Genomic DNA, 57,671 nt, shown 5'->3' with positions numbered 1-57,671 from the left:
TCAGGTCCTGTTACAGCACCTTCTGGTTTCTCACCATTGCGGTTGACTACGGACTTGGAAGCAAACTCCTCAACATCGGGATCTCTATCAGTTGTTGAATTAATAGAATACTCAACTCGCCAGGTTAAGGTGGTCAGTGCTGTAGCTTCATACTCAGTAATAATCACAGTGTTACAACTGCTAAGCACTACTGCTACACAAAAGCCGATCAACATCAAGATAATCTGGCGACGCCGCAAAATGCGATCAAGTAGGACATGGAAACTAGTCAAATTCACTCCACCCCATCCAAACTTACGACTAAATGCAATTTGCTCCCCTCTACCCTATTCTGTACCAAATTATCAAACCTGCCTTTCCCAATTGCCTGTGGTCAGGAGCAAGGGATTCACCTGCGATCGCACTGACCTTCGATGATGGACCCCATCCACACTACACTCCCAAGTTACTGCAAGTCTTAGACCGCTACCAAGTCAGAGCCAGTTTTTTCTGGTTGGGTGTTTGCGTAAACCAAGCCCCCAGTGTCGCCAGAGAAGTTTACCAACAAGGTCACTGGTTAGGACTTCATGGATATTACCATCAGTCTTTTCCCTTTTTAAAACGGGATGCCCTTCAGCAGAGTTTGCTCCTTACCCAAGACGCGATCGCTAAAGCTTGTCAGATTCACCCAGACAAGGTACAAGACGTTCGTCCCCCTAACGGATTATTTACGCCCCGAACCTTGAATATACTGCACCAGTGGAACTATAGATCAGTAATGTGGAGTGTTGTTCCAGAAGACTGGAAACGTCCTGGTGTCAGTATAATCGTGGAGAGAGTCCTAAAGCAGGTTCAAAACGGTTCCCTGATCGTCCTACATGATGGTTATTATGGAGGACAAGATGTGGTTGAAACTACGGCTGAGTTAATTCCTCAGCTATTGAACCAAGGTTACAAATTTGTTAGCATTGACCAGCTATGGCAGGAAAATTAGTAGTTTTGTTAATTGACTTACGGTGTTCTCACTCACTGCACCGTAAACTCCTATAACAACTGCTTTGCTAGACGCAACCGGTTTTCCATCTCATTACTCCTGTAGTGAAGTGAACTACTTGATCCAATTACCTCCTCTATATACTTCATATAGAGTAGACTATCCAGTTTAACGCTATATGTAGTGCTCAGCTAATCTGATCAATTTTAAAAACAATGAGCAAACTGTAAAAATTAAAATTAGAAATTAAAATAATGATCAACCGAAAGCTCCATCGGACTAGGAGACTTGCTTCCCCTACGCAATGTTCCTATCGTCTTTCTCTGGAGTATTTCCGATGCCCTGGTTCACCATTCCCTTACGGAGGAATACCGAATTAGGAGCTGGTTAAATAAACTTACTTGGCAGTACTTTCACTTAGCGTGTTACTACATTGGCTAGGGTTATGTGTTACAAGAGTAATGCAAAATAATCATTACCTAGAGCCAGAGCTTGTCAATGGTTATCATACAGGACAAGTTAATTAACCTAGTGAAGTCCAACTGTTGGGTTTTATAGAACATTAGTACTAAAATAGTGACTATATTATAGGCATAAGGGAAAGTGGGTAATGATTGCTACACTTTCTCAAAGCTTTTGACTAGATAAATAAGCTAAATTTTTCAGATAAACACTAGAGCAAAATTTTGTAAATAAGGCTACAATCAAAAAGTCTTCCCAAAATTCAGTATTAACACTTAAATGGATAGTAGATTCACTGCAAGTTAAGTCCAAGGAAATAGAGTCGATCTAATTCCTACCGCTGAAGCGATTGACCCACCATAGGGTGCAACAAACAAGGTTCTCACTGACTAAGCTATCTTAAGTAGATCAACGGACATCATCTACTGGTCTGAAACTGAAGGAGCATGAGGAAAAAACATGACCCAGGCAAATGAATTACTCGCAACAATCGCTCAACCTCAGAGCGATTTAGAAGTCTTGATTGAGGATGACGTGAACCGAGATGATTTGGTGGACGCTCAACCGGATGAGGAAAATACTAAGCCTGGTAAGGGGCGATCTAACCGTCGCCGAACCCAAAGCAAAAAGAAGCACTATACAGAAGATTCAATTCGCCTCTATTTGCAGGAAATTGGCAGGATTCGTCTACTCAGAGCTGATGAAGAAATTGAATTAGCCCGTAAAATTGCTGATTTGTTGGAATTAGAACGAGTGCGGGAGCGCTTGTCTGAACAGTTAGAGCGGGAACCTGGAGATCGGGAATGGGCAACAGAGGTCGATATGGAGCTGCCAGCTTTCCGTTACCGCTTACACGTCGGTCGGCGGGCTAAGGAAAAAATGGTGCAGTCTAACCTCCGTTTGGTGGTTTCCATCGCCAAAAAATATATGAATCGAGGACTCTCATTCCAAGACTTGATTCAAGAAGGTTCTCTAGGTTTAATCCGGGCTGCGGAAAAATTTGACCACGAAAAAGGCTACAAGTTTTCCACCTATGCTACCTGGTGGATTCGTCAAGCTATTACTCGTGCCATTGCTGACCAGTCCCGGACTATCCGCTTACCCGTTCACCTTTATGAAACCATCTCGCGGATCAAGAAAACCACTAAACTCCTTTCTCAAGAAATGGGTCGCAAGCCCACAGAAGAGGAAATTGCAGATCGGATGGAAATGACCATCGAGAAGTTGCGATTCATTGCCAAATCAGCCCAACTTCCCATCTCCTTAGAAACACCTATTGGTAAAGAAGAAGACTCCCGCTTGGGAGACTTTATTGAAGCCGATGGTGAAACCCCAGAAGATCAGGTTTCCAAAAATCTACTCCGGGAAGACCTAGAAAGTGTCCTTGATACCCTGAGTCCCCGGGAACGTGACGTACTGCGTCTACGCTATGGATTAGATGATGGACGGATGAAGACTTTGGAAGAAATCGGCCAAATCTTCAACGTGACGCGGGAACGGATTCGGCAAATTGAAGCCAAAGCTCTTCGCAAACTACGCCATCCAAATCGCAATAGCATTCTCAAGGAATATATCCGATAGAAAACCCTGCTGCTTGATAGCAATCAGGGTTTTCTGTTATCGTTGCATCTAGTGGGTGGGGAATAGGGATTCATATGAAGTCTGGTTAATCACATATAATAAGGTTGGTGCCATGCATGTTAATTGTAAATTGACTCCTAACAATTTTTAATTTTCAATTTTCAATTGGCTATCAACCAAACATCATAAGTATTCAAACAGACATTATATCACATTCCTTACCCCAATTCCTATCCAGAAATTAGTTCCGGTGCGCTTGACCTTTGAAGAATTAAATTACGGGGTCGCACCGTTTTCATATTTTAGCTGACACTCCGTAGGAAAAACTATGGAATCAGCTAAAAACACATAAGAAAGCTGGAGTTCAACACTAGAACTCCAGCTATTTATTGAGATTGACAAATTTAACTAACTATTGGGAACTACATTAAGCCCAAGAAGTGTAGTACACCTTGACCAGTAATATATTCTGTGACTAAAGCAGCGATGAAGCCGATCATAGCTAGACGACCATTTAAGTTTTCTGCTTTAGGGGTGAAACCGAACTTGGCTTCGTTAGACTCTTGATTGGACATGGTTCTTTGCTCCGCTAATTTACTCTGTGTAGCCCGTTTATATTAAAAAATGTAACAAATTATTGGCTAAATGTCAATTATCTGCATAGCCAACCGAGATGAATTGTTTATAAAGTCTTAGTTCATCAATGATGTAAACTTATGTGAAGCATAATTTCCTGTTTTCATCATGATCTCTCGTCGCGCATTTCTCAGCAGTCTGTTGGCTAGCTTTATCGTTTTGCTAGCTTGGATAAATTTTCCCAACCCTGCCCATGCTCTCGGTGGCAAACAACCTCCTCTCAATAAACCCGCACCCGAGTTCACCTTACCAACCAATACTGGTAAGGGTAAGGTGTCCCTGTCCGATTATCAGGGTAAATGGGTCGTACTCTATTTCTACCCCAAAGACTTTACTAGTGGTTGCACCTTGGAAGCTAACAGATTTCAGCAAGATTTGCCCAAATATATGGAGAGAAATGCGCAGATCCTAGGGGTGAGCGTGGATGATGTCGATTCTCACGCGGAGTTTTGTGACTCAGAGGGTTTACATTTCCCACTTTTAGCTGACACCGATGGCTCTGTCAGCAAGGCTTATGGTTCTTGGTTAGGTATTATGTCCCTACGCCATACCTATATCATTGATCCAGAAGGCATTCTACGGGAAATATTCCTTGGTGTGATACCAGCAATTCATAGCCAGGAAGTACTGGCTCGTCTGGATGAGTTAATGTCTACTTCTTTCTGAGTTGATTTCCCACGTACGATTAAGCTTTAACAAGATTTATGCCCTGAGGAGGTCTAATCTCTGGTGTAATATCTCTGGTCTAATTTATATAGATAGAGTTTAACCAAATCAACTCATTTCTAGATATAGCTGTACATATAGCTTGAGTGCCTAAGTCCTATTTAAGCATCCTTGAAGGAGGCTACTGAAAGTAGGCTGAGTACTGAAGCCGGATCATCAACAGTAGGGCTGGTTAGCTGAACATTGTCAATGATGAGTCCAGACTGAGTTTGATTACTCAATTCATTCACAACACCAAAGCCTAGGCTGTAGGTTCCAGCAGTAGTGAAGGTATGAGTAAATGCTTTAAATCCGGTTTGGTTGTAAAAGTTGTTCGGTGCTTGACTAAAGACCCCTAGGATTGGGTTAGCTAGTTCATAGACAATTTGGGACTTGGGAGAACTAAGGCAGAAGAAAGCGAAGTCGGCAACAATAGCCTCATCTCCCACGTCTTCATTGGTGAAAAAATTCCAATCAAAGGTTAAGCTATCACCAACACCAGGGGTAATCATTTGTTGGATAGCAGCACCTCTGACTACCTTGCTAGAAGTACCACATATGCCAACGGTGTCTAAAATTTTCTGGGCAATACAATCGAGAGTTCCTGTGGACAGGTATAAAAACTCCTCTAGTTTAGAGGCTGATGGGGCTTTTGGCTGGCCTGTTCTGGTGACTTCCTTATTGCTAGTTCTTAGTAAAAGCTGCTTTTCTCCCTCTGTTGGAGTAATGCCAAAACTAGCTCTTTTGATCCCACCTGGTCCTAACTTTTGCCAGCCTTTAAGTCCTTCTTCAAAGCCACCATTAACTAGTTTAACTGGTTGCTCAGCACTAGAAAAACTAGACGAGTCAACCAGATAGTTGATGTCTTTTCTTAAAGTGGACTGTTTTGGCATTTGAGACGTGGACATAAAATTAATTTTTCTAGAACGCTAAAGGTTGAAACGACGATGATTCCAGAAAAATCAGAGGCAATCTTAACTTTTGACATGAGCACCAACCGTATGAACACCCTGATTAATCTGATCAGTTTGATGATCGTCTAATGACTAATGAACGTATTGTGTAAATTTTTACACGGTTGTTTCCTTAAAAGTCAATGTATCTAGGTAATCTTTACAAGATATTTATATTTGGATATTTATTCATTAAGTTTCCGAGAAGAAACGATTAACTATAACCTTGAAAAATTAAAATTATAGTTTTGATTTGTCACTAAGCTTCCAATGTCAATATTTTGTCAAGGAATCTGTTCAATTCAGGTTAATTCCTTACTGTTCCAAAATCAGAGCAAAAGGAACAGCAAAGATTGTTCAGCTTTTTTAAAGTTTTCCTATTTATTTTTTATAGTTAAAGTTTCGCTCAAGTTGCTTCAAGATTTTATACATTTCTGGAAGCCGATTGTAGATGGCAGATATTTTTAGCCAGAGTTTGTTGGAAATAGCAGGATAGCCAGACACTACACTTCCGGGTTCTACATCTTTGTGGATTCCAGATTTAGCGGTCACAATTGCTCCATCCCCAACATTCACTTGATTCGCAATTCCTACCTGACCCGCCAGCAGCACTTGATTACCCACTTTCACTCCTCCAGATAATCCGACTTGGGCTGCCAAGGCACAGTTTTGTCCCACCTCGGAGCCGTGACCAATATGTACCAAATTATCTAATTTAGTGTTGCGTCCAATGCGGGTTTCCCCAACCGCTGGACGGTCAATAGTGCTGTTACAGCCAACTTCCACCCCATCTTCTAAGACCGTGTAGCCAGACTGTTGCATTTTATACCACCCTTGGGGGGTTGGAACAAAGCCAAACCCTTCAGCACCAATGACTGCACCACTATGAATCACACAATCGTTACCAATGTGGCTCCGTTCATGAATAGTGCAGTTGGCATGTAAGACAGTGCGATCGCCTATGTCTACTTCAGGATATATTACTACATTAGGATGGATACAAACCTGATTGCCAATCTTTACCCCTGCTAAAATTACGACGTTGGGTCCAATATAGACATCATTTCCTAACTGAGCATCTGGGTCAATCACTGCACTGGGGTGGATGACTGGTTCTGGTTGAAAAGGTTGATAGAAACATGCGATCGCATGAGCAAATAGCAATCTCGGTTCAGATGTCCCTACCCAAGCAATACCTCTTTCTGTCGCTTTTGCCTGTAATGCTTCATCCAGAGACAAAATTAAGGCACTCGCCTGGGTTTTTTCTACCATGTGGGCAAACTTGGGTCCCTCAATATAACTGAGAGTGCCTGGGGTGGCTTTATCGATGGGAGCAACTCCGGTAATTTCAGGGTTAAGCTCTGTATCGCTATTCAGGCTATGGCACAAAGACGCTGTATTACCCAGGTGTTCTATTAAAAGACTAAATTTCATGGCTCAGCAATGGGTGGGTGTGGAATTTGACCAAAATTTTGGGTTTCAAGCCTGGCCTTGGCCAAAAGGCCACGCGGGGCGCGTTTGGCCACGCTACGCTAACGCCCATAAGCGGGGGACTTTTAGTGTATAATATGTTTAAGTGTGTAGAAAGCGCACAGGCAGGATTCGTCGGTACTGCCCTATTTAATAACGAGCGTAATGCGCATGCTAGTACACGAAGCGCGAAAAACCTCGCCGGTGCGCTTGACCTATTAAGAATTAAATTCGCCACGGGTCGCACCGCTAAAACGCATGGATCTGCCACGGATACCGAACACCAGTAAAATACAGTTTCGTGCATATTTTTAGCTGTCCGGCAAAAGAAGCCCCACACCTAATGCATAGCATTAGGTGTGGGGCTTCTTTTGCACAGGGTATTATAAAATTGCTATAATATATTTACTGATAAACAAAGCCGTTCGCGAAGCGTGGCCAAAGGCCTTAAATGCTGGGCAAGTCAGACACCTACGTTCCTTAAAAATAGAACTTATTGTATTGTTCCGGCGCGGAGGGGCATCCCGGAGACGAAACCTGATCAGAGCGATGCAGTCGGCCAAAGGGGGTTTCCCCCATGAGCGACTGCATCAAGACAGGGTCGCCTTAATCATAAAGTTTTAACCAAAGGTGCGCTTTCCGTTGGCGAATTAAATTCGCCACGGGTCGCACCTCTTTTATGCATAGCCGACTAACCATAAAGGCGACCCTCTTTAAGCGGTAACTTCTGACCGTGTCGTTAATAAAGCAAGCCTACGTATCCGTTCGCGCAGCGTCGGCGAAAGCCGATACCGTTGGGTGGAGTTGGCAAGAAGCCTACACGCTCACTCGTTCGCGGAGCGGCTCTGTAAGAGCAGAGTTAGTGTAGGAGTATGTCACTTAGATTGGGTTTTCCTGGGGATTAACTTAATCCATGACTCCGATTGCCCTTGGATGATTGAGTCATTAGTCTACAAGTTTCTTAGTTCCATCTATAGATGGAACTAATTAAGACCTCGAAAGTTTAATGACTAATGACTAATCAATCATGTCTGGTGGTGCTATAGTAAAGTTGATAAAACTTTTGGGGTTTCCTGTAACTGTGGTAAACCATCAGACTGTTGAGGATCTGGTGGACTAAGATAGACTAGTAAGTTAAGCAATATTGTGATAGTAAGCGCCTGAAAAACTTTCTTAAACACGAGCCACACTCCTCATTCCTAATATTTAGTCTTGGTGAAACAATCGGAAACGATGCTACTTGACTGAGATACGAACTTTCTAAAAATTGATACACCCGTGAAGGGAATTAACTCTACCAGTTTATTTAAGCAACCATATAAGTGCCAAGTTATATGTTCCGCCTCAGTGACTGGCACAGTGCAAAGGGTTGATTCTAAATCATTCTGTGTAATTTAATAGATTAGGGGTAGCCGAGATTAGAACCAAAGCAACAGTTTGCTAGTCGCTACAATGTAAAGAAAAACCAATCTAGCAGCCACCTTGGGTCAGTACCCCACTCTTGCCTAGACAGGACTCCCTAGCCTAGTCATGGAAGATAGCTGACCAGCCTAAGACCTGCTGTAGGTTATGGGAAGTCTAGGTTATCTGCAAGGGTGAAAGTTCCTACCTTAGGATGGAATGACAGTCCGAAGCTGATTAACCAGATCCTTAAACAGTCCTACAAGGGGTAAGACAGTGCCATTCTACATTCTGACAGGATAGTACCTACCGATAACAAGCCGCGAGGCAAACATGAGGTTCTGCTTCGATAGGCTATGAAGGCTGTTAACAGGAACGGGTATGAACTGCATCTGTTCTCCCCACATTAGCTCCAAGACGGTTTTAACCGCCCTTTTCCTTTGTTTTTCCTCCCCAGTCGCCCATACACGGGGTTTGCAAATTTCACGCTTATTTTTTATGATTCCTACAGTTATCGAGCAATCCGGTCGTGGCGAACGTGCCTTTGACATTTACTCTCGTTTGTTGCGAGAGCGCATTGTATTCCTCGGACAACAGGTTGATTCTGACTTAGCTAACTTAGTGGTTGCCCAATTACTCTTTCTAGAAGCCGATGACCAGGAAAAAGATATTTACCTGTACATCAACTCTCCTGGCGGTTCAGTGACTGCGGGCATGGGCATTTTCGATACGATGAATCAAGTTGCTCCGGACGTATGCACTATCTGTGTTGGACTAGCAGCTAGTATGGGGGCTTTCTTACTCAGTGCTGGTGCTAAGGGTAAACGCATGAGCTTGCCTCACTCCCGGATTATGATTCATCAGCCACTGGGAGGAGCACAGGGACAGGCAAGCGATATAGAAATCCAAGCAAAAGAAATCCTGTACCACAAGCAGCAGCTAAACAAGTATTTAGCAGAACATACCGGTCAGCCACTGGAAAGGATTCAGGAGGATACCGAGCGGGATTTCTTTATGTCAGCGACTGAGGCTAAGGACTATGGTTTAATCGACCAGGTCATTGAGCGACGTCCCATAGCAACCCCTCTCCCAACAAACTAATGTCTTAGTTGACACTCCCTGCTCGCCCATAGACGGGGAGTGTCAACTAAGACGTTAGTTTGGGGAGATGCTAAAGCGATCGCTAACCAAGTCCGGACTATTACTGAAGTGACTCCCGAAATTAACAATCGGCAGTTAATCACCTACCGTAAGCGCTTATGTTGTCAGGGATTTCTGTTATTTCCCTAGTAGTTGGCGGTATTGGTGTGATGAATATGATCTTAACCTGAGTTCGATGACAGAAATTCAGAAGTTTTGACTCCAATCCATGAGACAGTAGTCAGGAGTCAGGATAAGAATTCATAATTATTGGTTATAATACAGAATTTAACGTCGTTAAATAGCTTATTAGATTATCCGAAAAAATTGATTTTATCAATGATAATGAATCATGGCTTCTGGCTCGAAGTTACTTAAATCTACCGACACCTGAGTTCTATCGAAATCACGTTGAATAGTTAAAAGTATGAGACAATTTTAGCCATAAGCAATCCAGGTTTTCTGGTAATAGGAAACTAATTTAAAATCTATCGATGTGTTACATAAGACTGGGGAAGGATCAGCTAAGCAAAGCGATGCCAAATAAAAGCACACCAAATAAAACCACAATCAAACCAGTATCCGTGCAGAAGCAGTTTCCCTTGACTACTGTAGGGGCACTTGTTGTCAATCCTAGTAGAAGAGTGTTAATTGTAAAAACTACTAAGTGGAAGGGTTTATGGGGTGTACCGGGAGGTAAAGTAGAATGGGGCGAAACCCTAGAATCGGCACTTCTAAGGGAGTTTCGAGAAGAAGTTGGTCTAGAGTTAACCCAAGTGAGCTTTGGGTTGTTACAAGAAGCGGTGCTAGACTCTAACTTTGTCCGAGAAGCCCATTTCATTATGGTCAACTACTATGCATTCTCTGCTAGCGAAACGATAACGCCCAACGAAGAAATTGAGGAATGGGTATGGGTTACTCCCCAAAAGGCAATGGAGTATCCCCTCAATACCTATACTCGCGTGTTGATTGAGGATTATCTGCAAAGGCAATTACTTGGTAAAACCTACTAGCGAAGTATCAGACAACAACTCAACTCCAGAACAGTCTAGCTTTTGAACCAGTTGAAAAATACTCTGTCCCGAGACTGGTTCTACCCAATCAGGAGCAATTTCTACCAAGGGCACTAGCACAAAAGCTCTCTGTCTCATACGCGGGTGAGGGATTTGGAGCTCAGGTGTCTGTAGAATCAAATCATCAAATAAAAGTAAATCTAGGTCTAGGGTTCGTGGTCCCCAATGTTCCTGACGGACTCTACCAAACTCTTGTTCAATTCCTAGCAGAGTCTCTAGCATTTTCTGGGGACTTAGTTGCACTTCCAAAAGGGCACAACCATTGATATAATCAGCTTGTGGCGGTCCAACTGGTGCAGTTTTATACCAACTAGAACAGAATTTTACGGTAACGCCTAGGGTTTGGTCGAGTTTTCTGAGGGCAGCTTCTAGAATGGCACGAGAGTCACCCAGGTTACTGCCAAGAGCGATCGCGCTCAATGAAAGCTTTGTGGTTACCAATTTTCCAGAGTTATAGACCATCGACCTTCATCGGTTGACACAGCAGCTTTAGACCACGCCTCAATGGGACTGATTATCACTTATGTTGCATTGACGAGAAGATTCACCCTTCCCAAAGTGGGTTAACCCATTACCTGTTCTATTGTATGGGGGTTTTTGAGACTCCCCATGCCTAGAAGGCTGGGGATTCTAGTTTCAAGCACGTTTCTGGCAACGCCGTTACGGGAAGCGTCTCTTGGTGTGTTCATTCCTTTTTATTGTTACTCAATCATGCTTGGGACCATAAACTTCACGAGCTTTTTTCGTACCCGATAACCCCTTCTTCTTTTTGTAAATTTTGCGTTGGGAGCCTTTAATATCTTTCTCGGCTGTATTATGACTGTTCAGGTATTTGGAAAACCCATATTCACTACCTAATCGAGTATTGTACGCGGTGTTGCTTTTTCTTAGGAACACCGGGATGGTCGAGCCAGTATCTAAGTACTTTATTGCGCACAAATTGAGATGTCCGAATAGCTTCATCTATTGCTTTAGCTTGAGTTTTTTTGACTACAGCCTTGTATGCCAGTACCAACATGCTTGCTTTACCTCCTTGTTTGTGTTAACTTACTCATGATATACCTTATGCACTTCACAGTGCGGAAGGTAAATTAGAAACTTGGGGCTTGTGGTCTCCTGTTTTTGGTCAGAAAGCTTGTTTTCTGGTTTGATAATAGAAATCATCTAAGTAACACAATGGACTTAAGGGGAAAAGTGGCCCTTATAACTGGGGGTGGCATTCGGGTAGGGCGTGCTCTTGTTATCGCTCTTGCTAAAGCTGGGTGCGATGTCTTTATTCATTACGGACGCTCTGCTGATGCAGCTGCTGAAGTCAAAGCCGAAGCAGAGTCCTTGGGAGTGCGAGCTATTACCTACTCCGCTAATCTCGCCGACCCCGTGGCCACAGACACTATTATCCCTCAAGCAGTTGAAACCTTTGGAAAAATCGACATCCTGATTAATAGCGCTTCTATCTTCCCAGAAGAAGATCTATTTGCCCAGACTGATGTCGCTTTGTGGGATAAAATTTTTGCCATTAACCTTCGTGCCCCCTTCCAACTCAGTCAAGAGTTTGCCAAGCAACTTCCCCAAAATAGGAATGGCAAAATTATTAATATTAACGATGCTGGTATTGCCAAGCCAGATACTAACCATTTTGCCTATCGAATTACTAAACGGGGATTGTGGGATATGACAAAAATTATGGCATTGGAATTAGCCCCCCGCATTACAGTAAATGGTTTAGCGCTGGGACAAATTCTCGAACCTCCAGGTGACCCAGACCCTCAAGCTTTTATGGAAAATTATGCCCGTAAGTTTATTCCATTAAACATCCCTGGAAATACCAAAGTAGTAACGGACAGCGCCCTGTTTTTACTCGAACAAGATTTTCTAACGGGTAGCACGATTACGCTGGATGGTGGTCAATATATTTAGTATATTTACTTAAATAGCTGGCGGGGCGATCGCCTCTGTATTTTTAACCGTATTTTTCACCATAGTCACTTTCTCAGTGAGTTGGGGTGGCAGAAATGTTTAAGGGGATGGCACCTGAACTTGATGGGGAAAAGGGATGGTTCCGTTTTATCCATAATGACTGATACAATTACTGATAAAGTTATGGAAAAATTCCTGAACCATCTTAACTATAAAATCATATTAAAAGATAGGATATTTTTCGCGATTGCGTCTGGGTTTGTCAAGCTTTCCCATTGCATTGAGAATTAGGAATTGATAAATTACAATTGTTCCATTTCCAATTCAGACTTGAGCCAGTCAGCATGTCCGTTCTCAGTCATATCGAGAAATTCCTCAAGATTTTGGCAGCTTCCCGACTGCATATACTGACGGAACACACGATTGAGGCGTAGATTTTGGGAGAACTCCTCTATGGCTGCGCTGCGGATATCTTCAGTAAGATCAAGTTCCCCAGCATCCAGCAGTGCCAAAATTTTATGATAGGCTAGTTCGGCACTTTCAAAAGCTGTCGCTGATTGCGTCATAGAATTCTCACGCTTGTAGTATTGGTAAAGGGGCTGAGGATGGATTGCTATCTTTCCAACTCGGCTTAACAGCTCAAGATTGAACATAACGTCCGCAGCAAAGGGAACTTTAGTCCAACCTCGACCCAAAAATTTCCGGCGGAAAACTGGGAAAAAAGGCACACGAGGTTTGAGGATGTCGTCCGCCGTAGCAAAGGTAACCGTGGTGCGATCGCGGAAGGGACACTTGTACATAATTAGGTCAGTGTTGTACACGCCAGTGTTGTCGATTGCAGCACCATAGGTCATGGCCAGAGGAACCATTTCTGCTAGACGGTTTGCTTCATAGGCATCATCAGCATCTAGGTTGGCAATCACCTCCCCAGTAGAAATTGCTACCGCCGTGTTGCGGGCGGGACCGTCTCCACTGCCACACCCTCCTGTAAATGCTTGTTTCAATCGTGGATCGTTAATTCCTTGGCGAGATAGTAAGGATAAGTAGTCTACTCCATCGTCCGAACCGATCGCCACCTCCCAGTTTGAATAGGTCTGTGCTATAAGGCTTTTGATAGCTTGCGCGATTGTATTTTGGGCTTGGTATGCTGGAATAATAATGCTGACTAGGGGTTTATTTTTCTCAGGCATAGTTTTCTGACTCTATCGAAATTAAATCACTGAAAAGATTAAGGTTCATAGCTGGTTGCCTATTAATTATCACTATTAATTATCATATCAATTATCTCTGGTGATAGAACTTTCATGCCATTGCCCCAGAACCAAGTTGGATAAGGTGGTCAAGAGTACAAAAATCAAAATACCTAGACTACTAATCATAAACAAAGCAGCAAACATCCGGGGAATTTCGAGATTGTAGCCAGCAATTAGCATTTGATAAGCAATTCCTGAATTAGCACCGCCTGTACCGGCAACAAACTCAGCTACTATTGCTCCGATTAAGGCTAATCCACCACTGATACGTAATGCAGCTAAAAAATAGGGTAAAGCACTTGGTAATCGCAGATACAGCATTGTCTGCCAGCGAGATGCTTTGTAAAGCCGGAACAGGTCACTTAAGTTGGAATCGATACTATTTAAACCAAAAGTCGTATTAGAAATAATCGGGAAGAATGCTACAATCCAAGCACAAATTACCAAAGCAGCAAAGGTATTGTTCCTCAGCCAAATAATAATTAAAGGCGCGATCGCAGCAATAGGCATTGTTTGCAGAACGACTGCATAGGGATATAAGCTTTTTTCAATCCACTTACTCTGAGCCATTAACATGGCAATTAGCAAGCCTGAAACTGCTGCTGTTATAAAGGCCGCTACAGTGATTTTTATGGTGATCAGCAATGGCTGAAATAAACTGTTCCAGTCCCTAATTAATACCTTGATAATCAGCAAAGGACCTGGTAATATATAGGATGGCGTACTAGTCACTCGAACAGAGATATCCCACACCATCAACACCAGGATTCCCACTGCCACAGGGGCTATAATATCGATAGATAGCAAACGTTTCAATTTTAGCTTTGCCAGAACGAATGCTTTATTTTTTTTCATAAATAAAATTATTATATACCGTTTAATATAGCTGTAAAATTATAGCTGTAAAATTTATAGTCATATTTTTGATAATCATAATTTATCAGTTATGTCTAAATAATAATTTATAAATTATCACTCATAATTCATCCCTTTTGACAACTGCTCAGCCACCTTCTGACAATATTTTGTATAAACTAAGGATGTACGAAACTGTTCGTTACGTGGTGATGGTTCATCAATAGTTATATCCGCCACTACTCGACCTGGACGAGCTGCCATTACTACCACCCGATTGGATAGATATACGGCTTCATAAATATTGTGAGTCACAAAAACCACAGTCCAGTGTTTCTTACTCCACAAATCAAGTAACTCCAGGTTCAGCTTAGTCCGGGTGATATCATCCAAGGCTCCAAAGGGCTCATCCATCAGCAATACCTTGGGAGAAGTAACAAGAGCTCTGGCAATAGAGACTCGCATTTTCATGCCACCGGAGAGTTGACGGGGATAGGATTGGGCAAAACTTTCCAGTCCAACTAATTGGAGCGCTTCTTTAATAGCATTATCAGCCACTTTTTTAGAGACCCCAGCCAATTTAAGAGGCAAACGAACATTTCCCATTACCGTTGCCCAAGGCATTAGTGCTGCTTCTTGGAAGACAAAAGCTATCTCCTTTTGGTGGGCGCGATCGCTCCATTCTATGTTTCCCGAACTCATAGTGCTTAGTCCAGCAATGATGCGTAGCAGGGTACTCTTGCCACATCCCGATGGTCCTACCAGACTGATGAATTCGGACTTATTGATGTTGAGATTTAGGTCTTTTAGCGCTACAGTACCATTGTCAAAAGTTTTGTTGACATGGGTAAGAGAAATAGCTGGTTTTTGGTTCATCTATTGTCAGTTAGTAGCAATAGACTTCTTGCAGAAGTCGGAAGTAACAGGTAACAGCGGAAAAAAATTTATAAAAACAGTATCATAAAAATACTTTTGCAAGAGGTATAATCATTGCTTAAGAATCGGTTAATATTTGAACTTATCAATCTGGCTTGGCAAGACTAGATATAAATTAATGTATAATAACAATATCTAATTAACTTGGATATTAACATGTATATAACTCATATATAATGTTAACTAATTTTTTTTATAAAAATCTACTCCTTTATTGACAAATTCCAAGGTGTAGGCTTGTTTGTAATCAGTCTTTGCATCAAGTACACCAACCGTAACTAACTCATTGAACAAACTTTCCCAACGTTCATCGGTCATTGCCCCAATGCCAAGTTTTTCGGCATCGCCAGAGATGATAATACCATAGTCTTTAAGCTTATCCAGACCATAGGCAATGAGGTCATCCTTCATCTCTGGATTATCTTTTTTGATCAGCTCATTGGCTGGTTCGGGATTCTCTAGATAGCTATACCATCCTTTGATTGATGCATCAACAAATCGCTGCACCAGATCGGGGTTAGTTTCAACGAGTTTCTTCGTGGTTTCAATGGTGAAAGTATAGGGATTATAACCAGCCTCTGCTAAGGATAATATATTGGGCTTAAAGCCTCCTTCTTTTTCTATAATGTATGGTTCAGAGGTCAAAATCCCCTGTTGGGCTGAATTTTTATCTACTAAAAAAGGGCTAACATTGAAGTTGTAGGGGCGTTTCTGGTCATCTGTAAAACCGTATTTTGCCTTGAGTAGGGGCCAATAGGTTGTGATAGCTCCAGGAGCCATAAAAATTGGTTTACCTTTTAATTGTGCCAGAGAGTCATTGCCTACCCCTGGATGAGCCAATAGAATTCGTATTTCTTTTTGGAAGATACTTGCTACAGTAATTTTGGGAATGCCTTGTTGCACTGCTCTAATAGCATCAACAGCCTGTCCCATACTTAAATCAACTACTCCCCCCAGTAATAATTGGGTGGGATTGCTCTGAGGACCTGTTGGTTGTATAATAACATCTAGGTCATAATTTTGATAAATGCCAGTAGCGACAGCCTGATAAAAACCACCGTATTCTGCTTCAGCTTTCCACCCCAAAGCAAATTTTATTTGATCTAATTTACCTTTTTTTTCTGTAGTTAATGGTGTAGAGGTTTGATTATTACAAGCTGCCAAAACACTACTACCAAGAGTGATGGAGCTAAGTTTAAGTAATTGGCGACGCTTAATTTTATAGATTTCTTTCATATAAAACTTCAACCGGCTAGAGCAGTAATTGAGATGATCTGGTTGTGGTGGTTTGAAATGGTGCAGCTTTAGGCAAACTAGAACGGTCTGGTAGGGAAAAACCTTGAGTTTGGTATAGGTTCGCGATTAGCAGCTTCTATGATAGTGCGTAATTTACCTAAGTTACTACCGATAGCGATCGCATTAAGCTGCTACTCCCTAAGCTGTACTCACTAAGCTGTACTCACTAAGCTGGTACTTTGTACTTGCCATTTTTTATAAGCTCACTATCACTTTCGCGTTTAAACCCCAACAAACACACTGATAGAAATAATACCATACTCGCTCTAATTAATTAAATATAATCATATAGCAATATAAAAATATTACAGTAGCCATGGCTTTTAAGCTAACACGCATCTAAATTGAATCTGTTCATCTTATGAAACAAACCATGAAACCCTCTCCCCACCTCCATTTCCCCATCTCCCCATCCGCCTCAACCCAAAAATTAAGTGCGTGACAGCTTAGGCAGGGGATTGAGGTAGGTTCTCGACGAAAGAGGGAGTTACAATGAACGTGACGGTTTTTTCTGACAGCCATGAGGAGTTATTAAGAAAATGGAAGTAAAACTGGTTTTAGTGGTACTAACAATTGCTTTTACTGCTTTGTGCCTGTTTTTTGGGACTAAGAACGGATTTTATGATTCAGACGATTATCACGGCAACGGCTCTGCACACTAAGCTTCCAGTATTTACTTTAGCGGTCAGCTGCTGAGCTTTCAAAAAGCCTTCATCGTTTAGCCTTGGAAAAATCCATGCATCTGGCATCAAAGCAGAGGCTAAAGTCTAGATGCTGACCGATCGCGAAGCGTGGCCAAAGGCCTTAGAGCGGGGAGTGTAAGGGGGCTCACGGGGGTTTTCCCAAGCCCCTGCCTTCTAGGGATCGGGAGTGTCAAAAAATTAAAATCCTCACTTAGAGGTTATAGGAACTTCGCCAGTCCATGCCTACTTAACTCCCTACTGTGGTGATGTTGTTGGCAGCCCTTATCCCCTCTTGACTCTGACCTCGAAAGAAGGGAAACTAGTTGAGAACTACCCACACCCACCCTAAGGGGTAGGGTGTGGGATTTTCATAGACTCCAGAGTGACCTATAGGGTATATCCAGCATACAAACCCCTCTAAATTGCTACGGAGTGACAACTCTACCACGTTTGTTTTGACTGGGGAAGAATCCGTTGAATTTTCCGTTCAAGGAAGATGCAGCCTTAGTAAAAATAGTTCCACCTTATTTTCCGTTGGCGATCGCCGATGCTGTCTGCCTCTTCCAAGGCTTAATCATTCACCCTTCCCTGATTAGTAAGACGTGGGTTAACGGAGCCAGATTAGCTAAAATTTAAGTTGAAGCTCATGAGCAATCAACGCCCAGTAGCATCCTCTGATCAGGATGACCGATTAACCTGCTTTCCTTACGGTGTTGGTCATGGTGCAGAAGGGGTTTGTTTGTTGGTGCAGATGGGGCCACACCGCATTCTCCTTGATTGTGGATTAGAAGACATTTCCCCCCTACAGATCGATGGGATACCACCAGCCGATTTAGTCCTGTGTAGCCACGCTCACTCAGACCATACTCAGGGATTGCTGGCTCTTCACCAAACTTTTCCACAATTACCAATTTACGCCAGTGAGGTAACGACTCAACTATTACTACTCAACTGGCCGGAACTGCCTCCTGAAGATATTCCCCCATTTTGTCAAGCTCTGCCGTGGGCTACCCCTGTAGAATTCTGCGAGGGACTCACTGCTCAATTGTTCCCAGCTGGACACTTGCCAGGAGCAGCAGCATTTTTACTCACTTACACCACTCACCATCGAACTTACCGACTGCTTTACACCGGTGACTTTTTCCTGTCGAACTCGCGGCTGGTGGAGGGATTATCCCTTGAATCACTCAGGGGGACACAGCCGGATGTGGTAATTGTAGAAGGCAGTTATGGCACTGCTCGACATCCCCATCGGCGGCAACAAGAAAATCAACTAGTAGAGCGTATTGAGCAGGCAATTGCTACCAATAACTCAGTTCTGTTACCAGTGCCTACCTTAGGTCTAGGTCAAGAAATCCTCATGCTCCTACGCTCTCATCACCACTTTACAGGACGCGACCTGGATATTTGGGTCAATGGAACGGTGGCTGCTGGTTGTAATGCTTACTTAGAACTGCTGTCTCACTTTCCCACCTCAGTACAAAATTTTGCCCGACATCAAGCCTTGTTTTGGGATGAGCGGGTACGTCCTCGGGTGCGGCGGTTAGATCCCCAGCAGCGAGATGCTATCGGTAAATCTCCCTGTATTATCCTCACTGACTTAAACATGGATTGGAGGGAGTACTGGCAGCAAGAGAACCCTTCTTGGGTTGTCCTGCAACCGGAACATCTTAAATCGTTGGATCCAATGGATGACTACGGATGGCTTAAGGTTGAAACTTATCTGCTGGCTCAACATGGGGATTGTCTGGGCACCACCCAGTTGATTCATAATCTTCGACCTCAACATGTGATTTTTGTTCACGGCTCCCCTACCTACCTAGGTGATCTTGCTGGTTTGGAAGAGTTACAAAATCGATATCACCTCCATACGCCAGCAGCAGGAACACTCGTAGAACTTCCCATTGGTGATACCTTTATCAGACCAGCTCTACCAACGGAAACGAACTATGAAGGAGAGTTGAATGAATTAGATACACTTGTCTATATCACTCTTTCAAGGGCGATCGCAACGGATCCTCGTTGGCAAAATTTCGCTGATACTGGTTTAGTAGAAGCCCGCTGGCAAGGAGAAGAACTGGTCTTGCGGGGATTGTCACAACGAGAACTACTCAAACAAGGGGGTAAAGCCAAGATACCAATTAATATCGAGTGTTGTGGTAATTGTCTATACCAAAGAGGCCAGCGCTGCTGGAATCCAGCCTCAGCTCTCTATGGTTTTAAAGTAACACTGGAGGGGTACTGTCCAGTTTTTGAACGGATAGAACCCCTTGAGTAACGAATAGTTAAGGGCAAATTGCTAGCTAGTTGTGAGTTATCAATTTGCCCTTAACAGTTGTCCATTAACAATGAACAATCTAGTCCTGATTTAAGTCTTGGGAGCGGGGGTGAATTTGTTCAGCCTCCGGACAATCATCAGAGACTATCGGATCAACATTACCTCGGAAAACAGAAGCTAGCTTGTGACTCACAGAGCCTATGCTTTCCAAGCGGACCATTTCTTCCCAGGAACTGATCTCATCCTCTTCGTCTGTTTCATAACGAATTGTGACTAAATCTCCCTCGATATCAACAATGCGGGCGTGTTCAATCCAACGTTGCTGATCCCGCAAGAAAACGCAGACCTCACGACCATCGCAGCAGAGTTGATAAATCTTGCGGTGTAGCATATTCGGCTTCTCCTGTTGCAGATAACTCTTCGTTTTACTGGTGAAGTAAGCGGTTGCTTGAACTCTCCCCGGTTTAAAAACACGGGGATTCTAAGCTGATGTTGCTACGCGGCTTGAAACCGCGCTTGGCGCGCTTTCCAATGGCGAATAAGATTCGCCTTGGGTCGCGCCTCTTCGCAACGCTTACGATATGACCTGGATAGAGACTCCAATCCATATCGTTGCGGCACGTTCAAAGATGCCCTACTGACCTTGGCTAGGTTGATTTCTAGCTGTGTCGCTACTTTTAGTAACGGGATAAATCCCGATACGCTCCACGCCCACCCTGGCGAGCAATCCCTCGCCAGGGTGGCTAACTCTCGCTCGTGGCTTTTCTGTTTCTTTAGAAACAACTTTCTTTTGACATACTTCCCACGAATATAATTGGCGGGATTCTCTCCATCATTGTGATGATGAGATACAATGGAAGGTTATAATAAACCTGAACCACCAGAGTAGGAATACTCCAGATCCTTTGTTTGTTGGCTCTGGCGACTAAAATACCATTTACTTGAGTAGTCGAGCCGCCATCAGCAGCAAAAATAGATTCCAAGTATTTAAAGGATTAGCAATAATTGTAGCTCACTCCTCGTATCCCCAGCCCTAAAGGGTAGGGGTTGGCTTGAAATCATTTTTGGTTAACTTAACATGGAATCAAGCGGGTTTGTCTATTCCTTGTTAAAGATTAAAATAGCTTAATAGTCTTTTATGTTCATTGCTTGAGAGTAAGGCATGCATTAGAAGCGAGCTTGAGTTTGAGTTGATCAACGCTGCTCATGTCATTGATTACTTTTTTTATACATTGTTTTTATGCATTGTCTTGATGCAGAACGCGAGTTGGGGAAACCCCCTCAGGTCGGCGCTACATCCCTTAATTCACTAACCTACAGAGCCCTAACCCATTTCTCCTGCTTGCCAGCAATGGTGCTGTAGTCTTTAAGAGATGGTTTTTGGGGGTATGGTTACTCTATAGTTATTTGTAAACTTAGATTCCACTAGCATTCCTATCCAGAGAATGGAGTAAGAATTTCAAAAATACCCCAAGTTGAAACATAGGGGATTATGAGCGGATGTTGCTCAAGCGGTTAAAAACCGGCTACTAGCAACGTTCACAGTAGGATTTGACTCATACTGCTGTGGTGGTTTAAACACACTAGAAACGACCTCAGCTCAAAAAGAGCTGTGCCGTTACCTTTAGTCTTGTTACCTGTTAGGTTTCTCACCGACTTGGCTATTTATAGGATACAACAGGATAAATCCTACTGCTTATTAACATCGGCCTGGATAAAGCCTTCTGATCCAAGAAGCCAACATTTTGGTAGGTGTCTAGAGGTTTGAAATACCAATCATTGTGACATAGTGACAGATCCTAAACTTATTCTTTAGAATTAGTTTAGGCTTGGCCTTTGGCCACGCTCCGCGAACGCAACCAATCCGGCTATTGCTTAGGAGGCGCTGGGCTTTAAGAACGGACTGCCGAGAGACGAAACCTTAGATAGGGTCGCCTTTATGGTTAGTCGGCTATGCATAAAAGGGTTAAAACTTTTTGATTAAGGCGACCCTATCTTACGGTAACTTCAAACCCTGCCGCTCTGTTTTCTTGGTCTTTTTTTTAAGACTGTTGTGCTGACTTGCCCAGCATTTAAGGCCGTAGGCCACGCTACGCGAACGGCTTTGTTTATCAGTACATATATTATAGCAATTCCATGCATAACCTGTGCAAAATGCATCCCACACTCATAGCGAAGCACTGAGATGTGGGGCTTGTTTTGCTGTAAGCAAACAAACCAGCATTCTCGGCTTTGCTTGCTAGTAAATAGAATATAACATTTTTAAAAAGACCCTGTGCAAAATTCATCCCACAAGAAAGCGCGAACGCGCACCCGTGGCCATTCCCGTAGCTTGGCCCCCATAGGGTGCCAAGGGTCGCCGATTTGGGGATTCTTTTGCCGAAAGCTAATCCCTGTACGTGCTTGGCACTAAGCATGAATTTTGAAAAAAAAACTGCCAATCTGCCAACCTGCCATCGGTCGCAGTCAGAGTCACTCAAAAATAGGCTCTTGCTGTGACCAAAAGTGCTTAGGCACTCAATAGACTGATCAATCTGATTTTAAATCGTAAGGGAGAAAAGCCAGTGTTTGAGATCGTACGCAGTCAAGACCAATACGAAACTTACATTCTCACTGACCACAATGCCCAGTCTCGATTAGAAGTGGTTCCTGAACGGGGTGGCATTGTCACTCGGTGGAATATCCAAGGTCAGGAGATTTTTTATCTTGATGCTGAACGTTTTAAAGATCCCAATCTGAGTGTACGGGGTGGCATTCCCATCCTCTTCCCCATCTGTGGAAACTTAGTTAATGATACTTATACATACCTTGGCCAAGACTATACTCTAAAACAACACGGCTTTGCCCGTAATTTGCCTTGGGAGGTGACTGATAGTGCAACGAGTGACATGGCAGTGTTGACTCTCACCCTCAAGAGTAATGATCAAACTCGCTCTGTCTATCCCTTTGACTTCGAAGTTACCTTTACCTATCGATTAAAGGGCAACACCCTAGACATTGATCAGCGCTATACTAATCATTCCGCTGAACCGATGCCCTTTTCCACAGGTTTCCATCCCTACTTCTTGACGTCTGACAAAACTAAACTCGAGTTTGATATTCCTGCATCGGAGTATCAGGAGAAGCAAACTCAAGCAGTACATCCTTTCACTGGCAATTTTGATTTTAGCTGTGATGAAATTGATGTAGCGTTTGGGCAACTTAGTGATAAGAGTGCCAGTGTTACTGATCCCGAAAGGGGATTAGCGATCGCATTGACCTACACTGATGTTTTCTCGACGTTGGTCTTTTGGACAGTTCAAGGCAAGGACTTTTATTGCCTTGAACCTTGGAGTGCTCCCCGTAACGCTCTTAACACTGGGGAAAATTTAACTCACTTAGCTCCCGGAGAGAGTAGTGAGGCATCGGTGAGGCTAACGGCGAAATTTTTCTAAATTTCCCTAGACATTTCCTTATCAATGTGATATTCTTAGTAAAGGTATGTTTCAAAAAAGCTTACCGGGTCGCTAACTCAATGGTAGAGTACTCGGCTTTTAACCGATTAGTTCCGGGTTCGAGTCCCGGGCGACCCATTTTTAGCTAACTGTTAGTTAGCCGCATATGTCTATTGATACAAATTATAGGTATGAGGCTAATGGTATGAGGCACTAGGTAGGTGTTAGGTACTAGGTAGGTATTAGGTACTAGGTACAAGATGGGCAGTTGACCGCCTCTGTGCTTTAAGAGGGATACTTCCTGGGCTTGTCAGAACCCGCACTCGCCAACGAACCTTAAATTCTTGATCCCATCAGAAAGCTTAGGAGCTCTTCTCAAAACTCTTAGCAAAACTACCTATACTTTACTGTTTATCCAGATTTTTACCAGGGGGACTTGGGGAGTATTTTCTAGATTTGGTAATTTTTGTCAAGTTTTATAGACTCAGCTTTGTCTAGATGATCTGATCAAGAAATTTGAATAAAAGCTGCAAAATATCTTAAGATTATCTAAAGAATTAACCTTGTCTAGAAGCAACTAGATTGACATGTCTGGACTGGCGATTCTGTTCACGAGTCACTAGGGAGTGTCAGACGTGAGGCTTCTCGCCGGAATAGCTAACAAACAAAGTTAGGAGGAATATAATATGGCACTTGTACCCATGCGGCTACTGTTGGATCACGCAGCTGAGAACGGCTACGGGATTCCAGCATACAACGTTAACAACATGGAACAAATCCTGTCTATCATGCAGGCTGCTGAAGAAGCGGATAGTCCGGTAATCTTACAAGCTTCTCGTGGTGCCCGCAAATATGCAGGTGAGAACTTCCTCCGCCATCTGGTCACAGCAGCGGTGGAATCCTACCCTCATATTCCCATTGCCATGCACCAAGACCATGGCAATAGCCCAGCCACCTGCTATTCGGCAATTCGTAACGGCTTCACCAGTGTGATGATGGATGGCTCCTTGGAAGCTGATGCTAAGACTCCAGCCAGCTTCGATTACAACGTCAGTGTTACTGCCGAAGTAGTAAAAGTTGCCCATGCTATCGGTGTTAGTGTTGAAGGGGAACTGGGTTGCCTAGGTTCACTGGAAACCGGTAAAGGTGACAAAGAAGATGGTCACGGATTTGAAGGAACTCTGAGTCGCGACCAACTATTGACCGACCCCGACGAAGCAGTTGAATTTGTTGAGCGCACCCAAGTTGATGCTCTAGCTGTAGCTATTGGTACTAGCCACGGTGCTTACAAGTTCACCCGCAAGCCGACTGGAGAAATTCTTGCCATTAGTCGCATTGAAGAAATTCATAAGCGTTTGCCTAACACTCACTTGGTGATGCACGGTTCTTCCTCTGTGCCTCAAGAGTGGCTTGACATGATCAACCAGTACGGTGGTTCTATTCCTGAAACCTATGGTGTACCCCTTGAAGAAATTCAAAAGGGTATTAAGAGCGGTGTTCGTAAGGTTAACATTGACACCGACAACCGCTTGGCTATCACTGCTGCTATCCGGGAAGCTGCTGCCAAAGATCCTTCTAACTTTGACCCCCGTCACTTCCTCAAGCCTTCTATCAAGTATATGAAGCAGGTTTGCTTGAAGCGTTACGAAGCCTTTGGTACTGCTGGTAATGCTAGCAAGATCAAGCAAGCGACTATCGATGTTTTTGCAACTAAGTATGCCAACGGTGAGTTAAGTGCTGTGGCGAAAAAGGCTGTAACTGCCTAGTTTCTAACGCTTCACAGGAAAACCTTTGCTGTTTTGGTGAACCAAAAACAAGCAGAATTATTTGGGTAGCTGTTAAAGTTACCCAATTTTTTGTTATTAGTGATTAGTTATTAGAAAATTTGCTATTTTAAGACACCTACAGCTGTCTTTGATACTCTTCGAGAATATCGATTAGATCCATCTGACACTGCATGGGTAGCAAATCTGCTAGGGGAACTTGCCGTTTACCACCACCTAGCTTGACCTGAATGCTTTGCAGGATTGGCATCATCTGGTCTTCTGTGATTGTATTAGTGTTATCGATTAGTAGGGGATAAAATTGTTCAGCCAAAGTGGTATGTAGATGGGCATCCCTAAGGTAGAGATGCCATTTGGCTACATCAATATATACCTTGTCGCCAATTTCAGCAGCGAGAGTTTCAATTGCTTCTGTAGAAGTTGGATTAGCCATGGTAATTAGCTGTTTCTAATTAATTACATGTTGGGATATCTAAGGAAGGTTTAAAGTTAAAGGTTTAAAGTTGAAGGTTTAGAATTGAAGGTTTAGAATTGAAGGTTTTCCTCAAAAAAGTTTGCTCATCACCTTGTATTAAAAGACCGGAGTTTATTTGCTGGCTTTCTGTTAACCGTCAACAGTTAACCGTCAACAGTTAACCGTCAACAGTTAACCGTCAACAGTTAACCGTCAACAGTTAAGCGCCAACAGTCAAGAAAAAATCAATTACTACAATTATCTTGGGTGATTTCATCCTTGAGGGGATTCGGTTGGAGGTTCTTGAGTAGGCAGGGGGGTATAGTTTGCGATCGCAAATATATAAACCCCATGCCCTACTAAAATCAATCCCCACAGACAAGTAAACCAGTATGCCCAAGTCCATTGAGCATACTGTATAGTTTTGAAGAACCACACTCCGGAATTACAAGCAGCAAAAATTGCCACATGTACAGCAAAGTTCATGCGGTCATCTAGACGACGGTAGGCTGGATCACGTCGGTCAGGTTTACGAGGCCAACGAGGAGGCATAGATATTTGTCAGTTTTTAGTTGTGTAACGGCTTGGTCTGATACCAACCCTAGTCAGTTAATTTAATTTTAGAACCTAATGTTGGATTGAAGATGATCCGAACCAAACAGTTTGTTCCCTTAAATATTGCAGTCATGACGGTGTCCGATTCCCGTACCGAAGCCACGGATAAGTCGGGTAAGCTGCTGGTTGAGAGTTTAACCCAGGCGGGGCATCACTTAGCGGAAAAGGTTATTGTTCCAGACAACATCTACAAAATCCGTGAGGTGGTTTCCCGATGGATTGCTGATGAATCGGTACAGGTAGTGTTGACTACAGGAGGAACTGGTGTTACAGGTCGAGATGGTACACCAGAAGCGATTCAACCCCTGCTGGATAAGGAAATCCAGGGCTTTGGTGAAATTTTCCGCATGATTTCCTACCAAGAGATTAAGACTTCTACTATCCAATCTCGTGCCCTGGCTGGTGTGGCTAACGGAACATACATCTTTTGTCTGCCAGGATCTTCTGGAGCTTGTCGGACAGGTTGGGAGCAGATTATCAAAGAGCAACTCGATTTGGGCAATTCCCCCTGTAATCTCGTGGAACTGATGCCACGTTTGCGAGAAACCTAATCTTAGCCATAGATTTCCTGTTGAAAGGGTAATGGTTAACTGAGTGCTGAGCGTGCTGAGTGCGGAGAGTGCTAAGTGCTGACCCAACTTAACTTGAGATCATTCCTTAACTTAGCAATCGCCTGAGATTTCGTAATCGCCGGATTTCCCTCCGGTCTTACTCAACAGGCGAATCGATTCAATCGCGATAGACTTTTCCAACGCTTTGGCCATATCGTAAAGGGTCAAAGCCGCAACAGAAACTGCTGTTAGTGCTTCCATTTCGACACCAGTTTCAGCTTTAGTAGTCACAGATGCCTGAATCTGATATCCCGGTAGTTGGGGGTCAGGTTCGACTTGAACTTCGATCTTGTGTAGGGGCAAGGGATGACACAGAGGAATCAGTTGAGAAGTTTGCTTTGCTGCGATAATCCCAGCCAGCCTAGCGGTTCCTAAGACATCACCCTTGGGGGCATTACCAGCTTGGATGGTGTTGAAGGTTGTGGTTTTCATCCGTACCTGAGCAGCGGCTACTGCCTGACGTTTGGTAAGCGCTTTGCCAGAAACATCGACCATCTGAGCTTGACCTTGACTATCGAGATGGGATAGCGAGCGATTGATTTCCACAAGAGTATTGCAAAATTTTTGATCTATGTGTTATGATAAGTAACTGTTGACCCACAGAAAAGTGGCAGCAGTTAAGGGCTTGTAGCTCAGTGGACTAGAGCACGTGGCTACGGACCACGGTGTCGGGGGTTCGAATCCCTCCTAGCCCGTTTACTAAGCTAAGGCATTCTAGTGTCTATAGCATATAAATCCCGTTCACGACCGATGGAGAATCTGAGGGAACGGGATAAATTTTTGTTGGACTGGGTCATAAAGATAATCAGTGCCAAAAATGCTATACCAGCACTACAGGAGAAAATTCCTCGATATCCTAACAGGTCGGCGACATAACCAAAGATCGGCCCAGCTAGGCCAATCCCTAAATCAAACCCACTAATGCAGACAGCGAATACCTGACCCCGTTCGTCAGCAGAGGAGCGGTCAGTCATCAAAGCAGTCATCATCGGTATGAATAATCCAGTGCCAGCTCCTTCTAATAAACCAGCTAGTAAAAATCCAACTTCCGTATCAGCCTGGGAAATCATCAACATTGAGATGATATAGCAAACCACACTAACGGTGATAAAAAGTCCTCGTCCATACCGATCAGATGCCTGACCAGTTAATGCACGAATCACAAAACTAGCGATCGCAGCAGCTGTGAAAAACAATCCTGGATTGAGATTAATACCAGTCTCTCGAATAAACAGAGAGACAAAGCTAACTTTTGTTCCAAATACTATACCGAACAACAGCATTACCAAAGCTGGAATTCCAAGAGCAGGGCTGGTTAACAACTGCCATAGTTTGACCAATAGCTGCCAAATCGAGTTTAACCAAGATTTTGATTGTTCCTGCTCAGGTCTAGCAGACCTAATTGGTTCACGAATCTGACTCCCTAACAGCACACCCAGCCCACCTAGAGCCGCAGACACTAAGAATAAAACAGTGTAGCTAACCTCTTGTTGTAGAAAACCCCCCAGCGCTGGTCCGAGACCTAAACCAATCGATGTTGCCAAACTCATGTAACCAATTAACTCACCCCGCTTCTCAACAGGGGACAAATCGGTTACTAGAGCCATATAACCGATGGTAAACGCCGCAATACTGATGCCATGAAACACTCGAACCAGCATCAACAGACTAATCGACTGGGTAAATAGATAGCCCAAAGGCGCTAGAGCTACAGCGCTAGTACCAATAATTACTACCAGCTTGCGACCGCGCAGGTCTGCCATACGCCCCAGTGGGTTTCTAAACAGCAACAGACCAATGGCAAAGCAACCCATTACTAGCCCCACCTGTTGCTTGGTTCCACCCACGTCTTGAATATATTGCGGCAGGGTTGGCAACAAAGACGATAGGCTTGACCAAAATAGTAGACCAACAGTAAATAAAATCAGCAAACTTTGACGTTGCTGCCCTTCCAGGGTCTGAAAAACTTTCACGCGCTCTATAATCCTGACCAAACTGGCACTTGAGATAGTTAGATCACATCCGATTGAATAATCATCATAGTCCTTATGGGGTAATCAGTATTTGCCCTTTGGCTGATGGGTAATTGTCAATTACCCATCAGCCAAAGGGCTAACATCCAACAATCCAGGAACTATTTGGGAAGTGATTAACCGGACTTAATATTACTTCTCTAGTTTACTCTTCTTAACAATTTACCCAGAGGCTTAGACAGGGTGATGGGGTGATCGGCGTTGGGGGAAGAATATCACAACCTGTTTTTGTTCACAAATTAATTAAGATTGCGATGCTCTGAAAGAGCCGCTACGCGAGTCACGCGATCGCAGCAATAACTAAGCTCAAGCTTGGCTACCGGTAGCCCATAATGGAGCGCTTAATATGATAATAATTGTATTCCCGAAAGGGTTTGTAGAAGGGATAGGGGTCTTGCTGTTAGCACCTTTACAGGTTTTACTTTATCAAGGATAATTTTGACGGGGCCTGTGGCTTATGCGAAGCGTCACTATTTTCACTATTTTATTTAACGGTTTATGATCCTCTAATAATGGATTTTCTAGCCCAGTCTTTAGTATTCTCCAGGTAAGTCACCAGCATTTTCCATTCCCTAGCTTCTTTTGTCAAATCCTTAACATTGCTTAGGTAGACTAGAGTAATGCGGCGCTCTTCGTTATCAGAACAAAGCTCTAAAATCGTTTTGTATAGCTTTTGCCAATGGTCTAACCAGTTATCTTCAGTGGGATCAAAAATTGCCTCGAACAAATTACTCCATAATAACTCAATAGTTTTAATAGTTTTGAGATTTTCCTCGGTAGGCTTATCCCAGCCTACATGGCGCTGACGTAATACTTTAATAGGTGGGGGATTTTCACTCATAGACAGCAATTTACTCTTCAGTCTTTGGAGCTACATTCCTAGAATTCCGTGACATACTCCCACACTGAACCTGTAAGGTCAGTATGGGCTTCTTGCCAACTCCACCCAACGGTTCGGATACTCGGCAAGCTTTATTGACGACACGGGATGCCCCTCCGCGCCGGAACAATACAAAAATTCGATTTTTCCGCTAGTTAAATAGCTGACAAACCAGCATTTTCGGCTTTGTTTATCAGTACATATATTATAGCAATTCCATACATACTCTGTGCAAAATTTATCCCACACCTATGCTGCGAATTAGGTGTGGGATGAATTTTGCCGGACAGCTAAATGCTGTCTTAACATCACAGTATTACAACAGGTGCGAGCCGTGGCGAATTTAGTTCTTAATGGTAAGAGCGCACCTAAAATCAAAAATTCCTCCTAGCTTAGCAAAGAATAGGAGGAATACTCGATTAGTTGAGAGCTTCCGTACTTGAGGCGGAGCTAATCAACGTTGCCAAAACCCGCTTACTCTAAAACCTAGAGCCATTGAGCCTATTACCTAAAAGCATTAAGCTACTTTAACGGTCTACTGACCCCATAATGATGTCAATACTACCGAGAATCGCCATAATATCGGCAACTTTGACTCCTGTGAGGATATGGGGCAGAATCTGTAAGTTATTGAAATCGGCTGGACGAATCTTCCAACGCCAAGGAAAGACATTATCATCACCAATAATGAAAATTCCTAGTTCTCCTTTACCAGACTCAAGACGGACATAGTGTTCGCCCTTGGGAATCTTGAAGGTAGGGGCAATTTTCTTGCCCATGAACTGATAATCGAAGTCGTTCCACTGGGATTTGCGGCCCTCTGCCATCCTCTTGGCTTCTAGGTTTTCGTAAGGACCACCAGGAAGTCCTTTTAAGGCTTGACGGATAATCTTAACTGACTCCCGCATTTCCCTAATCCGCACCACATACCGGGCAAAACAATCACCCCCGGTTTCCCAGTGTACTTCCCAATCGAAGTCGTCGTAGCATTCGTAGTGGTCAACTTTGCGTAAGTCCCACTTGACTCCAGAACCTCGTAGCATTGGGCCAGAAAGTCCCCAGTTAATGGCTTCATCCCGACTAATGGTACCGATACCTTCAACTCGACGGCGGAAGATAGGGTTGTTGGTGATTAACCGTTCGTACTCATCAACTTTAGGGTCAAAGTAGTCACAGAAGTCTTCGCACTTATCTATCCATCCATAGGGTAGGTCAACCGCAACTCCACCAATACNTTGCACGCCCCGCGAGCTGATTGTCATTCAAAAAGGACTGAATGATTTCCAGGCAGGTCGATTTCGGTCTTTCGCTGAGTTTGCCCAAGAGCAGCGTCGCCAGTATAACCTGCCAGTCGATTCATGAAATACTCTCTTGAAATTTCCAGTGTGGCAGAGGCGGAAGCCGACAGCGCCTTCCTACGTTTATCCCAAGTCACATCTCCTACCCAGGCTAGCCTTTGGTATTCTGGATTGCTACAAGCAATCGAATCTCTATCGCAATTTCCAAAACGTTGTCCTAATGCAAGAGAGAATAAGTATTTCAGTCAATAAATACGACAATTACTCTACGGTCGGGGACGTAATTCATATCGAATTCTTTTTACCATATTGGAAGAGCAAGAAGGAGCGACCGTTCGCATTCTACACATCCGGCACGCATCACAGCAAACCCTAGGTGAAGAACTAGGCTGATGCCAATTGGCTCGTAGCGATCGTCCCTCTTGTAGGGTGCCTTCCTTGAAGCAATCTGCTGCTTCACCCCACGATTATGAAGAACGCACCACCCAAAACCCTTGATTTTCATGCTTGTTACCCTAAGATTTTCTCTTATATTGTAAGTTACCATAACAAAATCGGACTCATAATGCGATCGCCCGTAGGTTTGGATGACCAAAAAAAAGTTAATTTCTGTTACATTTCTGGTGTATGTAACTCTGACTAGCTAAAAATGAAAGCAATTACGAGTAATCAAGCCAAACACCAATTAGATAAACTAATCGAGCGGGTCATTCTTGATGTAGAACCAACTATATTATGTAATGATCAAGGAAAACAAGCTGTTTTAATGTCTTTAGATGAATTTAACTCTTGGCAAGAAACACTATATTTATTATCCAATCCTACCAATGCCGAACATCTCTTAGAATCAATTGAACAAGCTAAATCTGTAAAAAAGTCAATTAAACAATTAATTTATGAATTAAAATCACTTTTACCGAAGCATATTGGTCTGACTATATTTGGCTACAAGAGAATGATAAAAGGCTGTTAAAAAGAGTTAATTTACTGGTTTACGAGGACCTCAATTCATCAGGTTGACTCAAAGGGGGGATAATGTTGAGGCACGAAACCCAACAATCACGGGCTTTTGCGTAACCTTTCTGACGCTGCACTGGACGGACTGGCGTACGCTTAGTTCGTAACCGTTAGATACCTGCCGCCAGTGAGCTTGAACCTTAGGGTCCCTCACCTCGATTAACTCATAAATTTCTGGAGGATGGGGCTGGCGCACCATTTGAGTACTGTACCTGATTCAATCTTCGGTACAACCAAGGAGAATTCTTTGAGTTGCATTTTGCCCTTCGCACCTTGATGACAATTACCAGTTTACATGCTTTTCAAGCTTAACCGAACCGTATTGCGACTCAGGGCGATTTTCAATAAAAAATTGCTAGATTACATTTGTTAGATTACATTTGATTACAGGAAACCGCTGCAATCTTAACTAAATTACTAAAAAATCTAAAGTATTGATAATATAAATAAAATATCGCGCTTAAGCTGAATAATTGTTTTCCAAGTTACGTAAAATGAAATCCAGAGGTGCGACCCGTGGCGAATTTAATAATTAGATGCGGAAAGCGCACCTAATAAAAAACTTTGACCTATCTGGAGGTTTCTATGGTCAGCTACGCATCACCAATGGGAATGGGAGTTAAGTTAACAGCTAACCCAGGGGATAGAATTGCCACTGAACCCCAAACTATTGAGGAAAAAGCGAAGCAGGTTGCTGTGGATACGATTGATATTACAGGGGATCACATCAAAGTTCCCACTTACTTCGTAGTGAAATACCCTGATGGTGACACCAAGGCACTACACCATGTCAAGGATGCTGAAGCAATTTCCGATCTGATTCGGCAGATGCAACTGCAGCAAGAAGAGTGGCCTCAAGAATCAGAGGAAGTTAAACATTGGTTGAACCTACCTGGCATCCTTGTAATATTGGCTGGTTTCTTAATGACTTCCATTGTCCTAGTTGGTATTTTCTAGCTGCGCTAATCCTGCACGAGTAATCATGAATAATGAGTGATGAATGATGAACCTTAGACTATAGCTAGGGCTGTATCATTCATCCTTCATTGTTGATCATGTTCAGATTAGATGCCATTAGATGCCATGGGTTCCATTTGTCACTCACCTCAGCATCATTTGAGGTGGTGTTGTGCGCCACAATTGCTCTAAACCAACTGCTGGCATAGTTAGATACAAAAGATCACCAGCGGCTAGGTTAATTTCCAATAAATCCCAGCCATGAATCGTTTGATACTTAGTTTCTAGATACAGTGGTACAAAGTCAGCGGACCTGGCAGCATCTTTAACACGGCGTCCACAGAAGGGATGCTCGGTGGTAATCTTAGTTGCTAAGGCAACCCAAAGCGTATCACCAATCATACCATTGCCTAACACTTGTCCACCTAATGCCGCAGCTGCAAAAGAAGGAGTGGCTAATTCTGTGGGAGACAATACTGCTTCAAATTCAAACACTTGCTGTACCATGTGGGAAAAGTGGGGGTCTTGATTCCGGACAACCACTGACAATTTCGAAGCTAGACTTTTGGCACTTAGAGCAATTTCTAAATTGGCAGTATCATCACTAGTAACTGCTAAGAGGGCTTCTGCTCGTTGGATGTGTGCTGCTGTGAGTGTAGCAGGTAAACTGGCATCTCCGTGAATGACTGCAATACCAAGAGAACGAACAATGTTCAGGAAACGATTGTTGGGGTTACTTTCAATGACCACCAATTCATGGCCTTGGGCATGAAGTTGGTAGAGGATTTGGACTCCTACATTTCCCAGTCCACATACAACGTAGTGATTTCTGTAGGGAACTCTCGCAGCATCCCAAAACTGTTTGAGTCGGGTACCTAAGACAAAATCGTTTAGTAGAGCATAGCAAATCCCAATCACACCAGCCCCTACTAACATCATCACAGCAGTAAATACCTTAATAGTGTCCGGGGACTTTTCTGCTACTTCTTCTTGACCACCAGCACCCGTAATCATACCCACAGAAAAATATAGAGCATCAACAATAGAGGTTTCTAAGTTGACACACACATAAGTCAATGTGGCTGTAAAAATTATCAGGAGTAGGAAAAGGGTCACTACTAACATTGGTTGAGCATGATGCTGAAACTGTTGTAAGTTTGTGAAAACTTTCAGCAGTTTCTGTAGCCAGGATTGGCGTTTAGGACGAAACCGAGGCTGAGTACCAATAATTAAGCGATCGCCAGGTTGTAACTGTTTGCCCTGAGCTACTGCGGAAACTAGATCTAAATTCGAGTCCATCGGTAGGTAGTAGATCAACATTCGCCTACGCTCATCCCACAGGTCACTCAACTGTGTTCCCATCCAAGGGTGGCTTTCGGTGATAATTTCTTCGTGTATCGGCCAGGTTTGATTGTGTAGCTTGAGTTGCCCAATGGCTCGATTCCCCATTGCTGCGAAGGCAAATACCGGTGCTGCTAGAGAAGAAACACTCATGCTGACATGATCGGGTAGGGTCTGATCTAAACGAGTACCTAGGCTGCTATTAAACAATCGGTTAACGATCCGAATCCGTGGATTAATCACTCGTGCCTGAGTCAGGATTGCCAGATTGAGAGCATCGTCATTACAGGCGAGAACTAGGGTTTGGGCATGTTCGAGTCCAGCGGCAAGTAGGGTAGAAACAGCCCGCAAGTCTCCAATAATAATATTGTTTTCGTCACCAGGCATTATTCTGTTGCTGATGCCAACAACAGCTACTCCCTGCTGCTTCAGTAAGCGGAATATTTTGTATCCAGTGCGACCCAAGCCACAGATAATGATGCGGGGTTTCATGTGTCAACCTTGTTGACCGAAATAATAGTTGTCGTTTTGCATCTAGCTAAGTGTTCTTTTACAATTCTTATCCAAGATAGCTCAAAGAATTGTAGCGGAAGACACTGCTGCTGGGAAAGAAAGGGTAAAATCTCGCCCCGTAAGCGATTGAGGTAAGCTCGAAATACCGATTAACCTTATCCCCTGCTCCTCTGCGTGCCTGCTTCGCAAGCCGATTCAATATATAAATTAAAATAAAATCAATAAATTAGATATATAAATTAGATGATGTAGATGCCTCACAGCTGATCACTCCCTCGACCCGTCACCCCCTGATCACTTCATCTTCACAAGGAACTGGCTATAAATATCTATCAAGGTTTACTAGAAATGGGGCAGCCTCTCAATGGCTGGAAGCCTGTATTGACTTGATAGGGCAACCTCCTGCTCGTATATGAACTCGCTGTAGTCAGCTAGATTGTCCAGCCCCAGAAAGTTGAGGATGATCTCAGCTGCTAGCCAAATTGTTATTCTAACCAATAACTGCCGCCATCGTATTATCATTGCATCAGACCTCCTGAGTATAGGTGAGGGAGGTTAGGTTTATAGTTGTAATAGTCTGTTCAATTAAGTTATCAGCCTCAATTTTGTTTTTTATGCGCGCCGTATGCAGCAATTCCGTCCCGGTGCGCTTACAGTCGTCGAATTAAATTCGCCGACTGTAAGCGCACCGCTTGGTGAACGTTTCAATTCAAACTTGACAGGGCTCTAGCCGCAATGTTTAGGACTACAGTAGTAGTCGAAAATAGGGTGATAAGCTATTTTGGGGCAGATAAACTAGGATTTAGGAAAGAGGCTGAATGGGATATCACGTTATTTACGATGGCGACTGTAATCTTTGTGTGACTCTGGTACAACTATTAGAAAATCTGGATCAGGGCAAGCTATTTGATTACATACCCATGCAGGATAAAGAAGCTTGCGGAAAATTAGGGGTAACACCTCTCGAGTGTGAGATGGGTATGATTTTGATCGATGCTTCTTCTGATGATTGTCGATGGCAAGGAAGTGATGCCGCTGAAGAGATTGGGCGTCTATTGCCATTGGGTAATATCTTTGTATCCGCTTATCGGGCAATGCCTGGGGTGAAGTCGGTAGGGGATCAGGTTTACGAGCAGATTCGGGATAATCGTTACAGTTGGTTTGGTAAGCGTTCTACTACGTATAAATCGGTTTACCCAGTAGGTTGCAAGGCTAATCCCAGTTGAGGCTAGACTAGAAACTCAATCATAAGCATTCAGCCGTCAGCCTAATGCCGTCACCCTAATGCCGTCAGCCGTCAGTACCTCAAGTAGCGCATGAGCAGCAGAGCAGCAGAGCAGCAGAGCTAAATGCTTACACTCAATCAACTTTTATCCGCGCTTCTTGTAATTAGAAACACACAATTCCCTATTTTAAACTTTGGGGATAAGCTTAACCTATAGGAAAGTTGAATGTAATGTATTAGAATACTTATTTTCCTGGACTAATCATCTGATCGTGATGGGTTTTCCATCACGGAGATTGTCCCATAGGAATAGTTACATCAATACCATCAACGGCAATTGAGTGATATTCAGCCATGTCGATCGAAAAACTTAAGCCTGCCGACAAAGGAGCTGTCGGGATTTATGTTCCCTACTACCAGGGTAATAAACGGAATCTTTTACCTATAGCAATTAGCCTCTACCAACAAGGGTCTTTGGAAGGTCGTCGCCACATAGAAGGCGGTGATAGTATTCCCTTCGTTGCTACTTGGTTTGTATCTAATCTTCCTTCGGAATTAACTCGTTGCCGATTACAGTTTGATGGTAACGCGGATCTCAGTTACGAACTGACTATGCAAAATTCTGAGTTTGTGAATTACTTAATCGAAGTGATTATGAACTTTAAGCGATCGCGCATAACGGATTTTTCCAAGGCATTCTACCGCAAACTACTACGCATTGATGAATAAACAACCAGTTTTATAGCCAGTTTTATAGTTATAGGAGTGTAAATAAGGGGTGGCAAAATCCGCTAAGTATTTACTAATTGGGTCAACAGAAGCTTACAGCGGTAAGTCAGCAACGATCCTGGGAATTGCCGATCAACTGCAAGCAAAAGGGATAACGATTGCCTACTGTAAACCACTGGGTACCTTTTTGAGTAGCAATCAAGGGTCAACGATAGAGGAAGATGTCCAGTTTATCACTGACATACTTAAGTTGCCAGATAACATGGTGCGATCGCCTTTGCTGTTTATGGATGCTCAAACCATTGAAAAACGCTTGGGAGGACAAGACTCAACCGATTACCGTCAGTCTCTTCAAGACTATCTCCAACCACTAAGTAGTGATGTAATTTTGGTGGAAGGACCAGCAACCTTGAGTGCGGGGACTCTGTTTAACTTATCATTACCAAAAGTTGCTCAGACAATTGATGCTGCTGTCTTATTGGTGGCTCGTTTTCACTCGGTTTTACTAGCAGATGCGTTGTTATTTGCTAAGCAACGTCTGGGAGAAAGCTTACTGGGAGTTTTAATTAATGATATTCCCCAAGACAAGCTATCAAGGGTAAAAACAACATTGAAACCGTTTCTGGAACGGCAAGAAATCCCAGTATTGGGAATGATGCCTAGAAATAATCTGTTGCGCAGTGTTAGTGTTCGGGAACTAGTACATCAGTTGCAAGCTAAAGTGCTATGCTGCCCTGACCGCTTGGATTTGATGGTGGAAAGCTTGACCATTGGGGCGATGAATGTCAATGCTGCTCTGAAGTATCTACGCAAGGGCGTTAATATGGCGGTGGTGACGGGAGGCGATCGCCCAGACCTTCAGATGGCTGCTCTAGAAACCTCAACCCACTGTTTAATTCTTACCGGTCAAGTTCAGCCTCAAGCGGTTATTCTCAGACGTGCTGAAGAGTTTGAAATTCCCGTACTTTCCGTTGATTTAGACACCCTCACTACTGTTGAGATTATTGACAATTCTTTTGGTCAAGTACATCTCCATGAAGCAATTAAGGTGGAGTGTATGCAACAGATGATGAATGAATATTTCGACATTGAGCGGTTGATCAAGTTACTTGGTTTGAAACCAGCTTTATAGATGCATTAGTTGAAGGTTAAAAGGTGAGAAGGTTATTCGCACAAGGCGATTCTGTATAGGGTAGGTTTGCAGGTTCCGTAGCGTGGGCTATTGGCCAAGGTTAAAACGTTAACTTGAAAGTTACTAAATAAATTATAACTCTGTTAAAGGTAACTCTATTATAGCGTTTATCGTAGCTATGAGGTACACATTATTTTTTCACTCTTACCTCTTACCTCTTACCTCTTACCTCTTACCTCTTACCTCTTACCTCTTACCTCTTACCTCTTACCTCTTACCTCTTACCTCTTACCTCTTACCTCTTACCTCTTACCTCTTACCTCTTACCTGCTCCCTGCTCCCTGCTCCCTGCTCCCTAAAACCCATAAATGTGTACCTCACAAGTCGTAGAATTGCTATAAATTAAATATGAAAACAATTCTGGTTTTTGTCATCATTAATTTTGAAGGTTGTCAGGTTATAATGTTGAAGGTTAAAACGTTTGCCAAAAGGCTACGCTAAGCGAACAACGTTAAACTTGCTTGCCTTCTAACTCTTTTCAACTTTCAATTTGCTAACTTGTAATTTTGTTAACGATGAAACCAGTTATTGTTTTCGGCAGTATCAATATGGATTTGGTAGCCAAAACTCCCCGGTTACCAGTTCCAGGTGAAACACTACAAGGCCATGAATTTTTTACTGCTCCTGGTGGGAAAGGGGCCAATCAAGCTGTGGCGGTAGCACGGTTGGGTATCCCCACTAACATGGTGGGGCGCGTTGGTTGTGATGATTTTGGCACTCAGCTACGCTACAGTCTAGGGGTAACGGGTGTTGACATCGATAGCGTTTTGGTTGAGGAGGCGGTGAGTTCTGGGATTGCAGTGATTTCGGTGGATCAGGCTGGGGAGAATACCATTATTTTCCTGGCTGGTGCTAATGGGCATGTTAATGAAACTGATGTGGAACGCCTCAGTAGTTTGTTGCCAGAAGCCGCTGTTTTATTGATGCAGTTGGAGATTCCCATGTCAGTGGTGCTTTTAGCAGCAGCCGCAGCTCAGAAAGTGGGTTGTCCAGTGATTCTTGATCCAGCACCAGCTCAGGACTTGCCAGAGGAACTGTATGGCATGGTGGATATTATGACACCGAATCAGTTGGAAGCCTCTGTACTAGTGGATTTTCCTGTCGATACCATAGAGTCAGCGAAGAACGCATCAGAAGTACTGTTGCAACGAGGTGTGGATACGGTGATTGTGACCTTAGGGGAGCAGGGGGTTTTCTGTGCCACTGCTTCTGAATCGTTCTTCGTCCCTGCTTTTTCTGTTGAGGCTGTGGATACTGTGGCAGCTGGAGATGCCTTTAATGGTGCAATGGCTGTGGCAATAGCCAAAGGGTTACCGTTGCGGCAAGCGGTAATATGGGGAGCTGCAGCTGGGGCGCTTGCTGTGACTAAGGCTGGGGCTCAGCCGTCTTTGCCGGATAAAGAGACATTCAATGCCTTTCTCACAGAATTAGGTATTAGCTATTAGCTATGATACCATGATAGTCTTAGATATTAGATATTAGATATTAATTCTTAGATATTAATGATTGCTAATAGATCATTTACCCGAAATTTGCTACTACTGGAAATCCTGATGGTGGAGCTACTCATTAATACTAATTAATCCAGTTTGAGCAAATTATTGAGTTTTGGTAGTACGTCTTTTTCAAAACTCAGCCACTCAGCAGTCACTACTATACAGTAACTATACAGTAACATCCTCATAAATTAAGGAGATGGGACAACTAAAATCAATGCTAGTCAAGTGAATTTCGTCTCCTTCTGTGTAGGGATTGAGTTCCCATTTGCCTTGTGGATTGCGCCGGAAGCACTCGATAGTGATCTGTTGAGTATCAATCAAAAGGTATTCTTGTAAGGTTTTGATGCGGCGATAGTTAGCAAATTTGCGACCTCGATCAAAGGCTTCAGTGGAGGGAGAGAGGACTTCTGCAATTAGACAGGGATGATAAATGACTTTGAGGGCATTGCTGTCTCGTTGGTCGCAGGTTACCATGACATCAGGGTAGTGAAAGGGTCCTTTTTCTGATACACCCACTTTGACACTAAAGATAAAAGGACGACACGAACCTCCCCGCAAATGGCTTTTTAAGGCAGTGGCAAGATTCAGAGCAATGGTTCCGTGGGGAATAGTTCCCCCAGTCATAGCATAGACTTCGCCGTCGATGTATTCATAGTTAAGTTCTTGCTTTTCTTCCCAGTCTAGATAAGCTTCGGGAGTCATGTACTCTCTGTGATAAGAAGCAACCATAACCACCTCTTTTATGTCCTGTTTTGGAGCTAGTTGAGCTTGATTTAAACTATAGCGCGAAACTCCCCCTGACCGAAACCGCGACATATGATAAGACAAAATATTTTTGCTTTCATACCTGCTCGCTTTCGACAGGGCCTTCAATATTGCTTTTTCTAAAAAGGGGTATTGTAACTGTAAACGTTGTCCCTTGGTTGAGAGTGCTTTTAACTTCGATTTGACCGTGGTGATTCTCAACTATTGTTTTAGCGATCGCTAAACCTAGCCCAGCTCCTTTTGCTGTATCATAAGGTCTAGCTGGATCAGCTCGATAAAAGCGATCAAAAATGTGAGGTAATGCTGATGGTGATATGCCTCGACCGGAATCAGTTACCTTGACTTGAAGGAGGTAGCGCGGTCTTGGGGTTCCCCCCCATGAGGGAGTAACGGTGAGGAATGGCAGGTTTCTTGCCCTATGTTTGCTGGGAGGTTCTAACTGTTGTAATTCCACTTGAATAAATGCTTCCCCTGGAGTTTTGGTAGAAGCGGGTGTGTATTGCACAGCGTTATTGACTAGATTGGTAAATAAACGTGCCAATTGATTCCAATCCCCCTCAAGGGTAAAGGCATCTTCGTCGAATGTTGGATTTTGGAACACCTGACTAGGGCAGGCTGGCCGAAATGCTTGACCATCCTCCATCTCCCCCTCTTTCTCCTCTGTCCCCTGTACCTGATCGGGATTGGGGATGTCAATCAAGTACAGGGAAATCCCTTTTTCTGTAGCAATCAGTTGTTGCTCCTCGATCACTTCCATTAGCAAAGCATCTAGGTGGACTAATTGCCACTGGGGTTTTACCATACCGCTATCAGCACGAGCCAAAAACAGCAGGTCATTGACCAGTTTTCCTAAGCGCTGGGTTAATCGCTCTATCACTTCGAGTTGGTGCCGTTGCAGCTCAGATGCCAAATCGGGATCCCCCAGAGCAACTTGTACATTAGTCTGAATCGTGGCAATCGGGTTTCTGAGTTCGTGGGAAGCATCAGCAGTGAATTGTTTGAGCCGTTGGTAGGACTCCCGTACTGGTTCCATAGCCATACCAGATAGTAACCAACCAATAGCACCAGTAGAGATAATTATCACCACTGTACCTAGAGTCAGATCAAATATCAGTTGGTGGCTGGGTTTGGTGACTTCAAACCATGGGTGGCTAACCCGTAAATAACCCAAGATATAATCCTCGATTTGCACCAGTTGGGTTAACTGTCGCAGGAGATGCTCTGCTGATAAATGAACTGTTGCCCTAGTGGTGTTGGTCTTTAAGGGAATAGTTAAGGGTTCTGAGAAGGTTGACCACAGCAAATCCCCCTTCGGACTAAACCACTCCAGGTCAATGTGGTCATCTTCTACCCCATCACTATTGTCTCGAAAACTGGCTTCAATGTTAAATTGGTAGGGCATCTCGCCATGGTCCACAGGTTGAATCACCAGTGATCGCTCTACCACTTCTACGACATGTTTGAGGGTGTCATCAACCCGTTCAATCAGGGTGTGGCGGACATAAAGATAGACAGCAGTTGCAAATAATAACAGTAAGACTGCCGTGACCGTAGTGTACCACAGAGCAAGGCGTCGGCGAGTAGTTTGAAACATGCTTATTTAACTCAGATCTTGAGCACAACTGAGAACCGAACCAGTTGCTGCCAGTGTAGAGGACAAAGCTAAAATTGATATCGTGTCCGACTTGTCAGAAACGATCAGCCCTTAGCCTAAGCTGATCATGCCTAATGCCTTCAAGGATAAACCTAATTCTTGAAATCTTACTACGATTACGCCTCCTCAGATTTAAGATTAATTTTATCATTCGAGGCGAAATGATCCATCGAAGACCCTCAGACGGTATACTTTTTAGTATTTTAATCCCCTTAATCTCAAGGATTATACGGATTTTATGTGAATTTTTTAGGAAATTATCCGTATAAGTACGGAGATAACGATTAGTGAAATTACGGTGGAAACAGGTTTTTTTTTAAGTCAACATTAACATAATAGAGTTAATTCATATCTCACAGATGTTTGTTGATTAGTTAACGGTATTTCAATGTCATCAACATACCTACCAGTCACTTCTCCTTCAGCTGATCAAAGCAATTTCCCTGCACCAGTCCCTGCTTCAGTTATTTATTTTCAGAATAAACTGCCCAAAGAAAGACCAGAGCATCCTGATTGTACCCGAATCCTCTTAATTGAGGACGATATCCAGGATATTGAGCTCATTAAAGCATTACTCAAAAAGGCCAAACATTTTCCAGCAACACTCACCCATGTAGAGACCTTAGAGCAAGGTATCGAATGCCTAAAGCATGGAAATATTGATATCGTACTCTGTGACCTGTTCTTACCAGATCAGCAAGGCCTAGAGACATTTTGTGAAATTTATGCCCAGTTTCCGGAAGTGCCTATAATCATTCTGAGTGGACTGACTGATGAGAATTTAGCCATAGAAGCGCTACAAGAAGGAGCACAGGATTACTTAGTTAAAGGACAATTTGATCGGAACCTATTGGTACGAGCGATGCGCTATGGCATTGAGCGGCAACGACTGCTGTTAGCACTGAAGCGACAAACTGAAGCCCTACGAGCCAGTGAAGAGCAATTTCGCACCATGATTACCAGAAATGCTGATGGTGTTGTCATTATTGATCACAATCGAGTGATTCAATTTGTTAATCCAGCAGCAGAATCCCTGATCAACTGTAAAGCGGAAATACTCCAAGGAGAAATATGGTGCAGTTCCCTAGTTGTTGGCCAAACTACAGAACTAGATATTTGCTCCTCCTATGGAAAAATTGTTATTGTCGAAATCCAGCTAGTAGAAATTCAATGGGAAGGGAAAAAAGCCTATATGGCATCACTGCGAGATATCACCACTCGCAAGGAAATAGAAATTGCTCAGAAGCAACTGAATGATGAGTTAGAACGTCGGGTTAAAGAGCGCACAGTTGAACTAAGAGTAGCCAATGCTCAGCTCCAAGTTTTGGAAGTTAAACTACGTCAATCACTGGTGAAAGAGAAAGAATTGAGCAAATTTAAATCTCGGATTATCTCTAGCATTTCCCATGAATACCGCACCCCATTAACTACGATTTATTCATCAGCAGCAATCCTGGAACGGTACTGTGATAAAATTGATCCGACTCGGCAAGTAAAACATTGTAGACGTATCCAATCCATGGTTCAGCACCTGACTGGTTTAGTGGATGATGTGCTATTTATTAACAAGACGGAATTTGACCAACTAAATTTCAAACCAGAACCTATATACTTAGTTGGATTTTGTATTAAATTAGTTGATGAAATCAAATCTAAAACCACAGATAAACACCAGATATTGTTTAGCCATGAAGGTGATTGTAAGGAATTTACATCAGATCCTAAGATGCTACGACAAATGCTAACTAATCTCCTCTCTAACGCTATTAAATATTCTCCTCAAGGAGGCACAGTCGAACTTAACCTTAAGTGTGAAAATAATCAAGTAATACTGGAAGTTACAGATGAAGGTATTGGCATTCCTAAGCAGGAGCAAGGTGAGTTATTTAATTCCTTTAGTCGCGGGAGTAATATCGGTTCCATAGGGGGAATTGGATTGGGCTTATCAATTGTAAAAAGTTATGTGGAACACCATCAAGGTGAAATAGTTATGGAAAGTGAAATAGGTGTAGGTACTCGTATTAAGGTATCTTTACCATTGCTTCGTTAGTGGTTAGTATGACTTACAAAAATTGATTTATTTAACCGCAAATCCCCATAAGATGCGAAGCTCCGAAGACTAATATATAGCAAGTCTTATACCCATGAGGTACAAATCTCTGGGTTTTAGGGAGCAGGGAGCAGGGAGCAGGGAGCAGCGGATATGGGAAGAGGGAAGAGGGAAGAGGGAAAAAATAATGTGTACCTCATAGCTATGAGAAACGCTATAGTTGGTAAAAGGTATTTTTAAGCCATCATATATAGTTCCGTTAAATACTTATAGAAATTATTATTTTGGTGAGGGATAAAGCTTATCCTTTTAAGGCAAAAGGCAAAAGGCAAAAGGTAAGCATTCAGCTACGTGGCCAAGGCCAACGGCTGACCGCTGACCGCTGACCGCTGAATACTTACGTTAATGGAAAATGGAAAATGAAAAATTCCCAATTCCCAATTCCCAATTCCCAATTCCCAATTAACAGCCATAGGCAGAAATTATCCCCTGATCAAAAATCATTATACTCCAGTTATTTTTTGTCTTTCAACTGCTTCGTAACTGATTGAGCTTTATCCTTTAAGTGTGCGGTAGTAGCATTGGCTCTGTCTTTCAACTGCTCAGTGACTGATTGAGCTTTATCTTTGAACTGTGCGGTGGTAGCTTTGGCTTTATCCTTCAACTGTTCAGTGACTGATTGGGCTTTATCTTTCAACTGTTCTGGTATATGTTGAGCTTTTTGCTTGACAGCTTGAAATTCCTGGACAGTTTTTTGATAATCTTCCTTGATCAGGTCTGTAGCTTGACCAATTTTTTGATTAAGTCCTTCCCCATACTGTTTACTATTTTGAGCAACTGCATCCAGTACAATTACCCGCTTGCTGCCAATACTCGAAATTGCTACTGGTGGGAGTAGATACATACCATCGATAACCCCATGCCAGCCAACGTCGGAGAAGAGATAGTTAACTACAGTACCGCTTTTGGGTTTGAGCAAGTAGTCCACTAGCTTACCAATTTTGTTACCCGCATCTGTCCACACTTCATGTCCGATCAGGGAATCCCAAGACTCGGTGTTCTCTTGAGTTTTGTGATGTTTGCTAGTGTTGACGAGAATACTATCGGTGCCAATACTCTCTATTTGACCCCAAGCAAAGTACCGTTTTTTCGTCCCAAGTAATCCAGACTTACACCTTAAGGCAACAACTCGATGAGCTTGATAGTCCAACAAGAGTTGATCGACATGACCAATTTCTTCGGTGGTCTGACGCTCTAATACTAGACGATTGAGTAACTGGCTCTGCTTGATCGGTTTGGCTTGGAGAAATAATAAAGACATCTGTTCATGTATCCAATAGTTAAGAACTGGCGATCGCGGTCGGAAAAAGACACAGAAGGCTTTGAGAGGTAAGCTATCAGACCCTCAGCCCCTCACCACCTCGAGCTTAGAGCTTACGTTCAACAGTTAAACCAAAAGCTGAGTTTATGTCTGTGGGAAGTATATATCCTTGATCGGACAATACAGAAAGCTACTATGCTTCCATAGTCTTTCCTTAGAGTCTTTGCTTAAGCTTCAGATTCTGCTTGTGTACCCCTCTGTGATTTTTTCTATCTTTAGCTTACAATAATTTAGTCATGATTTAGTCAAGTCTGATCTAGAGGATTACCACGGAGTGAGTAGAGACTATGCGCTTATTGTTTTTGATTTCAGGCTTTGTGATCGGCTTAGCTATAGCAGCGATATTATTCGCCCTTCAAAATAAAGAAATTGTGTCGGTAAACTTTGGAGTTTGGACTATAGAAGAACCTTTATCTATAGTAATTCTTTTAACTCTATCTATGGGCTGTTTAACTGGTTTATTAATCTCCACACCTACTTTAATTAACCAAAGTCGTAAACTAGCTCGGCAACGGAAACGGATTAATGAGTTAGAGCAGGATTATAATGAAACAATAGGAAATATTGAGAATCAACGCAAAAGGATAGAGTATTTAGAAGATAGTTTGAAAAGTAACATAGGTGCTTCATCAGCAGAATCTGAGCCGCAATAGCTGGAAAAATGTTAAGCATATGCGCTACGCCCACGCTGCGCGAACATCGGTCAGGGGTCGTCAGCTAAAATAAACCCTGTGCAGGGTGCGCCTATGGGCAATGGGCAATGCGCAAACGGTAAAATTTAATAGTTCGAGATTAATGAGAATTGAAAGTCAACATAAAAGTACATCAGCATAAGTAAAAGAGATTAAACGAATACTTATCTCTTTTCTTAAAAAGCACCTCAAGTAGCGTGGGCGTAGCGCATTAGCTGATAGCTGATACGCGACACGCTGATAGCTTACCTAATTTTATCTACCTAATTTTAACTACCTAGCAAAGATTCCAACTCAGTTTTTAATGATTCAAAATCTGACACCCTTGACACCAGTAAATTATCCTTACCAGCATCATTTAATCGTTGTTTCCAATAACTGATTATTTCTGGGTGATTCATCCAGAATTGAATCACACTGTCTACAGCTTGATCTAGGCTCCAATCTGCCTGGGAGGGAAGGGTTTCAGCTGATTCAATTAAAGCATCAAGGGTACACTGATAAGTACCTAAGTATTTCAGCCTTGGTGGAACTTTTCTCTGACTCAACGTCTGTTGATGATTGAAAAAGTCTAGGACAGGAGATACTCCTAAGATTTCAAAGGTGTATTTCATAGGTTTAATACCTTCCTTTTTACCAGTTATTCTTTTTGCCAGTTATCTCAACCTTTCGAGCCAAGGTCATCGAGATGAGTAGATTTTTCTTTGTTCTGTGTTCTGCGTTCTGGATAAGAACTCTGACTGTTTACTAATCCTATAGAACTGCTATTCACTAAATACTAAAGGAATTGTTAAATTGGTTTTGTAGTAATTGTAACACAATGTTATAGCCTGTAGCACACCGGAACAGGGAGTAGGGAGTAGGGAGTAGGGAGTAGGGAATCGGGAATCGGGAATCGGGAAGAGTGAAAAAATCTTGTGTATCTGATTAGACTAGAAAGTGCTATAATTCCCTATCTCCCTATCTCCCTATCTCCCTATCTCCCCACCTCCCCATCTCCCCATCTCCCCACCTCCCCATCTCCCCACCTCCCACCTCCCCACCTCCCCATCACCGGATTAAGGGGCATCCTGCCATTCTGGGGTCAGGGTGCGGTAATCGTAGTTTGCGACACTGGGATGACAGGTAACACAGGTTTTAACCCCAAAGGGTCGAGGGATTTTCACTCGGGGATGTAGGGCTTTGAAATAACGGGATTGGGTCATACGATAAGGTACTTCTTCGTCTTTGTTATGGGGACGGGAGAAATCTCGCAGGTATTGCCAGGTCAGCAATAAACTTGGACCAAGCAGTCTTCGGAGTTGGGTACCATAATGTTCCTGTGGCTCTAACAATAACCGACGCCAGGTTTCGGTAGGCAATACTTCTGGTGGCAAAGCAATGTGACAACGGGAACAGTTTTCTAGGTAAAGTTCTTTGCCTAATTTGTAGCGCTTGGACACTGGGTCCATTGATGCGATTAATTCGGTCGGGGTGGAACTAACTGTTTCTGGCTCAATCGTATATCCTACGGCTCGCTCCAGTCCCCATCCTATGCTAATACTCCAAAAAATCAACAATAATAATAGAACCCAAGCTGAACGTCTACGGTTTCGCCTTGGGTGTCTTGACTTCAAAAATTTGGACATACCTCACACACAACACTCTTTAAGGAATTGGTACAGAGCGCAACAATTGCTCAACAATGGGCTGAGCACGACGCCCCCCCGAGGTAATGAGACGATGGGACAGTACATAAGGTGCCAGGAACTTGATATCATCTGGAATGGCATAATCTCGACCTTCGACAAAGGCTAGTGCCTGGGTTGCCCGTTGTAAAGCAATGGTACCGCGAGGACTGACTCCTAAGGTGACATCTTCGGCGGAACGGGATGCTCTGACTAAATTGAGCATATACTCTTGTAGTGACCGTTCTACTTTCACCTGGTGACAAAGATGCCGTAATTCTAATACTTCATCGGTGGTGATACAGGGGGTGAGCTCGGAAACCATCATGCCTTCTAGATGGCGTTGCAACATCTGGAGTTCTTCTTGTTCTGTGGGATAACCTAGGGATAAGGATAAAAGGAATCGATCCATTTGGGCTTCTGGCAAGGGGAAGGTACCTTGATATTCCACGGGATTTTGGGTGGCAATCACGAAAAAGGGCTGAGGTACAGGACGCGATCGCCCATCTACGGTGACCTGCTGCTCTTCCATTACTTCTAATAAGGCTGACTGGGTCCGGGGTGTGGCTCGATTAATTTCATCGGTTAGCAAGACATGGGTAAATACTGGACCTGGCAGAAATTCAAATTCACCACTGCGCTGATTCCAGATATTGGTTCCGGTGATATCGGTAGGTAAGAGGTCAGGGGTACATTGAATACGTTGAAATTTGCCATCTATGGAACGGGCTAGGGATTTCGCTAGCAGTGTCTTGCCCACACCAGGGATATCTTCGAGCAAGGCATGACCCCCAGCCAATAAGGCCACAATCACTATACGAATGGCATCTGCTTTACCAACAATCACACGACCGAGATTTTCCTGGAGCTTTTCAATTCTTTCTCTCATATAGCAGTGTTCAATTGGGTGAGGGACAAAGTCTTTGGTTTTAGGGAACAGCGGATCTGGGAGCAGGGAGCAGGGAACAGGGACTTCGGAGCAGGGCAAACATCCCCCTATCTCCTATAAGCTAGCAAGGCTTTTGGGAAAATGGTAATTCACAAGAGTGTGGGGAGATGGGAAAGATTTTAATACTGTTTCTCATAGTTATGAGGTACAGGAAGTACAGTCAAGTGTCTTACCCCAACTCCCGATTACCGATTCAAATGTAAAAAACCTACCCTGATCAGGTGGGTGATCCCCCCTAACCCCCCTTGATAAGGGGGGAACAAGAACAAGATTAAGGGGGGCACAAGAACAAGCCAGTTACTGATATGACTCCCCATCTTCCCACACTCCCTATTCCTCTTCCTCCATGGGTAGACTTATATCAAGAAAAATTAAAAACTTCCCATCAGGCATGAGATGTTTCATGGCTTGGGAATAGCTCCTAGCATCAGAAGGGCTGCAGAACCGAGCGAAAACTAATGGTGGCCTGCCTCGCAATAGGCGAATCACCACCCACGGGTGTAAGCTGGGACGATAAGACATAATTGAGGTATCTCCTTTAAAGGGGAGCCAGAGCCAGCCTTCGGCGTGAACATCTTCGGGCTGGCTCTTACTTTTTTATCTCCATTTTTATGATAGCACAAAAATTATTTAATTATAGCATATTTTGAAAAGTTTTGTAAATTTTTGTGGGAGCAGGGTGTAGGGAGTAGGGAATCGGGAATCGGGAATCGGGTAGGGTGCGTTAGGGGCGGGCTTGCCAGCATGTTCAACCTCCTCGTAACCAGTGTTGGGATAGTCCGCACCGTAACGCACCACCAGTCAAACTGATTTGGTCTTGGGGTTTTGCTGCGGGATTAGCGATCGCATAAACGAAAGGAAAGCGCGATCGCATAAACAAAAGCGCGATCGCATCACCAATACAGAAGCGATCGCATAACTAATACAGAAGCGATCGCATAAACGAAAGCGCGATCGCATAAAGGAAAGGAAAGCGCGATCGCATAAAGGAAAGGAAAGCGCGATCGCATAAAGGAAAGGAAAGCGCGATCGCATCACCAATACAGAAGCGATCGCATCACCAAGTCGGTTGAGCAACTACAGAATTCTAATCAAGAATCAGTGAGCCTCCCCTAACTCCCTAGTGGGTGATCCCCCCTAACCCCCCTTAATAAGGGGGGAACAAGAGCCAGCTATTGATGTGATTCTTAATTCTTAATTCTTAATTCTTAATTCTTAATTCTACATTCCCCTAAAAAAATCCCTAGCTGCTTGACAGTCTGTATGAATTTGGGCTTTGAGCTGGTCTAGGGAGGAGAATTTTTGTTCGGGGCGGATAAATTTCTGGAGGCTTACGGTTAGGGTTTGGCCATATAAGTCTCCGGACCAATCGAATAGATGAACTTCGACGGTTAAACTGGTGCCTTTGACGGTGGGGCGCATACCAATATTCATGACACCAGGATGGGAAGATAAATTGGTGTCTCGGTGAGAGGGTTCAGGGGTATGGGAGACTTCGACGCAGTAAACCCCGAGCTTGGGGAAAAATTTGTCTGGGGGTAAGTGGAGGTTAGCGGTGGGAAATCCAATGGTTCTACCAAGTTGTTGACCTTTCTCTACTCTTCCGATTAGGGTGTATGGCCGTCCTAGGAATCGGTTGGCTTTGTCGATATCCCCTTCGGCTAAGGATTGGCGAATGCTGGAACTACTGATCCGTTGCTCTTGACGTTTGTACAAGGATACGATATGCACGGTAATACCGTAGGCGGAGGCGATCGCATCCAAATCCGTTGCGGTGCCAGCTCGCTTATGGCCAAAGCAAAAATCCTCTCCGACACTGACTTGCTTTGCTTGGAGTTGCTCCACTAAAATTTTTTCCACGAATTCCTGGGGACTCAGGGAAGCTAACTCCCGGTTGAAGGGTAATAGGGCTAACTGTTGCACACCCAAAACACTTAACTGTTGGGCTTTTTCCGTTGGTGGTGTCAGCAGCTTCCAGGCTTGACCGGAAAAGAATTCTCGGGGGTGGGGATTGAAGGTGGCTACGGTGGGATAGATTAGTTCTAGATTTGGGTCTAGATTCGGGCTACTGGTTTCCGGGTTACTAATTTGCTCAAGATGGGATGATGTCAGGGCTTGAGCTTGAGCAGTAACTGGCTTTGGCAAAATGGGAGCAATAACTTGCTGATGCCCTAAATGGACGCCGTCAAAGTTTCCAAGGGCAACAGCGGTTGGTGTTAACGCAGTAGTTAGAGATGATGTAATCCACACGCTTAATAGTTTGACATATTTCTCCGCTGCTAGGCAACAGATGCTAATTGCCCCATGAACTCATTTCAATTTAAATTTACCGTCAACCACTTCCACCAGGACAGGTTCACTCTCACGCTCCCCTTGGTTATTAAACTGCAACGGTAACCCAGAGGTTTCATTAGGTGAAAGCTTAATATTGCGGAGTCTGTCGAGAACTAACTCTCGATCGGCGTCCTGAAACAAAGCCTGAATAAAGGCTTGAGTAGCATCGAAGCTAGTGGCAGTGCGCCAGTTAACCTCTCCTTTCCATAGTTCCCTAGCTGCTGTAGAAAAGTTTCTGGCATCTCGTGATTCCCTAAACCAGGGGACTGCTATAGTCAACCCTTCCACCGCTTGCCCACCCTCTTTCAAGGTTTGATAATTATTTAAAGTATCCCCACCGAATAACTTCAGCCCTTGCTGATCTTGGTTGTTGGGGTTAGGGTTCAGGTTAGCGTTGGCTTTAGCAATATTAACAGCTGTATTAATGTATTCCACGCTGGGGAATAACATGGCGGCCTTGACTTGATCTTGATAGAGACTGCGTTTTACTTCTTCAGTTATATTCAGGTCGCGATTGTTTAAGTCAATCTCCCGAACCACCTTACCCCCTAGATTTTCAAACACACTTTGAAAATCTTTGTTTAAACTCTTGCTATAGGCACTTTCAGCATCATAGAAAATTACGACCTGGTCTAAGCCAGGTTGAGTTTTGACATGTTGAGCCAGTTTTTTCCCAAGTGCTTGATTAGAAGCAACTGTTCTAAAGAACACGTTTTTCTTGACATCAAGACTGGTTAAATCACTACTGGCGCTGGTGGAGGAAATCATCCCTAAGCCAGCTTTGTCATAGACCGGGATTGCAGCTTTAGTGGCATCACTAGAGTTATGTCCAATTACCCCCAGGATAGACTTGTCCTTAACTAAAGCCTGAGCTATTTTTTTGGCTTGGGCTGGATCGTTGCCATCGTTAGCGATCGCAATTTCGAGGAATCGACCATTTAATCCCTCTGAATTATTGAACTGATCTTGGGCTTCGGCCACCCCTCGCAATATTTCTTTTGCTGTGGATTGTGACTGGTCTATGGGCACTACCACAGCGATAGTGAATGGCTCCAACCCCTGTTGACGCGCTCGGGCATTGTTGTAGTAAATCAGGAATTCTGGATCATTGGGATTATCCTGCCAAGCTTGGGAAAAACCCTGAGCGGCTGCGTTATAGTTTTGGTTTTGGAATGCTTCAGTAGCACGGTCAAATGTTTTCTTGTCAAATTTATCCTTGTTGTCAATTCTAGGAAATAAGCTGTGCTCACCTCGACTAATAGTAGTAACGACGCATCTAATCCCAAAGACTTTTTGGGCACCGGTTGGACAGGGCTTTGATACGTTATAAAATCCTACACCAACTAGGGAAATAATTGCTACAGCTGCTACTATTTTACCTAACCAATTCCATTGACTAAGGTTCTGATAATTACTGACGTATCTCAACTCACCAGTCATCCCGGAGCTATCAGTATTTTTATCTAATTTTTCAGAATTATCTAATTTTTGATAATATTCAATTTCCAGTAGTTTTTCTAGTGCCAATAGATTGTCTTGCTCAATTTCCAATACTTGCTTGAACTGTTTTTTTGCTGTTTTTAATTCTTGTTGCTCGATTAACTGATTGCCATAATTGAGTAGCGATCGCACCAACCCATCTTTGTTACAGATTTGGTCAACTTTATAGGCTCTTTTGTAATAGGTAACCGCTTTGTAAAATTTTCCGCTATCTAGATATCCTTCAGCTAGGGCAAAGACAGCACTAAAATGATTAGGGTTTAGTTCCAACACCTGTTCATATAGCCTTAGGGCTTTGGTAATTTCCCCCTGTTGATACTGGGTAGTGGCTTGTTGATAGATGGGATTAGTTTGCTCTTGCCCTAGTTTTTCTAGTTCTAGGATTTCTTGCTGAAGTGGGTAACGTTTAATCAACCAGCGCCGGATAAATTCAATGGTTATCTTCTGTTTGGTTTTATCTAAGAAACCCCGTTTCGCTAGTTGGTCTAGTGCTTCCATTAAGGAATTTGTTTGAATAACGCCGTAGTGTTCCAGCAGAGTTACAGCAAGTTTCGCCCCCCTAGGGCGTGTCTTCAAACTCTGAGATCCCCCTAAATCCCCCTTAAAAAAGGGGGACTTTGAGTATGGCTCCCCCCTTATTAAGGGGGACTTTGAGTATGGCTCCCCCCTTAATAAGGGGGACTTTGAGTATGGCTCCCCCCTTAATAAGGGGGACTTTGAGTATGGCTCCCCCCTTATTAAGGGGGACTTTGAGTATGGCTCCCCCTTCCGCGCGGGGGGCTGGGGGGGATCTAATTTAGCCCCCCAACTTTGGGGGGTTTCTGAGTTAAAGTCCCCCAGAATTGGGGGATTTAGGGGGCTTGCAGTTGGTAGTGAGGTCAATTCATCTGAAAACGGCTGTAATGGCCCATCTGAACTATTTTTATAACTATTGTTAACGGTATTATCCGCCTCGGCAAAGGCGGATAATACTACTCGCTCTGGAATAGATAATCCGGCTCTAATCCCTGCCAAACCAGCACTAGCATTTTCTAGGGCTTGGTCTACACTGTTTTCCACATCTTCTGGGGTGATTTGCCACTGCTCTAGCTCCCTAGCTCTGCTAAAAATAGCAAAGCATAGGACTTGGGTAAAATAGGGATGCCCAGCTGATAAATTGTAAATAGCTTCGATAGCAGCAGTTTCGTAGGTCAATAACCCTGCTGCTGGTTTGGTAATTAGCTCCTGGGTAGTTTGTTGATCAAGTAAGCCAATTTCTTGGGTTGGGGCATCCTTGAATATCTGGAGTAAATTCGGTAAATCTTTGGATTGCTGTTCGACACAAAGAATCAGATATAAATTATCCTGTCGAGCAACTAGGGATTTTAAGTAAGGAAATAAATGCTGGTATAATAGGTGATTATCTTTGGTATTATCTGGGGCATTTAAAGTCTCGAATTCATCCAGCAATAATGCTATATTTTGGTTACCCAAGCTTTGAAAAACTTGGGGCAAAAACTGCTTATAAAAAAGCGAGGTATCGGTGGCTAGGGCGGTACGGTCAGGCAAGGGGATGTCAGGGGAGTCTAGTGCCAAGCTCTCTAGGATTTCTATGGCCAGTTCCTCTAAGACCTCACCAAGAGATTTGTGACTGTAGGATTGCAGATCAAAGGGCACAAAGGCAAAGTTATCTAAGTTAACCGATTTAGGAATATGATTAAGGAAAGAAGACTTACCAATCCGCCGTTGACCGTACACTATCATCACCTTGGCTTTATTCCTGAGGTTATCCTCGATAAACCGGAATAAGTTTCGTCTTCCCACAAATAATTCCTGGTCATTATCATCAATTGGACGACCAATTACATAGGGATTTCTAGCAACTGTTGAAATCATTTTTTGTCATCTCCGATAGAGATAGAGATATAAGGTTTACTGCTTTAGTTAGCTTGTTTTTACTTACTACACACTCTATACTATCCAATTATTGAGGTTTTGTATAACTGGTTTTATAGACAACTCCCTAGGATGATGTTTAGAATCCTTATATTTCCTCCCCAGGTTATAAATCTAAAATTTTAGTTAGTATTTTTAGTCAGTATTGGTGAAAGGGACTTAGGTGGTATTGCCCCAGGCTTGATGATTACGGTGACTTTTCAATCCCCTCTTGGTCTTGCTCTGGCACGAATTTAAATTTACCCTCAACCACTTCCACCAGGACAGGTTCACTCTCACGCTCCCCTTGGTCAGTAAACTGCAAACGGAACTCGGAGGTATCACTGGGTACAAGATTAATAAAGCGGAGTCTGTTGAGAACTATCTCTCGGTCGGCGTCCTTGAACAAAGCCTGAATAAAGGCTTGAGTAGCATCGAAGCTCATGGCAGTAGACCAGCTAACACCCCCTGGCCATAGTTCCTTAGCTGCTGTAGAAAAGTTTTTTGCCTGTGGTGCTTCCCTAAACCAGGGTACTACCAGAGTCAACCCTTCAAAAGCTTGCCCACCCTGTTTCAAGGTTTCATCATAATATAATGTATCTCCACCGAACAACTTCAGCCTTTGCTGACCTCGGTTGTTGGAGTTAGGGATTAGGTTAGCGTTGTCTTTAGCAATTTTCACAGCTGTATGAATGGATTCTACCCTCGGAAATAAGATGGCGGCCTTGACTTGATCTTGAGAGAGGCTCCTGAGTTTTTCAGTTATATTCAGGTTGGAATCGTCTAGTTCAATCTCCTGAACCACCTTATGCCCTGGCTCTTCAAAGTGGGTTTCAAACTTTTCTTTGAGATCCTTACTATAGTCACTGTTAGAATCATAAAAAATTACCACCTTGTCTAAGCCAGGTTGAGTTTTGACATGTTGAGCCAGTGTTCTGGCAAGTGCTGGATTAGAAGGAGCTGTCCTAAAGAACACGTTGTTCTTTTTATCAAGACTGGTTAAATCAGTACCGGTGCTGGTGGGGGAAATTATGGCTAAACCAGCTTGGTCATATACGGGTAGTGCAGCCTTAGTGGCATCACTAGAGTTATGTCCAATTACCCCCAGGATCGAGTTGTCTTTAACCAAAGCCTGAGCTATTTCTGTGGCTTTGGCTTCTTTGTTGCCATCGTTAGCGATCGCAATTTCCAGGAATCGACCATTTAATCCCCCTGAATTATTAAACTGATCTTGAGCTTGGGCTACCCCCCGCAATATTTCTTTTGCCCTATCTTTGGACTGGTCGATGGGCACTACCACAGCGATAGTGAATGGATCAAACCCTTGTTGACGAGCGCGGGCATTGTTGTAGTAAATCAACAATTCTGGATCATTTCGATTAGCCTGCCAAGCTTCCTTAAACAACTTAGCTGCTTCGGAATAGTTTGCGTTTTGGAATGCTTCAGTAGCAAGGTCAATTTTTTCCGTGTTGTCAATTGTAGGAAATAAGCTGTGCTCACCTCGACTAATAGGAGTAGCGATGCATCTAATCCCGAAGACTTTCTGGGCACCGGTTGGACAGGGAGTTGCTACCTTATATCCCACACCAACCAAGGTAATCATGGCTATGGCTAAAGCTGCTGCTAGTTTTCCAATGCCTAACCCAGTATGATTTGGATTATTATCAACTGGAGTGATAGGTGGATTACTAAGAGCTGCGATTTTAGCTTCAATATGTTCTAGCCTCTGCCTTGCTAATCTTTTATCAGGCTCAATGTGCAGCATTTGCTGAAAAGGCCTCTTGGCTTTTGTAAATGCTTGTTGGTCGATCAACTGATCTCCATAATTTAGTAGCGATCGCAAAAACCATTCTTTGCTTTGTACTGGCTTAACTTTATAAACTCTTGTATATACTTCTACGGCTTTGCTGAAATTTTTGACCTGGAGATAGCCGTGAGCTAGAGCCAACAGAGCCCTAAAATGATTGGGATTCATTTGCAAAACCTCTTCATAGAGCACTAGTGCTTTCTGAATTTGCCCTTGTTGATACCGTGCAGTGGCTAGTTGATAGATCGGATTAGTTCGGTCTTGGTCTAGAGTCTGCAGTGCTAGTATCTCTTGCCGTAGTGGGTGATACTGAACCAACCAGTGCTGGACTAATCGCACCTTTACTCTACGTTCTGTGTCATCGACGAAACCGTAGCGTTGAAGTCGTTTGGCTGCTTCATACAGGGACTTGGTCTGGATCACACCATAGCGCTTGAGGAAGGATAATGGGTGTTCTGGCACCGTCTGGTGTTGTGAGATAGCTATTTTTTGAGCCTCTGCCACCGCTGAAAATACCACTTGCTCTGGGATCGGTAACCCATCCCACAACCACGCCAATCCCGCTTCAGCTTTTTCAATAGCCTGCTTAACTATAAGCTCCACATCTGCGCTATAAATCCTCCTGTTTTGGTTTTCCCTAGCCCTCGAGAACAGAGTAGAGCATAGGACTTGGGTAAAATAGGGATGCCCAGCGGAGAGTTTGTAAATTTCGTTAATGGCATTGATTTCATAGGTTACCACACCCTGAGCTGGTTTAGTAATTAGTCGTCTAGCACTGAACTCATCGAGAAAACCAATTTCTTGGTAGGGTGGACTCCCAAACACCTGGAGTAGAGTGGGCAAATCATCGAGATTCCGCCCCATTACGGCAATCATAAATAATTGATGGTGCCGTTTAATCAAGTCAGCTAAATAGGGAAAAAATCGGTATTCTGAGCGAGACTTTGGGTTTGTTAAAACATCAAATTCATCCAGCAGAACTACCAAATTTTTACTTTTTAATACCCAATAAACTTTCGGCAAAAATTGTTCAAAAAAAATAGTTGGATCCTTGTCTAACTCTTGTTCCGAGGGCGGGGTAATATAATCTTGCTCTAGATCAAAGTCATCAACTAAGTGCTCACAAATATCTTGAGCCAATTCATGGATAAGAAGACTCAAGGGTTTGTGAATAGAGCTGTGTAAATCGGAGTTAACAAAGAAAAACTGATCCGTAGCAACTTTCTTGGGAATTTGTGCCAAGATCGATGACTTGCCAATTCGTCGTTGACCATGGAGTAAGATTACCTTTACCCTCTGCCTGAGGTTGTCTTCGATAAACTGAAACAGACTCTCCCGTCCAAAAAACTTGTCTGGATCATCGATTACACTCCCGATAATATAAGGATTAGGATGATTACGGCAGTTATTAACCATTCGCGGACTATTTATGATTTGTTTAACGTTTCTCCAAAACACTCAAGGTTAGCTGCCCTTTCACGTCAAGAAAATGCAGCTAACACCTTACTCACCCATGCCAAAGCAGTCTTGATTTTGTCTTGATGTTGCGATATCCACTTAATCGCCTCGGTGACTTGATGAGCTTGACTATGGCTGAGTAGATTGAGAAAGACTTTTTGCCTATCTTCTAGTAACGGATTATTAGTCTGCCAAAGTTCCTGAATCACCCACCGTTCCATAATGGATGAGGTAAATAATAAGTCTTGATGGCAGATCATCACTCCTGGTTCTTTTCGGTTAGTAATCACCCCTTGTTCGACGAGG

General features: G+C 43.4%; 54 protein-coding genes, 2 tRNA genes and 1 pseudogene (2 of these 57 running past the window's edge). 25 read left to right on the top strand and 32 right to left on the bottom strand.

The features are described 5' to 3' along the window. Positions 1–278, bottom strand: partial view of a hypothetical protein gene (locus tag F6K53_RS09260; RefSeq protein ID WP_293020416.1) — the 5' portion only. 271 nt of this gene lie to the left of the window's left edge; 278 of the gene's 549 nt are visible here — the first part of the coding sequence; it begins with the start codon at positions 276–278; its stop codon lies off the left edge, out of view. A 26-nt stretch (positions 279–304) separates the two neighbouring features. Between F6K53_RS09260 and F6K53_RS09255 the strand changes: the two genes are divergently transcribed. Continuing rightward, positions 305–973 (top strand): polysaccharide deacetylase family protein, encoded by a 669-nt coding sequence (locus F6K53_RS09255; RefSeq protein ID WP_293020414.1) that lies wholly within the window; start codon positions 305–307, stop codon positions 971–973. 921 nt (positions 974–1,894) lie between these two features. After that, entirely contained in the window at positions 1,895–3,016 is a 1,122-nt protein-coding gene (gene rpoD / locus F6K53_RS09250) for an RNA polymerase sigma factor RpoD (RefSeq protein ID WP_071102452.1), read from the top strand. Positions 3,017–3,438: 422 nt separating this feature from the next. On the opposite strand, the gene F6K53_RS09245 is transcribed toward rpoD, so the two are convergent. Continuing rightward, on the bottom strand, positions 3,439–3,591 hold the full coding sequence (locus F6K53_RS09245; protein WP_008182021.1) for a chlorophyll a/b-binding protein: 153 nt from the start codon (positions 3,589–3,591) through the stop codon (positions 3,439–3,441). Positions 3,592–3,760: 169 nt separating this feature from the next. On the opposite strand from F6K53_RS09245, the gene F6K53_RS09240 reads away from it, so the two are divergent. After that, entirely contained in the window at positions 3,761–4,318 is a 558-nt protein-coding gene (locus F6K53_RS09240) for a peroxiredoxin (RefSeq protein ID WP_293071602.1), read from the top strand. Between the two features lie 161 nt (positions 4,319–4,479). On the opposite strand, the gene F6K53_RS09235 is transcribed toward F6K53_RS09240, so the two are convergent. Both F6K53_RS09235 and lpxD read right to left on the bottom strand, forming a co-directional pair. Further along, complete coding sequence (locus F6K53_RS09235) at positions 4,480–5,265, bottom strand: hypothetical protein (RefSeq protein WP_293020407.1); 786 nt, start codon at positions 5,263–5,265, stop codon at positions 4,480–4,482. Positions 5,266–5,691: 426 nt separating this feature from the next. Next, positions 5,692–6,744: a UDP-3-O-(3-hydroxymyristoyl)glucosamine N-acyltransferase gene (gene lpxD / locus F6K53_RS09230; RefSeq protein WP_293020405.1), complete on the bottom strand. Its 1,053-nt coding sequence runs from the start codon at positions 6,742–6,744 to the stop codon at positions 5,692–5,694. On the opposite strand from lpxD, the gene F6K53_RS09225 reads away from it, so the two are divergent. The 4 genes from F6K53_RS09225 to F6K53_RS09210 all read left to right on the top strand — a co-directional run bounded on the left by F6K53_RS09225 (position 6,743) and on the right by F6K53_RS09210 (position 10,334). Beyond that, positions 6,743–6,877: a hypothetical protein gene (locus F6K53_RS09225; protein WP_293071604.1), complete on the top strand. Its 135-nt coding sequence runs from the start codon at positions 6,743–6,745 to the stop codon at positions 6,875–6,877. The two genes, lpxD and F6K53_RS09225, sit on opposite strands and share 2 nt — an antisense overlap. A 1,802-nt stretch (positions 6,878–8,679) precedes the next feature. Then, positions 8,680–9,282 carry an ATP-dependent Clp endopeptidase proteolytic subunit ClpP gene (clpP, locus tag F6K53_RS09220; RefSeq protein WP_293071852.1) on the top strand — a complete coding sequence of 201 codons (603 nt, stop codon included), beginning with the start codon at positions 8,680–8,682 and terminating at the stop codon, positions 9,280–9,282. A 39-nt stretch (positions 9,283–9,321) separates the two neighbouring features. Beyond that, positions 9,322–9,471 carry a hypothetical protein gene (locus F6K53_RS09215; protein ID WP_293071851.1) on the top strand — a complete coding sequence of 50 codons (150 nt, stop codon included), beginning with the start codon at positions 9,322–9,324 and terminating at the stop codon, positions 9,469–9,471. A 386-nt stretch (positions 9,472–9,857) separates the two neighbouring features. Beyond that, positions 9,858–10,334 carry an NUDIX domain-containing protein gene (locus tag F6K53_RS09210; RefSeq protein WP_293071850.1) on the top strand — a complete coding sequence of 159 codons (477 nt, stop codon included), beginning with the start codon at positions 9,858–9,860 and terminating at the stop codon, positions 10,332–10,334. Here the strand turns inward: F6K53_RS09210 and folK are convergent. Continuing rightward, positions 10,314–10,856: a 2-amino-4-hydroxy-6-hydroxymethyldihydropteridine diphosphokinase gene (gene folK, locus F6K53_RS09205; protein ID WP_293080430.1), complete on the bottom strand. Its 543-nt coding sequence runs from the start codon at positions 10,854–10,856 to the stop codon at positions 10,314–10,316. The genes F6K53_RS09210 and folK overlap by 21 nt on opposite strands. 388 nt (positions 10,857–11,244) lie before the next feature. Then, on the bottom strand, positions 11,245–11,412 hold the full coding sequence (locus tag F6K53_RS09200) for a transposase (protein ID WP_293051594.1): 168 nt from the start codon (positions 11,410–11,412) through the stop codon (positions 11,245–11,247). 176 nt (positions 11,413–11,588) lie between these two features. Here F6K53_RS09200 and F6K53_RS09195 point away from each other — a divergent pair, with 176 nt between their 5' ends. Beyond that, complete coding sequence (locus F6K53_RS09195; protein WP_293071848.1) at positions 11,589–12,311, top strand: SDR family NAD(P)-dependent oxidoreductase; 723 nt, start codon at positions 11,589–11,591, stop codon at positions 12,309–12,311. Positions 12,312–12,613: 302 nt separating this feature from the next. On the opposite strand, the gene F6K53_RS09190 is transcribed toward F6K53_RS09195, so the two are convergent. From F6K53_RS09190 to F6K53_RS09175, 4 genes are all read right to left on the bottom strand, one after another. Further along, positions 12,614–13,501, bottom strand: coding sequence for a glycosyltransferase family 2 protein (locus F6K53_RS09190; protein ID WP_293071847.1), 888 nt, complete (start codon positions 13,499–13,501; stop codon positions 12,614–12,616). Positions 13,502–13,588: 87 nt separating this feature from the next. Next, complete coding sequence (locus F6K53_RS09185) at positions 13,589–14,419, bottom strand: ABC transporter permease (protein ID WP_293020392.1); 831 nt, start codon at positions 14,417–14,419, stop codon at positions 13,589–13,591. A 117-nt stretch (positions 14,420–14,536) separates the two neighbouring features. After that, entirely contained in the window at positions 14,537–15,295 is a 759-nt protein-coding gene (locus F6K53_RS09180) for an ABC transporter ATP-binding protein (protein WP_293020391.1), read from the bottom strand. A gap of 243 nt (positions 15,296–15,538) precedes the next feature. Continuing rightward, positions 15,539–16,591 (bottom strand): ABC transporter substrate-binding protein, encoded by a 1,053-nt coding sequence (locus F6K53_RS09175; RefSeq protein WP_293071846.1) that lies wholly within the window; start codon positions 16,589–16,591, stop codon positions 15,539–15,541. Between the two features lie 1,217 nt (positions 16,592–17,808). On the opposite strand from F6K53_RS09175, the gene F6K53_RS09170 reads away from it, so the two are divergent. Both F6K53_RS09170 and F6K53_RS09165 read left to right on the top strand, forming a co-directional pair. Further along, entirely contained in the window at positions 17,809–17,970 is a 162-nt protein-coding gene (locus tag F6K53_RS09170) for a hypothetical protein (RefSeq protein ID WP_158516950.1), read from the top strand. Between the two features lie 10 nt (positions 17,971–17,980). Next, on the top strand, positions 17,981–19,612 hold the full coding sequence (locus F6K53_RS09165; protein ID WP_293036949.1) for an MBL fold metallo-hydrolase: 1,632 nt from the start codon (positions 17,981–17,983) through the stop codon (positions 19,610–19,612). Between the two features lie 79 nt (positions 19,613–19,691). On the opposite strand, the gene F6K53_RS09160 is transcribed toward F6K53_RS09165, so the two are convergent. Further along, positions 19,692–20,003 (bottom strand): DUF6679 family protein, encoded by a 312-nt coding sequence (locus F6K53_RS09160; RefSeq protein WP_008182036.1) that lies wholly within the window; start codon positions 20,001–20,003, stop codon positions 19,692–19,694. A gap of 2,173 nt (positions 20,004–22,176) precedes the next feature. Here F6K53_RS09160 and F6K53_RS09155 point away from each other — a divergent pair. From F6K53_RS09155 to fba, 3 genes are all read left to right on the top strand, one after another. Next, complete coding sequence (locus tag F6K53_RS09155) at positions 22,177–23,046, top strand: aldose epimerase (RefSeq protein ID WP_293065020.1); 870 nt, start codon at positions 22,177–22,179, stop codon at positions 23,044–23,046. A 66-nt stretch (positions 23,047–23,112) separates the two neighbouring features. Beyond that, a tRNA-Lys gene (locus tag F6K53_RS09150) sits at positions 23,113–23,184 on the top strand. A gap of 548 nt (positions 23,185–23,732) precedes the next feature. Then, entirely contained in the window at positions 23,733–24,812 is a 1,080-nt protein-coding gene (gene fba / locus F6K53_RS09145) for a class II fructose-bisphosphate aldolase (protein ID WP_070390956.1), read from the top strand. A 136-nt stretch (positions 24,813–24,948) separates the two neighbouring features. Here fba and F6K53_RS09140 read toward each other — a convergent pair whose 3' ends face one another. Both F6K53_RS09140 and F6K53_RS09135 read right to left on the bottom strand, forming a co-directional pair. Beyond that, complete coding sequence (locus tag F6K53_RS09140) at positions 24,949–25,263, bottom strand: DUF3181 family protein (RefSeq protein ID WP_071103773.1); 315 nt, start codon at positions 25,261–25,263, stop codon at positions 24,949–24,951. 294 nt (positions 25,264–25,557) lie between these two features. Then, the gene (locus tag F6K53_RS09135) at positions 25,558–25,836 is read right to left on the bottom strand and encodes a 2TM domain-containing protein (protein WP_293065016.1); all 279 of its coding nucleotides are present in this window, start codon (positions 25,834–25,836) and stop codon (positions 25,558–25,560) included. 92 nt (positions 25,837–25,928) lie between these two features. On the opposite strand from F6K53_RS09135, the gene moaB reads away from it, so the two are divergent. Next, entirely contained in the window at positions 25,929–26,450 is a 522-nt protein-coding gene (gene moaB / locus F6K53_RS09130; protein ID WP_364301162.1) for a molybdenum cofactor biosynthesis protein B, read from the top strand. A gap of 111 nt (positions 26,451–26,561) precedes the next feature. Here the strand turns inward: moaB and moaC are convergent, their stop codons facing one another. After that, positions 26,562–27,056 carry a cyclic pyranopterin monophosphate synthase MoaC gene (moaC, locus tag F6K53_RS09125; RefSeq protein ID WP_293080427.1) on the bottom strand — a complete coding sequence of 165 codons (495 nt, stop codon included), beginning with the start codon at positions 27,054–27,056 and terminating at the stop codon, positions 26,562–26,564. Positions 27,057–27,131: 75 nt separating this feature from the next. On the opposite strand from moaC, the gene F6K53_RS09120 reads away from it, so the two are divergent. Then, a tRNA-Arg gene (locus F6K53_RS09120) sits at positions 27,132–27,205 on the top strand. A gap of 9 nt (positions 27,206–27,214) precedes the next feature. On the opposite strand, the gene F6K53_RS09115 is transcribed toward F6K53_RS09120, so the two are convergent. The 3 genes and pseudogenes from F6K53_RS09115 to F6K53_RS09105 form a co-directional block, all read right to left on the bottom strand. Beyond that, positions 27,215–28,483, bottom strand: a complete 1,269-nt coding sequence (locus F6K53_RS09115) for an MFS transporter (protein WP_293080424.1) — start codon at positions 28,481–28,483, stop codon at positions 27,215–27,217. Between the two features lie 556 nt (positions 28,484–29,039). Next, entirely contained in the window at positions 29,040–29,384 is a 345-nt protein-coding gene (locus F6K53_RS09110) for a hypothetical protein (protein ID WP_293020376.1), read from the bottom strand. Between the two features lie 566 nt (positions 29,385–29,950). After that, positions 29,951–30,655 (bottom strand): annotated as a pseudogene (locus F6K53_RS09105) (NADPH-quinone oxidoreductase); the annotation flags it as partial. Between the two features lie 126 nt (positions 30,656–30,781). Between F6K53_RS09105 and F6K53_RS09100 the strand changes: the two are divergent. From F6K53_RS09100 to F6K53_RS09090, 3 genes are all read left to right on the top strand, one after another. Continuing rightward, entirely contained in the window at positions 30,782–30,973 is a 192-nt protein-coding gene (locus F6K53_RS09100; RefSeq protein ID WP_229415183.1) for a hypothetical protein, read from the top strand. A 397-nt stretch (positions 30,974–31,370) separates the two neighbouring features. Then, positions 31,371–31,694 (top strand): type II toxin-antitoxin system Phd/YefM family antitoxin, encoded by a 324-nt coding sequence (locus F6K53_RS09095; RefSeq protein WP_143727455.1) that lies wholly within the window; start codon positions 31,371–31,373, stop codon positions 31,692–31,694. Positions 31,695–32,302: 608 nt separating this feature from the next. After that, entirely contained in the window at positions 32,303–32,695 is a 393-nt protein-coding gene (locus tag F6K53_RS09090) for a hypothetical protein (RefSeq protein WP_364305526.1), read from the top strand. A 144-nt stretch (positions 32,696–32,839) separates the two neighbouring features. Here the strand turns inward: F6K53_RS09090 and F6K53_RS09085 are convergent, their stop codons facing one another. Beyond that, on the bottom strand, positions 32,840–34,528 hold the full coding sequence (locus F6K53_RS09085; protein WP_293027500.1) for an NAD-binding protein: 1,689 nt from the start codon (positions 34,526–34,528) through the stop codon (positions 32,840–32,842). 839 nt (positions 34,529–35,367) lie between these two features. Between F6K53_RS09085 and F6K53_RS09080 the strand changes: the two genes are divergently transcribed. From F6K53_RS09080 to rbsK, 5 genes are all read left to right on the top strand, one after another. After that, a complete protein-coding gene (locus F6K53_RS09080; RefSeq protein ID WP_293024549.1) occupies positions 35,368–35,775 on the top strand; it encodes a DCC1-like thiol-disulfide oxidoreductase family protein in 408 nt (135 codons plus the stop codon). 353 nt (positions 35,776–36,128) lie between these two features. Then, positions 36,129–36,503, top strand: coding sequence for a type IV pilus biogenesis protein EbsA (gene ebsA, locus F6K53_RS09075; protein WP_008191631.1), 375 nt, complete (start codon positions 36,129–36,131; stop codon positions 36,501–36,503). A gap of 49 nt (positions 36,504–36,552) precedes the next feature. Beyond that, complete coding sequence (locus F6K53_RS09070) at positions 36,553–37,635, top strand: phosphotransacetylase family protein (protein WP_293080420.1); 1,083 nt, start codon at positions 36,553–36,555, stop codon at positions 37,633–37,635. A 178-nt stretch (positions 37,636–37,813) separates the two neighbouring features. After that, a complete protein-coding gene (locus F6K53_RS09065; protein ID WP_293080417.1) occupies positions 37,814–38,041 on the top strand; it encodes a hypothetical protein in 228 nt (75 codons plus the stop codon). Positions 38,042–38,210: 169 nt separating this feature from the next. Then, on the top strand, positions 38,211–39,140 hold the full coding sequence (gene rbsK, locus F6K53_RS09060; RefSeq protein ID WP_293040119.1) for a ribokinase: 930 nt from the start codon (positions 38,211–38,213) through the stop codon (positions 39,138–39,140). Positions 39,141–39,359: 219 nt separating this feature from the next. Here rbsK and F6K53_RS09055 read toward each other — a convergent pair whose 3' ends face one another. Beyond that, positions 39,360–39,923 carry a Uma2 family endonuclease gene (locus tag F6K53_RS09055; protein ID WP_293040117.1) on the bottom strand — a complete coding sequence of 188 codons (564 nt, stop codon included), beginning with the start codon at positions 39,921–39,923 and terminating at the stop codon, positions 39,360–39,362. Positions 39,924–40,035: 112 nt separating this feature from the next. Then, positions 40,036–41,553, bottom strand: coding sequence for an ATP-binding protein (locus F6K53_RS09050; RefSeq protein WP_293024540.1), 1,518 nt, complete (start codon positions 41,551–41,553; stop codon positions 40,036–40,038). Between the two features lie 448 nt (positions 41,554–42,001). On the opposite strand from F6K53_RS09050, the gene F6K53_RS09045 reads away from it, so the two are divergent. Further along, entirely contained in the window at positions 42,002–43,663 is a 1,662-nt protein-coding gene (locus F6K53_RS09045; protein ID WP_293024538.1) for an ATP-binding protein, read from the top strand. 347 nt (positions 43,664–44,010) lie between these two features. Here the strand turns inward: F6K53_RS09045 and F6K53_RS09040 are convergent, their stop codons facing one another. Together F6K53_RS09040 and F6K53_RS09035 are read right to left on the bottom strand one after the other, a co-directional pair. Then, positions 44,011–44,136: a hypothetical protein gene (locus F6K53_RS09040; protein WP_293043232.1), complete on the bottom strand. Its 126-nt coding sequence runs from the start codon at positions 44,134–44,136 to the stop codon at positions 44,011–44,013. A gap of 41 nt (positions 44,137–44,177) precedes the next feature. Further along, entirely contained in the window at positions 44,178–44,984 is an 807-nt protein-coding gene (locus F6K53_RS09035) for a PRC-barrel domain-containing protein (protein ID WP_293080413.1), read from the bottom strand. Between the two features lie 347 nt (positions 44,985–45,331). On the opposite strand from F6K53_RS09035, the gene F6K53_RS09030 reads away from it, so the two are divergent. Then, positions 45,332–45,697, top strand: coding sequence for a LapA family protein (locus F6K53_RS09030; protein WP_293080410.1), 366 nt, complete (start codon positions 45,332–45,334; stop codon positions 45,695–45,697). A 308-nt stretch (positions 45,698–46,005) separates the two neighbouring features. Here F6K53_RS09030 and F6K53_RS09025 read toward each other — a convergent pair whose 3' ends face one another. From F6K53_RS09025 to F6K53_RS08980, 10 genes are all read right to left on the bottom strand, one after another. Next, entirely contained in the window at positions 46,006–46,350 is a 345-nt protein-coding gene (locus F6K53_RS09025; RefSeq protein ID WP_293043224.1) for a hypothetical protein, read from the bottom strand. A 444-nt stretch (positions 46,351–46,794) separates the two neighbouring features. Continuing rightward, positions 46,795–47,364 (bottom strand): cytochrome C, encoded by a 570-nt coding sequence (locus F6K53_RS09020; protein WP_293043221.1) that lies wholly within the window; start codon positions 47,362–47,364, stop codon positions 46,795–46,797. A gap of 19 nt (positions 47,365–47,383) precedes the next feature. Continuing rightward, complete coding sequence (locus F6K53_RS09015; RefSeq protein WP_293080434.1) at positions 47,384–48,292, bottom strand: MoxR family ATPase; 909 nt, start codon at positions 48,290–48,292, stop codon at positions 47,384–47,386. A 390-nt stretch (positions 48,293–48,682) separates the two neighbouring features. After that, a complete protein-coding gene (locus F6K53_RS09010; RefSeq protein WP_293080407.1) occupies positions 48,683–48,874 on the bottom strand; it encodes a hypothetical protein in 192 nt (63 codons plus the stop codon). 108 nt (positions 48,875–48,982) lie between these two features. Further along, a complete protein-coding gene (locus F6K53_RS09005) occupies positions 48,983–49,147 on the bottom strand; it encodes a hypothetical protein (RefSeq protein ID WP_293080405.1) in 165 nt (54 codons plus the stop codon). A 6-nt stretch (positions 49,148–49,153) separates the two neighbouring features. Beyond that, entirely contained in the window at positions 49,154–49,429 is a 276-nt protein-coding gene (locus tag F6K53_RS09000) for a hypothetical protein (protein WP_293080402.1), read from the bottom strand. Between the two features lie 144 nt (positions 49,430–49,573). Further along, entirely contained in the window at positions 49,574–50,602 is a 1,029-nt protein-coding gene (locus tag F6K53_RS08995) for a bifunctional riboflavin kinase/FAD synthetase (RefSeq protein WP_293080399.1), read from the bottom strand. A 60-nt stretch (positions 50,603–50,662) separates the two neighbouring features. Then, the gene (locus F6K53_RS08990) at positions 50,663–54,061 is read right to left on the bottom strand and encodes an ABC transporter substrate-binding protein (protein ID WP_293080396.1); all 3,399 of its coding nucleotides are present in this window, start codon (positions 54,059–54,061) and stop codon (positions 50,663–50,665) included. 247 nt (positions 54,062–54,308) lie between these two features. Further along, positions 54,309–57,323 carry an ABC transporter substrate-binding protein gene (locus F6K53_RS08985; RefSeq protein ID WP_293080393.1) on the bottom strand — a complete coding sequence of 1,005 codons (3,015 nt, stop codon included), beginning with the start codon at positions 57,321–57,323 and terminating at the stop codon, positions 54,309–54,311. A gap of 65 nt (positions 57,324–57,388) precedes the next feature. Further along, a protein-coding gene (locus F6K53_RS08980) for an ATP-binding protein (protein WP_293024522.1) crosses the window boundary here: on the bottom strand, positions 57,389–57,671 show its 3' end. 1,001 nt of this gene lie beyond the right edge of the window; the window shows 283 of its 1,284 coding nt (coding positions 1,002–1,284); its start codon lies off the right edge, out of view — the gene reads right to left on this strand; the stop codon is at positions 57,389–57,391.

Origin of the sequence: Moorena sp. SIO4A1, from assembly GCF_010672065.1 — a bacterium.
Lineage (GTDB): Bacteria > Cyanobacteriota > Cyanobacteriia > Cyanobacteriales > Coleofasciculaceae > Moorena.
Note: the sequence above shows the minus strand (reverse complement) of the source record. Positions and strands in the feature narration are given on the sequence as shown.

Coding starts and splice junctions, on each gene's coding strand:
- F6K53_RS09185 (WP_293020392.1), bottom strand. CDS start 14,419: ATGAAAAAAAATAAAGCATTCGTTCTGGCAAAGCTAAAATTGAAACGT.
- F6K53_RS09045 (WP_293024538.1), top strand. CDS start 42,002: ATGTCATCAACATACCTACCAGTCACTTCTCCTTCAGCTGATCAAAGC.
- ebsA (WP_008191631.1), top strand. CDS start 36,129: ATGTCGATCGAAAAACTTAAGCCTGCCGACAAAGGAGCTGTCGGGATT.
- F6K53_RS09080 (WP_293024549.1), top strand. CDS start 35,368: ATGGGATATCACGTTATTTACGATGGCGACTGTAATCTTTGTGTGACT.
- F6K53_RS09160 (WP_008182036.1), bottom strand. CDS start 20,003: ATGCTACACCGCAAGATTTATCAACTCTGCTGCGATGGTCGTGAGGTC.
- folK (WP_293080430.1), bottom strand. CDS start 10,856: ATGGTCTATAACTCTGGAAAATTGGTAACCACAAAGCTTTCATTGAGC.
- F6K53_RS09180 (WP_293020391.1), bottom strand. CDS start 15,295: ATGAACCAAAAACCAGCTATTTCTCTTACCCATGTCAACAAAACTTTT.
- F6K53_RS09245 (WP_008182021.1), bottom strand. CDS start 3,591: ATGTCCAATCAAGAGTCTAACGAAGCCAAGTTCGGTTTCACCCCTAAA.
- F6K53_RS09095 (WP_143727455.1), top strand. CDS start 31,371: ATGAAAGCAATTACGAGTAATCAAGCCAAACACCAATTAGATAAACTA.
- F6K53_RS09040 (WP_293043232.1), bottom strand. CDS start 44,136: ATGGCTGTTAATTGGGAATTGGGAATTGGGAATTGGGAATTGGGAATT.
- F6K53_RS09025 (WP_293043224.1), bottom strand. CDS start 46,350: ATGAAATACACCTTTGAAATCTTAGGAGTATCTCCTGTCCTAGACTTT.
- moaB (WP_364301162.1), top strand. CDS start 25,929: ATGATCCGAACCAAACAGTTTGTTCCCTTAAATATTGCAGTCATGACG.
- F6K53_RS08985 (WP_293080393.1), bottom strand. CDS start 57,323: ATGGTTAATAACTGCCGTAATCATCCTAATCCTTATATTATCGGGAGT.
- rbsK (WP_293040119.1), top strand. CDS start 38,211: ATGAAACCAGTTATTGTTTTCGGCAGTATCAATATGGATTTGGTAGCC.
- F6K53_RS09100 (WP_229415183.1), top strand. CDS start 30,782: ATGAAATACTCTCTTGAAATTTCCAGTGTGGCAGAGGCGGAAGCCGAC.
- F6K53_RS09255 (WP_293020414.1), top strand. CDS start 305: ATGCAATTTGCTCCCCTCTACCCTATTCTGTACCAAATTATCAAACCT.
- F6K53_RS09015 (WP_293080434.1), bottom strand. CDS start 48,292: ATGAGAGAAAGAATTGAAAAGCTCCAGGAAAATCTCGGTCGTGTGATT.
- F6K53_RS09225 (WP_293071604.1), top strand. CDS start 6,743: ATGGCTCAGCAATGGGTGGGTGTGGAATTTGACCAAAATTTTGGGTTT.
- F6K53_RS09010 (WP_293080407.1), bottom strand. CDS start 48,874: ATGTCTTATCGTCCCAGCTTACACCCGTGGGTGGTGATTCGCCTATTG.
- F6K53_RS09190 (WP_293071847.1), bottom strand. CDS start 13,501: ATGCCTGAGAAAAATAAACCCCTAGTCAGCATTATTATTCCAGCATAC.
- F6K53_RS09085 (WP_293027500.1), bottom strand. CDS start 34,528: ATGAAACCCCGCATCATTATCTGTGGCTTGGGTCGCACTGGATACAAA.
- fba (WP_070390956.1), top strand. CDS start 23,733: ATGGCACTTGTACCCATGCGGCTACTGTTGGATCACGCAGCTGAGAAC.
- F6K53_RS09030 (WP_293080410.1), top strand. CDS start 45,332: ATGCGCTTATTGTTTTTGATTTCAGGCTTTGTGATCGGCTTAGCTATA.
- F6K53_RS09240 (WP_293071602.1), top strand. CDS start 3,761: ATGATCTCTCGTCGCGCATTTCTCAGCAGTCTGTTGGCTAGCTTTATC.
- F6K53_RS09055 (WP_293040117.1), bottom strand. CDS start 39,923: ATGGTTGCTTCTTATCACAGAGAGTACATGACTCCCGAAGCTTATCTA.
- F6K53_RS09140 (WP_071103773.1), bottom strand. CDS start 25,263: ATGGCTAATCCAACTTCTACAGAAGCAATTGAAACTCTCGCTGCTGAA.
- clpP (WP_293071852.1), top strand. CDS start 8,680: ATGATTCCTACAGTTATCGAGCAATCCGGTCGTGGCGAACGTGCCTTT.
- F6K53_RS09200 (WP_293051594.1), bottom strand. CDS start 11,412: ATGTTGGTACTGGCATACAAGGCTGTAGTCAAAAAAACTCAAGCTAAA.
- F6K53_RS09110 (WP_293020376.1), bottom strand. CDS start 29,384: ATGAGTGAAAATCCCCCACCTATTAAAGTATTACGTCAGCGCCATGTA.
- F6K53_RS09035 (WP_293080413.1), bottom strand. CDS start 44,984: ATGTCTTTATTATTTCTCCAAGCCAAACCGATCAAGCAGAGCCAGTTA.
- F6K53_RS09235 (WP_293020407.1), bottom strand. CDS start 5,265: ATGTCCACGTCTCAAATGCCAAAACAGTCCACTTTAAGAAAAGACATC.
- lpxD (WP_293020405.1), bottom strand. CDS start 6,744: ATGAAATTTAGTCTTTTAATAGAACACCTGGGTAATACAGCGTCTTTG.
- F6K53_RS09210 (WP_293071850.1), top strand. CDS start 9,858: ATGCCAAATAAAAGCACACCAAATAAAACCACAATCAAACCAGTATCC.
- F6K53_RS09175 (WP_293071846.1), bottom strand. CDS start 16,591: ATGAAAGAAATCTATAAAATTAAGCGTCGCCAATTACTTAAACTTAGC.
- F6K53_RS09065 (WP_293080417.1), top strand. CDS start 37,814: ATGAGGTACACATTATTTTTTCACTCTTACCTCTTACCTCTTACCTCT.
- F6K53_RS09135 (WP_293065016.1), bottom strand. CDS start 25,836: ATGCCTCCTCGTTGGCCTCGTAAACCTGACCGACGTGATCCAGCCTAC.
- rpoD (WP_071102452.1), top strand. CDS start 1,895: ATGACCCAGGCAAATGAATTACTCGCAACAATCGCTCAACCTCAGAGC.
- F6K53_RS09050 (WP_293024540.1), bottom strand. CDS start 41,553: ATGTTTCAAACTACTCGCCGACGCCTTGCTCTGTGGTACACTACGGTC.
- F6K53_RS08990 (WP_293080396.1), bottom strand. CDS start 54,061: ATGATTTCAACAGTTGCTAGAAATCCCTATGTAATTGGTCGTCCAATT.
- F6K53_RS09165 (WP_293036949.1), top strand. CDS start 17,981: ATGAGCAATCAACGCCCAGTAGCATCCTCTGATCAGGATGACCGATTA.
- F6K53_RS09020 (WP_293043221.1), bottom strand. CDS start 47,364: ATGTCCAAATTTTTGAAGTCAAGACACCCAAGGCGAAACCGTAGACGT.